The 57,671-nt window shown below is 52.4% G+C and carries 31 protein-coding genes and 1 pseudogene (1 of these 32 running past the window's edge); 16 read left to right on the top strand and 16 right to left on the bottom strand.

Going from position 1 to position 57,671, the window contains the following annotated elements; all coding sequences use genetic code 11:
- The 3 genes in view from RID21_RS19765 to RID21_RS19755 are tightly spaced (at most 6 nt apart) and all read left to right on the top strand, a layout consistent with a single transcriptional unit that may run on beyond the window.
- A protein-coding gene (locus RID21_RS19765; protein ID WP_350191844.1) for a hypothetical protein crosses the window boundary here: on the top strand, positions 1 to 517 show its 3' portion. 347 nt of this gene lie to the left of the window's left edge; 517 of the gene's 864 nt are visible here — the last part of the coding sequence; its start codon lies beyond the left edge, outside the window; the stop codon is at positions 515 to 517.
- 6 nt (positions 518 to 523) lie between these two features.
- Entirely contained in the window at positions 524 to 1,612 is a 1,089-nt protein-coding gene (locus RID21_RS19760) for a 3-oxoacyl-[acyl-carrier-protein] synthase III C-terminal domain-containing protein (protein ID WP_350191842.1), read from the top strand.
- Positions 1,609 to 3,273, top strand: coding sequence for an NAD(P)-binding domain-containing protein (locus tag RID21_RS19755; protein ID WP_350191840.1), 1,665 nt, complete (start codon positions 1,609 to 1,611; stop codon positions 3,271 to 3,273). The genes RID21_RS19760 and RID21_RS19755 overlap by 4 nt, the downstream gene beginning before the upstream one ends.
- 155 nt (positions 3,274 to 3,428) lie before the next feature.
- Here RID21_RS19755 and RID21_RS19750 read toward each other — a convergent pair whose 3' ends face one another.
- Positions 3,429 to 4,889 (bottom strand): glycosyltransferase family 2 protein, encoded by a 1,461-nt coding sequence (locus RID21_RS19750; RefSeq protein ID WP_350191838.1) that lies wholly within the window; start codon positions 4,887 to 4,889, stop codon positions 3,429 to 3,431.
- 74 nt (positions 4,890 to 4,963) lie between these two features.
- Positions 4,964 to 6,991 carry a protein kinase domain-containing protein gene (locus RID21_RS19745; protein ID WP_350191836.1) on the bottom strand — a complete coding sequence of 676 codons (2,028 nt, stop codon included), beginning with the start codon at positions 6,989 to 6,991 and terminating at the stop codon, positions 4,964 to 4,966.
- Between the two features lie 655 nt (positions 6,992 to 7,646).
- Here RID21_RS19745 and RID21_RS19740 point away from each other — a divergent pair.
- The 3 genes from RID21_RS19740 (at position 7,647) to RID21_RS19730 (ending at position 12,226) form a co-directional block, all read left to right on the top strand.
- Complete coding sequence (locus RID21_RS19740) at positions 7,647 to 8,093, top strand: hypothetical protein (RefSeq protein ID WP_350191834.1); 447 nt, start codon at positions 7,647 to 7,649, stop codon at positions 8,091 to 8,093.
- A gap of 327 nt (positions 8,094 to 8,420) precedes the next feature.
- Positions 8,421 to 9,704 (top strand): DUF1552 domain-containing protein, encoded by a 1,284-nt coding sequence (locus tag RID21_RS19735; RefSeq protein ID WP_350191910.1) that lies wholly within the window; start codon positions 8,421 to 8,423, stop codon positions 9,702 to 9,704.
- 32 nt (positions 9,705 to 9,736) lie between these two features.
- Positions 9,737 to 12,226, top strand: a complete 2,490-nt coding sequence (locus tag RID21_RS19730) for a DUF1592 domain-containing protein (RefSeq protein WP_350191832.1) — start codon at positions 9,737 to 9,739, stop codon at positions 12,224 to 12,226.
- A gap of 95 nt (positions 12,227 to 12,321) precedes the next feature.
- Here RID21_RS19730 and RID21_RS19725 read toward each other — a convergent pair whose 3' ends face one another.
- Positions 12,322 to 13,449 (bottom strand): SGNH/GDSL hydrolase family protein, encoded by a 1,128-nt coding sequence (locus RID21_RS19725; protein WP_350191830.1) that lies wholly within the window; start codon positions 13,447 to 13,449, stop codon positions 12,322 to 12,324.
- A gap of 293 nt (positions 13,450 to 13,742) precedes the next feature.
- Here RID21_RS19725 and RID21_RS19720 point away from each other — a divergent pair, with 293 nt between their 5' ends.
- The 3 genes from RID21_RS19720 to RID21_RS19710 all read left to right on the top strand — a co-directional run bounded on the left by RID21_RS19720 (position 13,743) and on the right by RID21_RS19710 (position 17,896).
- Positions 13,743 to 14,717, top strand: a complete 975-nt coding sequence (locus RID21_RS19720; RefSeq protein ID WP_350191828.1) for a Gfo/Idh/MocA family protein — start codon at positions 13,743 to 13,745, stop codon at positions 14,715 to 14,717.
- A 454-nt stretch (positions 14,718 to 15,171) separates the two neighbouring features.
- Positions 15,172 to 15,762 carry an ECF-type sigma factor gene (locus RID21_RS19715; protein WP_350191826.1) on the top strand — a complete coding sequence of 197 codons (591 nt, stop codon included), beginning with the start codon at positions 15,172 to 15,174 and terminating at the stop codon, positions 15,760 to 15,762.
- Positions 15,755 to 17,896: a serine/threonine protein kinase gene (locus RID21_RS19710; protein WP_350191824.1), complete on the top strand. Its 2,142-nt coding sequence runs from the start codon at positions 15,755 to 15,757 to the stop codon at positions 17,894 to 17,896. The genes RID21_RS19715 and RID21_RS19710 overlap by 8 nt, the downstream gene beginning before the upstream one ends.
- A gap of 66 nt (positions 17,897 to 17,962) precedes the next feature.
- Here the strand turns inward: RID21_RS19710 and RID21_RS19705 are convergent, their stop codons facing one another.
- The 3 genes from RID21_RS19705 to RID21_RS19695 all read right to left on the bottom strand — a co-directional run bounded on the left by RID21_RS19705 (position 17,963) and on the right by RID21_RS19695 (position 21,075).
- Positions 17,963 to 18,715, bottom strand: a complete 753-nt coding sequence (locus RID21_RS19705; RefSeq protein WP_350191822.1) for a hypothetical protein — start codon at positions 18,713 to 18,715, stop codon at positions 17,963 to 17,965.
- A gap of 122 nt (positions 18,716 to 18,837) precedes the next feature.
- Positions 18,838 to 19,863, bottom strand: a complete 1,026-nt coding sequence (locus tag RID21_RS19700; RefSeq protein WP_350191820.1) for a DUF1559 family PulG-like putative transporter — start codon at positions 19,861 to 19,863, stop codon at positions 18,838 to 18,840.
- A gap of 957 nt (positions 19,864 to 20,820) precedes the next feature.
- Entirely contained in the window at positions 20,821 to 21,075 is a 255-nt protein-coding gene (locus RID21_RS19695) for a hypothetical protein (protein WP_350191818.1), read from the bottom strand.
- Positions 21,076 to 21,246: 171 nt separating this feature from the next.
- Between RID21_RS19695 and RID21_RS19690 the strand changes: the two genes are divergently transcribed.
- A complete protein-coding gene (locus RID21_RS19690) occupies positions 21,247 to 21,540 on the top strand; it encodes a hypothetical protein (RefSeq protein ID WP_350191816.1) in 294 nt (97 codons plus the stop codon).
- Between the two features lie 229 nt (positions 21,541 to 21,769).
- Here the strand turns inward: RID21_RS19690 and RID21_RS19685 are convergent, their stop codons facing one another.
- The 5 genes and pseudogenes from RID21_RS19685 to RID21_RS19665 form a co-directional block, all read right to left on the bottom strand.
- Entirely contained in the window at positions 21,770 to 22,285 is a 516-nt protein-coding gene (locus RID21_RS19685) for a hypothetical protein (RefSeq protein ID WP_350191814.1), read from the bottom strand.
- Positions 22,286 to 22,482: 197 nt separating this feature from the next.
- Positions 22,483 to 22,857: pseudogene (locus tag RID21_RS19680) on the bottom strand (transposase); the annotation flags it as partial.
- Positions 22,858 to 22,877: 20 nt separating this feature from the next.
- The gene (locus RID21_RS19675; RefSeq protein WP_350191812.1) at positions 22,878 to 23,558 is read right to left on the bottom strand and encodes a transposase; all 681 of its coding nucleotides are present in this window, start codon (positions 23,556 to 23,558) and stop codon (positions 22,878 to 22,880) included.
- Positions 23,559 to 23,662: 104 nt separating this feature from the next.
- Positions 23,663 to 24,523, bottom strand: coding sequence for a c-type cytochrome (locus tag RID21_RS19670; protein WP_350191810.1), 861 nt, complete (start codon positions 24,521 to 24,523; stop codon positions 23,663 to 23,665).
- A gap of 51 nt (positions 24,524 to 24,574) precedes the next feature.
- Positions 24,575 to 25,429, bottom strand: a complete 855-nt coding sequence (locus tag RID21_RS19665; protein ID WP_350191808.1) for an immunity 49 family protein — start codon at positions 25,427 to 25,429, stop codon at positions 24,575 to 24,577.
- Between the two features lie 774 nt (positions 25,430 to 26,203).
- Here RID21_RS19665 and RID21_RS19660 point away from each other — a divergent pair.
- A complete protein-coding gene (locus RID21_RS19660) occupies positions 26,204 to 30,814 on the top strand; it encodes a hypothetical protein (RefSeq protein WP_350191806.1) in 4,611 nt (1,536 codons plus the stop codon).
- On the opposite strand, the gene RID21_RS19655 is transcribed toward RID21_RS19660, so the two are convergent.
- Entirely contained in the window at positions 30,811 to 32,637 is a 1,827-nt protein-coding gene (locus tag RID21_RS19655) for a diguanylate cyclase (protein ID WP_350191804.1), read from the bottom strand. The genes RID21_RS19660 and RID21_RS19655 overlap by 4 nt on opposite strands.
- Entirely contained in the window at positions 32,637 to 39,806 is a 7,170-nt protein-coding gene (locus RID21_RS19650) for an Ig-like domain-containing protein (RefSeq protein ID WP_350191802.1), read from the bottom strand. Before RID21_RS19650 ends, RID21_RS19655 begins: the two co-directional genes overlap by 1 nt.
- A gap of 335 nt (positions 39,807 to 40,141) precedes the next feature.
- Here RID21_RS19650 and RID21_RS19645 point away from each other — a divergent pair, with 335 nt between their 5' ends.
- The 5 genes from RID21_RS19645 to RID21_RS19625 are packed head-to-tail and all read left to right on the top strand — an operon-like array spanning position 40,142 to position 49,033.
- The gene (locus tag RID21_RS19645; RefSeq protein WP_350191800.1) at positions 40,142 to 42,259 is read left to right on the top strand and encodes a TolC family protein; all 2,118 of its coding nucleotides are present in this window, start codon (positions 40,142 to 40,144) and stop codon (positions 42,257 to 42,259) included.
- Positions 42,256 to 44,139 (top strand): preprotein translocase subunit SecA, encoded by a 1,884-nt coding sequence (locus tag RID21_RS19640; protein ID WP_350191798.1) that lies wholly within the window; start codon positions 42,256 to 42,258, stop codon positions 44,137 to 44,139. The genes RID21_RS19645 and RID21_RS19640 overlap by 4 nt, the downstream gene beginning before the upstream one ends.
- A gap of 55 nt (positions 44,140 to 44,194) precedes the next feature.
- Positions 44,195 to 45,013, top strand: a complete 819-nt coding sequence (locus RID21_RS19635) for an efflux RND transporter periplasmic adaptor subunit (protein WP_350191796.1) — start codon at positions 44,195 to 44,197, stop codon at positions 45,011 to 45,013.
- A 6-nt stretch (positions 45,014 to 45,019) separates the two neighbouring features.
- On the top strand, positions 45,020 to 46,876 hold the full coding sequence (locus RID21_RS19630; RefSeq protein ID WP_350191794.1) for an efflux RND transporter periplasmic adaptor subunit: 1,857 nt from the start codon (positions 45,020 to 45,022) through the stop codon (positions 46,874 to 46,876).
- A gap of 18 nt (positions 46,877 to 46,894) precedes the next feature.
- Entirely contained in the window at positions 46,895 to 49,033 is a 2,139-nt protein-coding gene (locus RID21_RS19625; protein ID WP_350191792.1) for an efflux RND transporter periplasmic adaptor subunit, read from the top strand.
- Positions 49,034 to 49,152: 119 nt separating this feature from the next.
- Here the strand turns inward: RID21_RS19625 and RID21_RS19620 are convergent, their stop codons facing one another.
- The 3 genes from RID21_RS19620 to RID21_RS19610 all read right to left on the bottom strand — a co-directional run bounded on the left by RID21_RS19620 (position 49,153) and on the right by RID21_RS19610 (position 56,359).
- Positions 49,153 to 50,955: a TolC family protein gene (locus RID21_RS19620; protein ID WP_350191790.1), complete on the bottom strand. Its 1,803-nt coding sequence runs from the start codon at positions 50,953 to 50,955 to the stop codon at positions 49,153 to 49,155.
- A gap of 691 nt (positions 50,956 to 51,646) precedes the next feature.
- Positions 51,647 to 55,117, bottom strand: coding sequence for an efflux RND transporter permease subunit (locus RID21_RS19615; protein ID WP_350191788.1), 3,471 nt, complete (start codon positions 55,115 to 55,117; stop codon positions 51,647 to 51,649).
- Positions 55,118 to 55,135: 18 nt separating this feature from the next.
- On the bottom strand, positions 55,136 to 56,359 hold the full coding sequence (locus RID21_RS19610; RefSeq protein ID WP_350191786.1) for an efflux RND transporter periplasmic adaptor subunit: 1,224 nt from the start codon (positions 56,357 to 56,359) through the stop codon (positions 55,136 to 55,138).
- Between the last annotated feature and the right edge of the window lie 1,312 nt (positions 56,360 to 57,671).

The following is a 57,671-nucleotide window of genomic DNA, read 5'->3' as shown; positions in this document are numbered from 1 at the left end:
ATTCGGTGTCGAGAATACGAAAACCATCGTCGATAATAACCTGACAATCGGGCACGACCTGCTCTCCTACGAACTGGTTGATCGATTTGACAAGTCCGTCTTCCTGGAGAATCTGGAATACATTAGATCGATCAAGCCTGAAAACCACGAACTCTTCAGCAAGGCGGTACTGGAAGAAAACCGAAAACACTCGTTTCAGCTTCTAGGGGCCACTAATCTCGTGATCTTGATTGTCACTGTCATCACAATCTTTGGTGACCTGAAAACCACGATTACGGCTTTGAACTCATTTGGTTCAGACTCGGTATTACTCTGGTGTATGAAACAAATCTATGCCGAAAACAGGCAGGTTCAGATCGACCTGGATTTCTTCATGCAGGAAGTGAGTAATCGAGGACACTACAACAGCAGCGCATTTTTTTCCAATCCCAGTCAGTATCTCTACTATCACATTGTCTTTGATGAGGTCGTCTATGACATACTGATGAATCAGCCAGCGGTTTCAAAGAATTCTTGAGTATCTATGACCTGTTATATTACACGGACAGCCTCTTACCTCCCGGGTCCTGCAGTAGAAAACGACGAAATAGAGCGGTTTATCGGATCGCTTGATGGTGAAGCAGAGACGAAAGCCAAAATCTTATCGATGAACGGGATCGTCCGCCGTCATTATGCACAGGACCACTCACAACAAAAAACACATGATGTTTATGGACTGGGCTCCAAGGTCGCGCAGCAATGCCTGAGTGAGTACAAAGCAGCTGATTCCATTACGTATCTTGCTGCCGGAACTACCTACACACCACTCGCGGCTCCTGGATTTGCATCGATCCTGCACCATCGGCTGGGAACAGATGGCTTTCTGGATTATCCCGTCGAGATCAGTTCGCATGCGGGTATATGCTCATCAGCATCTAATGCCATGGTTGCTGCAATCCGGTCAATCGCTGCAGGCCATCATCGTACCGCTCTTTGTGTGGGTGCAGAACACGCATCAGAAATTTTAAAATCCAGTGTGATTCAACCGATCGACGATCGATCTCAACACGATAATTTACGAAACAGCCGCTGGTTTATGTCCATTTTTTTGCGGTTCATGCTCTCCGATGGCGCCGGGGCTTTTCTGCTGCAAGATCGTCCTGACTCAGAACGAATATCTCTGCGAGTCAACTGGACTCACTCCATGTCGTTTGCCCATGAAGCTCCGCTATGCATGAAACTGGAAGGTCGCACAGCACTGCTGAGCCAGGATCTTTCTGTGTTATCGAGCTACCTGGTTCCGCTGGCAACCAAATTCCTGGAGATCGCCCTCGAAACACATCGCGATTCTCTCGACACTTATTCTACCATTTTGCCCCATATGTCGTCGTATTTCTTTCGTCGTAAAATGGAACGTGTCATCGCCTCTCATTCCAGTAATCCCAAGAATCCGGTTCCCTATTGGACTAATCTTGCAACCGCTGGAAATACCGGTTCCGCGAGCATCTACATTATGCTGGACCAGTTCCTTAGAGAGAATGAGCTGCGAGATGGCGACCGGATTTTGTTGTTCATTCCTGAGTCGGGCCAATTCAATTTTGTGCTTGTCAGTTTGACTGTGGTGCAGCCATGACTGGCACCGAACCACAACCAGAGGCGAAAACGAACCTGAAAAGACTGGCCATCATTGGTGGTGGAAGTAGCGGTCTGATCAGTCTCAAGAATGCTCTCGAATCTCTCAACGAATGGGAGATCATCTGTTATGAGAAGTCGGATCGCATCATCGGGTGCTGGGGAAATCCCTACCCGGGTTTCGTGTCGACTTCCACCAAATACACCACGCAATTTTCATGCTTTGCTCCCTTTGATGCCAATGTGAATCCGGATGGTGGAACCAGTCGATCTGAATTTTTTCGGAATGATGAATATGGTCAATACCTGGAGCAATTTGCAGAAAAGTTCTCTCTGCATGGAAATATCCTCACACAACATCGCGTGGACAGGATTTCTCGCAATGTTGATCGAGATGGCTGGGAATTATTGATTACTGACCTGAAGGAAGAACCGTCAGAATCAAGCACAGAATATTTTGATTGTGTAATCCTCTGTACTGGACTGACTGCTCAGCCAGTGCAAATAGACTGTCAAATCAAGATGTTGCCTGTTTCCGAACTGAATCATCCCAACGGCCTTGGGCATATAACAGCTCAACGTATTGTGGTCATCGGTGGTGGAGAATCTGCCGTTGATTATGCCAATCGACTTGCGCAGCCTGAGCTGAATAATAAAGTCTTTTTGTCATTAAGGTCGGGGATTCGAGTCAGCCCCAGATATCATCCCATTCGCGGAGTGCCATCGGACTTTTTGAGAAATCGATTGATGCTATCGATTCACGAAAATATTCGAAACTGGATCGGCCAACGTTTCGTCGAATTGCGAATCCGCTACCAGGAGACATTCCGCCGTCTATTTCCTGCCAAAAAAATGGATGATTCATCGTCCTCTGAAATAGATCAGAATGCACGTGAGATCCGAAAAGAGTGGGCCTTTAAACTTACGAAAGCAGCAAAAGATGACTTGTTCAATATGTTTCACAACAAGAGCGATGATTTTTTAGATGCGGTCGGAGCAGGCAGAATCACCATTGTCGGACCTCCTGATGATAATCAGTTCAATGTGTTTCGCAGTTTTGATTCCGATCAGGAGGAGCGTATCGAGCCGACACTCGTTGTTCCGGCAGTGGGGTTCCAGGAGAGGCTGAGTGAATTGTCGGAAGGACAGATTCAACTTTCAGACTTTTACCTGGGCTGCGTACATGCAACCTATCCGGATTTGTACCTTGTCGGTTTTGCACGTCCGATTATTGGGAACATCCCATCCATCAGTGAGGTGCAGGCACGTTATATTTGCGGATTAATTGCCGAAACATTTCCTCGTCCTGCTGATATCGAGACACTGCATCGAGCAGATGCGATCAGCAGAAAAGTTCGCTTTAAGCACTTAAGACTGGAGTCCATTTACCCGGTGGAGATGTTTCCTTATTGCGATCAGTTAGCCAGATTGATGAATACGTTCCCCACGTTGTCTTCCATCGGCTCATTGCCTGCCTGGTATCGAATGCAGCTGACTCCAGCTACTACACTGCATTACGACTATCGTGATAAGCCAGCATTAGAAGAGTTTGGCTCCACTCCTGTCTATATGCCCAAGTCGTTAATCCTGATCCTGCTGTTGATCAAGCCATTCGACCTCGTGTACCGAGCTTTTAGAAAATTGTTCCAGCGAAAACCCTAAACCGCAGTCGCCATTCTCTTAGGTTCGCCACATCATTAAGGGATTAAAGGGACAGGGGCTCTTTACGCTTCCAATCTGATCTGATTCTTTCAAACGGAGCGAAGCATTTTGTAATCTGACTACGGGAATAGCTGGTCTATCCCTGGCCACCTCTGTCAGACAAAACTGGAATCGTCAATGGCGTGCTGGCAACAGACTTGAGGCAACATCAACAGCTGCCCCCCTGATCCGGTTAACTCCATTGACCAGTTCCAGTCATGTGCGGGAATGCCTGCGTGATGGCTGCTCCAATAACGCGGGGTTCTGGAATCCCAGTACATTAAACAGCCAGTACCTGCGTAGTCGACTTGAAACGGATCTGCAGGCAGATCCCTAATTTCGTGGGGCGCATCTTCGTTCCACCAGCCGCCAACATACAACTTGGGAATATGGCGATTGTGATAACAGCCAGACACCGCGTTGGGAGGTGTCCAGCCTGAAACAAGAGCCTGCATTAAATCGGCGCCCGCCTGAATAGGGACCATGATATCGTCTTCAATGATCCAATGAATTTCGCCGTCCATGTGCGTGCGAAGTTGATTACAGGCATGGGCCATGAAGCGAGACACAGCGTCTCGCCGTTCCTCTTCGCTCTGATGGTTGTGAGAGACGCGTTCTTCCAATGGAATAATTTTGATCGTCTGAAAAGTGGACCAGTAGCGGCTCACCTCTTTTTCGATCGTGATACGGAAATCGGGATCATTGCTGTTATCAAGCAGAACCAGTTCGGGTTTTGAGGAGTTGTCGAGCAGCCGTGTCGCCTGGGCAACAGCAGATATCCAGGCGGGAAACAACTTGGGAATTCTACCGCTGATGATCGATCCCACAGCGACGCGCGCATTCAGCTTTCGTACTTCCGGCATGAACGCTTCCTGCTGATCATGGGTTTTCTCTCGATTGTTTGCCGACCAGGAAGCCGCATGCTGACGGTATTTGAGCGTCGCATTGCTGCGTCGGGGAACTCCCAGGCGTGATCCTCGCAACGCCAGATCCCAGTCCCACATGGTTTTGATACCTTCGCGCCAGCGTCCCGCCACTTCAAAGACTTTCCGACGCCACATTGCCGAAGTATTGACAAAATTGTTGCGCCAGATGTCAGATCCTTCCCACTCTGGTGCATCCCAGAAGATGGAAAAATCACCAAACGCCTGAGCCGGTCCATAGACAAAGGGGGTGTCATCCCGCATCGCTTTTAAATGTTCTTCGATATAATTGGCGGGCATGATGTCATCGCCATCCAGAAATACCAGGTAGTCCCCCGAAGATGCAGCGGCACCACGGTTGCGCGTTTCACAGACTCCCTGATGCCGAGGACTCTCCAGAACAGTCAACCCCTGCGACTGATATTGCCGGGCCAGTTCGAGGGAATCGTCGATGCTGTTGTCGTCCGAATAAATCACTTCACACGGGATGGATTGCTGAAGTGCAGACTCGATGGTTTCTGCCAGATATCTTTCGTTATTGCGGGCCGCAATAATAATGCTGACTCGACTGCAGGAATGATTTTTCTTTACAGACTTTTCTAAGCTCGGATTCCTGCCCGTTTTTTCTCCTGGTAATTTCAGCCCGCCCACCATCAAATCAATTCCTCTCAATGCCGGTAAATCATGTTTCAGAGATCGAATTTAATGCGTCAGTTTATTTCCAGCTGTCACTGCATTATGCTGCATTCGGGGAGCGCTTCCATCAGCAGATTTTTTCCATCATCGGTAACCTGGGTTTCGGTAAGATACAGTTCGCGCAGACTCTTCAGATCCTGCAAATACAGCAAACCAGAATCCGTCACATTGGTAAAAGATAATTGTAACCATTGAAGACCTGCCAGGCTTTTCAGATGGGTCAGGCCGGAATCATTTATCCCAGTATTCCCCAGATTTAAAGAGTCGAGACTGGAGAGCCCTGACAGGTATTTTAAACCTTCACTCGATACTGCTGTGTGTTGCATCGTAATTGACCGCAACGTACCAAACTGGCTCAATTGTTCCAGGCTCGTATCACCTGTCTTTGTATTGTACAGATCAATCTTGCTTAGCGCTGGCAGTGCTTTCAGATGTGAGATTCCCATATCGGTAATGTTCGTATCATAGAGATCCAATGTCTCAAGATTCTTCAAATAGCAGAACCACTTAAGGTCTTCATCGAGAATCTGCTTATTTTCATGCAGCAGGATTTTTCTAGTTTGAAAATTCCCGGTGGGAAGATCAGATATTTGCTCGATGACCTGCGGCTCTTCATCGACTGAAATCTCAACCACTCCCCCTAATTCCAATGCCCTCGACGCAGCTGCCCTGTCATTATCTGCGGGATTGACGGGACTGGTACTTTTTTTGTCCGCAGGATTTGAAACGGCTTTTTCAGGTGCACCGGTAGCAGTTTTAGCCGGATTCTTGAGCGGACTGAAAAACAGATGCTGATTGGAGAATGCCCACCACAACAGCGCCAGAAAGCCGAGGGGCAACAACCATCTCATAAATGGGTAGCGTGCTTTCGGTTGCATGACTGTAGAATCAAGACAGATACGACCATACTCAGAAAAGCACTCATCATCTTTGTAGAGAGAAAAAAGTGTCGAGAGATCTTCATCCAGCACAATTTTTCGTGGGCCCGGCTGAATCTGAATCGGCTCCTGCTGTGGCTGTTCTGTTTGCGAGGATTGATCAAAGGGTATGCTTTCCAGTGCTTCAATCAGTTCCGCGGTTGAATTATATCGTTCAACGGGTTCCTTACTAACCATTTTATGAAAGATGGCTTCCAGTTCGTCAGGTACTTCAGGACGCTGCTTTTGAATCGAGGGGATCGGCTGTTCCAGGTGAGCGAGTATTTTTTTGACAAACGAATCAGCCGGATACATCACCCTGCTGGTCAGTAAATAGTAAAGGGAACAACCAAGGCTATAAATATCAGAGCGTGCATCCGCAGCGTGTGTATTCTGAGCCTGCTCCGGTGACATATAGTCGAGTGTCCCCTTCACACTTCCCGATTCTGTCAGCTGCGTGGCCGGCACCTCACTAGGCTCTAGATTGTCGATTCGTGCCAGCCCCATATCCAGGATTTTGACAGTGCCCTTCAGATCCAGCAACAGGTTGGCAGGCTTGATGTCTCGATGAATAATTCCTTCGGAGTGAGCAAACCCCAGGCCCTTAGCCGCCTGGATGATATAGTTAACGGCGACATCAACCTGCAGGACGCCATGTTCTTTGATGAGGTCTGACAGATTGATTCCATCAACATACTCCATCACAAAATAAGAGATCCCCTTGGCTTCCCCGGCGTCATACGCGGTCACGATATTGGGGTGAGACAATTTCGCCGCCGCCTGGACTTCCCGCTGGAACCGACCAATCGATTCTTCATCCAGGGCAATTTTAGTGGGAAGCGTTTTCAGTGCCACCTTTCGCTTCATCCGGCGATGCTCTGCCAGATAGACCTTCCCCATCCCCCCCGCACCAATCTCGCGCAATATCAGATAGTCGCCCAACACGAGCCGGTCACCTTTGTGTTGCAGGATCATCTTGATTTGAAACTCATTGAGCTTCTTATTCTTGACCAGTGTCTTTGCCAGATCCAGGGCGGTTTCGGAAGAGTCGTCCTGTGTCTCTTGAAGTGCAATGACATCCTTAGCGGAAAAAATACCGCTTTCATCCAGTAGTGACAGAAATTGGTTGCGGGATAATGTCATAAAAGGCAGAATGAAAAAAATGTTCAGAGTGAATATGAATTCAATTATGTTACCCGAATCTATGCTCAATTCAAGAATTGTTGTAGTTTGATACTGGATTTTCAGTATCAAACCCCATGCAGCCAATCCCACTACTTAGTGTGAACCCACCCGTATAGAGGGCAGTCAGGATCACAGTTCCGGTCTGATTCGCACTGACAGCTGCGATCCCTGTGTTGAAATCAACAAGAACAATCCAAGCGATAGAGCGTAGTGATGAGAAGTGGACGGAACTTCAAACTGACTGTTTGTCACGACGTATCGGAGATCTCGTGCCCCCAATCAAAAAGGCATTTTTATTACGTAGCTCTCGACATAACTGCGTTTCTTGCGGGGTAAGTCGACACTTCGGCTGATCAATTTCTTCAGAGACTCAGATCAGGTGATATCCACATGAGCAGGTCACGGAATAAGGGATTTAAGCTGCAGGATTCACTGAAAAGCGCTGCTTTAAAATCCATCTTTTCCCCGATCACGGAATCGAGTATTCTCCTGCCCCTACCCGATCATTCATTCTCGTCAGATTTTTCCCCTCGATTCTACAAATTAACCAACGATATGCGCTGTCTGCACACACCGGGCCAAGCGGCAGTACAGCATTCGGAGACCATTCGCTTTGCTTAGCCCATCTCGACGCCGTTTTCTATTGTCTGGAATCAATCTTGTTCTCACAGGCTCTCTGACAGGTTGTGGGACCATTCTGTATCCCGAACGCAGAGGGCAGCCTGCGGGGCCGCTCGACTGGAAAATCGTGGGCCTGAATTCCATCGGCCTCCTGTTTTTCTTTGTCCCCGGGGTGATCGCGTTCGCTGTTGATTTCATCAACGGCACCATTTATCTGCCTCCGCATGAGTATGGTATCGATGACCAGAATAGCCAGGATGTAGAACTGAAGTCGGTTTCAATTCCCCCCGATCAGATTTCCCCGGATGAAGTCAGCCTGCTTGTCTCACAGCATTCCGGTCGCAAGGTAATCCTGTTACCCGGGAAATACGAGACTCAACCGATCCAATCGATCGATGAATTCTGGGCCGTCGAACGGAAGATGAACGTGGAATCCTGACAGGATTTCTTACCAGGGCAAGAAACGAAATCCCCTGTCGCCACACTGTTTAACCATTCTCCCTGACTGGCAAAGACCCTAAACTGAGCCATGCTCCACCCCCGGGATCAGGCAAATTAATGGGGATCTAGTCGTAAAGATACATGGCATTACGTCCCTTTGTCGGGTAAAATAGTATGAACAGGTTCAGGCCCCTGGCCCTGCTCCATGCGTCATGAAAAACGCTCTTAGCTGCTCATCGAAACCATTTTCGAACCTTATGGCTTTCGAGAGAGTTGAATGCCTTCCTTCGTATTGCCTCCCTTAGTTATTGGATTGACTCCCAGCATGAAGAATAAAATCAATCGCCGTCGATTCATGATTCGCTCCATTGCCGGATCGATCGCTTTACCAGGGTTGCCCTCTCTGATGAGTAGCACCCTCGCAGGGAACTCAGCGATTTCTGAGGACCGGGGAGCCGGTGCGGGTGCCCAACGGTTTGTCGCGGTGGGTAATTTACTTGGTTTTCAACTGAAACATTTTTTCCCAGAGAAAACCGGCAAAGACTTTGAAGAAACAAAGCTGCTCAAACCTCTGGCTGCAAATCGCGATCAGCTGACCATCTATCGCGGACTCGATCATGGACTTCGCGGCGGTCACTTTGCCGTGCACACCTTCCTGTCTGGTCTGCTCCATCACGAGTCCAAGAACCGTACCGACGGTAACGTCACCATTGACCAGTTTATCGCAGATGAAATCGGAAACCAGACACGGTTTCCGTCACTCACGGTTGGTTCTGAGGGTGGCATCCATGGTGGTTGCCAGCTTTCATGGACGAAGTCAGGCGTTCGCGTTCCGCCGATCACGGGGCCTGCCGAGCTGTTTGACCGTCTGTTTGTCGCAGATTCAAAACAGGTCCAGGCTCGTAAAGTGAAAGAGAACTCACTACAGGCCTCGATCCTTGATTCGATTCACGACGAAGCCCGTTCACTTTCAAAACGAGTTAACAGCGAAGACAAGGCGAAGCTCGACGAGTATTTCAGCTCCATTCGCGATGTCGAAAAACGCTTGAAGCTCCGCCAGGTCTGGTCCGATCAGCCTAAACCGAAAGCCCCCTTTGACAAACCGGCTGATAAGAACACCGTGGAAGATCTGCCGATGCTCTATGAGTTAATCGCGCTGGCGTTACAGACCGATTCCACTCGGATCGCTACGCTGGAAATCGGCGGCAGCTTTTTGCCACAACACCTGGGCATCAATAAGTCTTACCATGGTCTTTCACATCATGGTAATAATGAAGAGTCCATCGCAGATCTGGTCACACTTGAACTCTATCAGATCGAACAGTTTGGTAAATTCCTGTCGCGACTGGCTGGGATCTCTGACGGCGAGCAGACCCTGCTTGATTCAACCGCGGTCCTGTTTGGCAGCGGTATGGGGAATGCTAATTCACACACCAACTCAGACCTCCCCATTATTCTGGCGGGGGGCGGGTATGGAACTGGTGAATTCAAGCAGGCCCCCGCGAAAGGCCCGGGCAAAGTTCCGTTGTGCAATCTCTTCGTGGATATCGCTCAGCGAATGGGTGTGGAGAAGGAAGTATTTGGAACGAGTACCGGAAGGTTCTCCTGAAGATGAATACGCGGTTCAATGAGATTTTCAGCATGAGCGTATTTCGCGCCGTTTGCGGTTTCGTATGCTGTCTTTCATGGCTGGCTCCCTGCTCTGCAGCAGAGCCGCAACACAAGCATGCCCCGACCGTCACCCGACTGTTGAAAAAATACTGTCTTGATTGCCATGACGTCGCAACCGCTGATGGTGAGCGCGAGTTCGAAACATTTTCCCTGCCGCTCAAATCGGAACAGCAGCTGATTACCGCGGATAGCATCATCGATCAGGTCACGCTGCGAAAAATGCCTCCTGAAGAATCGGTCCAGCCAACCGACGAAGAACGACTCGCTTTAATCGGTGCCTTACGCGACAGCATTCAGGAAGCACGGAGCCAGTTCGAAAGTACCGGATCACGCACCATCATGCGTCGCCTTTCCAATCGGGAATATGAAAACACCCTGGCAACTCTGTTTGACCGGCGGGTCGACACGCTGGGATTAACAGCGGACTTTCCGAAAGAAGAGACCAGCCAGCACATGGACAACATCGGCGAGTCGCTGGTGACGTCCGGATTTCTGCTGGATCAGTATTTCCAGGCAGCCTCCCGGCTGGTAGAGGCCCGTCTGGGAAAACCCGAGATGAAACCGAAGTCCTGGCACTTTAAGGACAATTTCAAACAGTACGAAGAACTGTCGGGGGCACACCGCAGTGTGTTCAAATACCGATATCTCTGTCTCTACGAGCAACCCAATACCGACACACGTCAGGGTGGCTATGGACACATTGAAGATTTTCTGGATGGAGTACCGGTCTCCGGTCTATATGACATCCAGGTTAAGGCCCAGGCGCTGCACCGTGACACCCATTACGATCCCAAGATTTTCCGCATCGACTTTTCGGAACCGTTTCAACTGGCTGTTGTGACGGGTGATGTGAAGAAAGGGCATATCCATTACCCCCAGGCCATCGAACCGATCCTGGCCAGCACCGTGGTTCCGGATGACAAACCTGAGTGGCTAAAGTTTCGCGTCTGGCTGGAAGCCGGGCAGACACCCCGATTCATTTTTCCAAACGGACCTTACGAGTCGCGGGCATCCGTCATTACGCTCAATAAACGCTACAAAGACGAATTTAAGAATCCTGAGACAGGTGTCAGACGAAGTGCTCTGCTTCGCGAAGGAGAGCTGCCTCACATCAGGATCAGCGAAATCAAAATCAATGGTCCGCTCCCGGAACCGGGAGGCAGTAAAGAAGAACTCGCCGTATTCGGGAAACAGGGATTCCAGGAAGCCCATGCCCTGGATCAACTGTATCGCTTTGCGAAAAAGGCCTATCGGCGTCCGCTGAACGAATCCGATCAACAACGAATCAAAACTCTTTACGAAAAACGACTGTCCGAGCAGGCGCCCCCACGTCAGGCAGCCCTCGATACCGTCAAGCTGATACTCTGCTCGCCCTCGTTTTTATACCTCAGTGAGATTACTCCCGAGGAAGAACTCGAATTACACCCGTATGATCTGGCGTCGCGTCTTTCCTATGCACTCTGGACGGCACCGCCTGATGCAGAATTGTTCGCCGCGGCCGCATCGGGTCAACTGAAGAACAAAGAAGAACTACAGAAACAGATTCGACGTCTGTTGAAAGATCCCCGTTCGGATGAATTCGTGAATGGATTTCTGGACAGCTGGCTCAATCTGCGTGCCATGGGCGACCAGCCTCCACCACGCAGAGCCGCCTGGGAATATTATGCTCAGAACCTGCCGGAATCGATGAAACAGGAAGCGCGTCTGTTTTTCCGCTCCCTGCTGGATGAAAACGGATCGGTCAAGAATTTCCTGGATGCAGATTATACCTTTGTTGACAAGAAACTGGCCCACCTCTATCAGTTACCTGAGAAAGACAAAATGCGACTGAAAAATGGTTTTCAGCGTGTCAGCCTTTCCGGTACCAGACACCGTGGGGGGGTGCTGGGCATGGCTGGCGTGCTGACCGTCAGCGCCAACGGTGTTGATACATCACCGGTTACTCGTGGTGTGTATGTCCTTGAAAATCTGCTCGGATCTCCACCACCACCTCCGCCAGATGAAGTGCCTGCTATTGAGGCTGATGTCAGCGGAGCCACGACCATTCGTGAGCGACTGCTCAAACACAGCCAGGATCAGACGTGTTACGTCTGTCATCGTAATATCGATCCCCACGGGCACGCACTGGAATCATTCGACCCGATCGGCCGCTGGCGGGAAAAGTATCCTCATCCGAGAGGAAAAGGGAGCGGCCCCAAGGTCGATCCAACGGGTAAACTGCCTTCCGGTGAATCATTCAAAGACTTCGAGAGCTTTAAACAGGTCCTGCTCGAAAACCGTCTTGATAAATTTACCCACTGTCTGATCGAAAAGCTGCTCACCTACTCAACCGGACGGCAGATGGAACGGTCAGACCAGTACGAGATTGAAGACATCTTGAAGCGTGTCAAAACCGAAGACTACGGCTTAGAGACCATCGTGATCGAAGTCATGACTTCCCGCATCTTTCGCTCACGTTAAATCGCTTCAAGACTCAGCGTTCACTTGTTACCCAAGTTTTGAATCTGGAGATACAGAATTGGGTTATCTGTGGTTTTGACGAATCGGTAATGTCCTCACTCCTCCATTCGATACTTCAACCACGCATAAATGCTCGCCCCGAGTTGCTGGTAACCAACCTTGTTGGGGTGCACACCGTTATTGACCGGGTAGCCATCCACGATATCGAGGTTTAGCTCCGTCGGAACGATGAACAGGTTCTCATTTTCGCGACCTTTAAATTTTTCAATTTGACGCTGCACCAGCCTGTGTTGAATCTTCTTCCACCCCCAGCGGCTGTAGCGATCTTTATAGTTGGCATAAAATGCTTCCTGCCGTGAATTCCCCGGCGTAGTCAAGCAGATTCCCACTTCCGCCTGCGGCGCCGCTGCCTGCAGGGCTTTGATCAGGATATCAGCCTGCGTGAACATGCCATCGATCTTTTCATCAATGGCATCCTGTTTCGCTGAAAAACAATCGTTGATGCCCAGCATAATGATCACATAATCTGGTTTTTGATCATTACACTCTTCTTTGAAGTAACGTGGTAAATCGAGGCCAGGTTTACCATCTTTTCCGAGGTAGACGAACGGACTACTGCGTTTGCGATTGGTTCCATCGGGTTTCGGCTCATATTGTGAAACAAACCGCTGCCAGGTCCAACCGCCGTAACCTTCGTGGGCGACTCCCGCAGCGGCGGACCTCGGTTTGTGTGTTCCCAGCATTTGCCATTTAGGATTGCCGGGAGTCGAGAGCAATCGGGCGATCTCGTTGGAGTAGGTAGTCGCATTTGTCAGGCTGTCGCCGATAATCAACAACCGACAGGTGTCACGATTGGCTCCCGCATCCGGCTTTGAAACTTGCAGAACTGTATTCGCAGTCCCCAGGTTCGCTCCGTCGGCGTCTGTCACTCTGACCGAAAGAGAATATTGTCCGACGTTCGACTCTGTCGGTGTAACGGACCAGCGATTCTGCTCGGCAGTACCGATTTCACAATCGACTTCAAAGCGATATTTTTCGGGAGTTTCGGTCAGCACGATATTGTCGAAATAGATACTCATCTCCACGCCGGGTACCGCATAAAACATGGGCGGCAGCGTCAGCTGAAGAGATTGTGTTTTTTCAGCAGCCGATGCGGGAGACACTGCAAGCAGCAGAAGAAGAATCAGCTGGATCAGAAGTCGGGGGGATTTAATTTTCTGCACGAGTCACTCAATCTGATAAAAGTCGGGAATTCCCGTTCATGTTGAGCCTGAAACCGATTCAGGCAAAATACAATTCTTATCGTACCATCGCTCCCCCCCTTCAAGTCCAGCGTCCGGTGTTTTTTCTCGTATTTTCTGCTCACGGATTCCTGTCGACAACCGAAAGTATCCGTTCTGATGATCATCTCTGGCTGATGCCTTGATGGGGAAATTCTACTTCAGATATGATGAATGTGTCTGCAAATTACGCGTCTCAGTGCGGACAACAGATCTGGAATAGTTAAGGAACCCCGATGGCTGCGAAGAGTTTTAAACCCGTAAAAACAGGTGTCATTGGTCTGGGACGTTTCGGACGATTACATGCATTGACATTAGCAGGATTGGCAGAGGCTGAGCTGGCAGCGGTGGTAGCACGACGCCAGGAAAGTCTCGATACCCTGCGTAAAGAACTTCCCGATGTGCCAGGGTGGACCAATCTGACACAGGCGATTGAAGAGTCTGACGCAGAGGCCTGGGTGGTCGCCTGCACGACAGAATCTCACGTGGCGGTCACCAGAGAACTGCTCGAACATGGGAAAGTCGTACTGCTGGAAAAGCCGATTTCAGAGACGCTGGAAGAAGCGGAAAGTCTCGCCCCACTGGTCCGCCCCGATTCCAGTAATCTGATGCTGGGACACATCCTGCTGTTCAACAGCGAATTTCAGGAGTTGCGAGAAGTAGCCCGCAAACGTGGTCCGATTTCCTACATCGACTGTGTACGCCATCGACCGGCGAGTATCGTGCAGGATTTCCCAGGCGAAAACCCGTTACAGGCTGCGATGGTGCATGACCTGTATTCAACACAGGTACTTCTCGATTGTGCAGAACCAGATCACTTCAGTGCCCTGTTCCATCGGACAGAAAATGGCGATATCGATCTGGCCGTCGCACAACTCCAGTGGAACGGAGGTCCGGTGGCCTCGTTTGCGGCTTCCTATTTAACGCCTGCGGGAATGCCGCCACGCGGTTTTGATCGAACTGAAGTATTCGGTGAGGGCTGGTCTGCACGCATCGAACCAAATCCACGTCCGATCTCAGTCTGGGACAATGCAGCTGCCTGGCCCCTGGCATTGGAAGTGCGTGCCAATCCCCCCAGCGGCATGATGGCTGAAGAGCTACGTTGCTTCTGTCGGGTCGTGCGAAACACAGAAGCGGTCCCGGCTGGAGCGACTTATTCGGATGCCATGCAGGTACAACGCTGGATGGAGAAACTGAACGCGTTTGCCTGATCAGCTTAATTACGTTACATCTTTCATAATCAGAAACTGCCCCCTCAACGATTTCACCCGATAAACTACGCTGGAATCGAAAGCGTCCAGCGAAAATGGCATCCCTGCCTGACTACGAATGATCAACCAATTTGGCCCGATTCGGCTGATCAAAGTCACTGACTGATCTCCATACCGATTCCAGCGAATCGGAGTCAGATAATCGCTATTCCTGAAACCGCGTAATCGTAGTTTTGCGAATCACTTAATTCGTACTTTGCAGAAATTTCCCAAGTTTCTCCTGCCATGTATTACCGTCTCTGAAATAGATTTCCGACAGGTTTCAGCAAACGACGAATCTTTCAGTTCTGGGGAGATTACACATAAACAAAATGGTATACTGAATCGGTCATGGACGACTAACATCTAAAGTGGGCCCTGTTATTCTAAACCATCTGCAATTTAGAAAACTGACATGGAATACGACGAAGACACCCCGGTCTCCAGCTGGCTGAGTACCCTGGGAAACGATCAGAAGGATGCCGTCCAGGAAATCTGGGACGAGTTTTATGAGAAACTGATTCGCTATGCACAGACCCGGGTCAACACCTTTCCGACAGCCACCCTGGACGCCGAAGATATCGTGCTTTCCGTCTTCGAAAGTGTCTGGGCGGCTTCACAACGCGGTCGATTTGATTCAGTCCAGAACCGGGATGAATTATGGTGGCTGCTGATTGCCATGACCCAACGAAAAGCAGTCAGCCACATCCGCCGGGAAACCGCCCAGAAACGCACCTCACCAGAGGGAAAACTGCCGGTCTCGATCAATTCCATTGAAAACTTCCAGGCTTACGTGTCCACCAACCAGTCCCCCGAATACTTTGCCATCATGGAAGAAGAATATCAGCGCGTCTTAAATAAACTTTCTGATGATGTTTTGAAGAAAATTGCGGTTTATAAGATACAGGGTTACACACATGAGGAAATCAGTGATCTGTTGGAAATCTCCCCCGCCACTGTAACGAGAAAGGTACGGCTGATCCGAAAAGCATGGAGTCATGAATAATCCCCCCTATGATCCTGCAGATGATGATCTAATGGCGGCAGCCTATACCATTGATCGCATCTGTGACAGCTTCGAATCATCCTGGAAACAGGGACAATCCCCCGAAATCGAAAGTTTCCTCAAAGAGACTTCCGGTAAGACCCAGTCTATTGTCTTCGCCGAATTACTCCGACTGGATATCCACTATCGCAGGATGAACGGGAACCTGCTCTCCCTGGATGACTATCAATCCCGCTTTCCCCAATACAGCGAAATCCTGCAGGACTTCACCTCCCAACTCGCCGATTCATTTCGGCAGGTACGTCGACTCGGCCGCTATCGTCTTGAAAAAATCGTCGGTCGAGGCGCCTTCGGGCTGGTCTGGAAAGCGTGGGATGAAGAACTCCAGCGGACCGTCGCCCTCAAGCTGCCTCGAAAAAAGTCACTCTCGGCTGTCGAACGGAAACGTTTCTCCCGGGAAGCCCGCTCCGCCGCCCGACTTTCCCACCCCGGAATCGTATCCATCCATGACTTCGAGGAAATTGATGGAACTCTCGTACTGGTCACAGAATTTGTCGATGGCTCCACCCTTCGCGAATGGACCAGACACCACGAAGTCGACTTCATCAAAGCCGCGAGCATCTGTCGTGACCTGGCCAACGCCCTTGATGCCGCGCACCAGCAGTCCGTGATCCACCGGGATCTCAAACCGAATAACGTCCTGGTCACTGATGACGACCAGCTGCGCATCACCGATTTTGGGCTCGCCAAACGCTCTGATGTCGAATCTACAATCGCCGTAACCGGTGCGATTATGGGAACCTTTGCCTACATGAGCCCCGAACAGGCAGACGGCAAAGCATCCACCGTCGATGGACGTGCCGATATCTACTCCTTGGGAGTGATTCTGTATGAACTGCTGACGAACCGGGTCCCTTTTAAGGGAAATTCCTGTCAGGAAATGATTTCACAGATCCTGCACACCGAACCGGTTCCCCCACACAAATGGAATGCCAGCATCCCCCGTGACCTGGAGACGATCTGTCTGAAATCCTTAAGTAAACTCGCGGGAGATCGCTACGACACCGCTGATGAGCTGGCTGAGGACCTGCAGCGGTTTATCGAAGGAAAACCCATCACTGCGCGTCGGCTCTCGCTGCATGAGAAACTGTGGCGCTGGGCAAAGCGAAACCGGTTATTGAGCGCGTCCCTGCTCACAACCTGCGTACTTTTGCTGAGCAGCTCAACCGCCATGATCGTCATGCATGATGATGGCAAATGGCAGGTAAATGTCCAGACCGAACCACCGGGAACACGCATCATCGTCTATCCTCGTGACTCCATCTCCGGAGAACCCGATCCCAGCATCGAATTCGTAGCCGACGGGACAACTCCCACCGATCTCCGTCTCGCACCAGGAGAATACTATGTAGTTGCGATGCTCGAAGGAACGCCCCGGTTTCAGCAAGTCTTCCGTAAAGTCCCTCCTCGAGGAGCGGAGATTCCCATCGGAAGTACCAAAAACAGATTCTGGAATAAAACTCAAGCCAACACACTCGAATGGCCTGAAATCATCATTCCTACGCAAAGTGTGTTGGATGAGATGGTTTTGATCAAAGGCAATCAGATTGATATCCCTGATCTTTACGTCTCCACCAGATGCTTCACAAATCACGACTATTTAACTCTTCGTCCAGACGCAAGTGACGCTGATCCCGCCAGACACGCCCCGCTCGACGCTCCTTATTACCCGGAAGGACAGGATTTCGCCATACACTTTGCCGAGGAGGCGGGGGGACGGCTTATGACAGCCGACGAATTCAAGCACATCGTTGATTCTCTCCCTCTGCAGCCTGCGTTAGATAATTTTCTTAATTCAGGCAAAGAATGGACATCCTCACTGGCAACTCCAGAGCAAATAGAAACATCAAAAGCAGCATTGGATTTGAATCCGGAGTTCCGTACGCCCGATTTTATCGGTTTGACAATCTCCCGAAATCAGAATCATAATCAAGCTGAGGGCAACTACGAGTTAAAGAATCAGAAAAGCTACTCTATTCAAACCGCAATCCGCTATTTACAACCGGAAAAGATTGGATTTCGTCTTGTGCGTCCAGCATCACAGCAGTTGAAGAGAAAACAGCCCACAAAATAGGTTGCTATTTGCGGGCTGTTTTTGTTCGAACAACAGTTGCTCTATTTCATTATTCAGTTCTCATTCTCAATGATTGAAGCGAATCAGATACTGCGAACCTCCATAATTGATCAGGGAAAACTCGCGGCACACCCCTGCACTCCAGCCACCTGATCGATCCTCGATGTGATAGGGGGCTCTCCTTTCACAATAACCAAAAGGCAATTTGATAGACGTTTTATCCTGGGATTTATCAAATTTTTCTACTTCAAAACCATACCAGAAATAGATCGCATCAGACTGATCTGTTGGGTTTTCTGATTTGGATAGGCAGATTAAAAATAACTTGGCACACTTTAAATCTGGCGCTGCTGTTCCAAACTGCATAAAACGCGTACTGACAACTTCGTAATGAAAATCCGTTTCAGGAGGATACAAATCAAGCCGTGCAGACGGACGTGCAGGCAGAGGATGCATGTAATGCCGGAAAGCAGGCTCGGTCCCTTTCGATTTCTTTTGCTTATCCTTTCTCGCCTGTGAACACGTATCGCCGCAGGCCCCTGACCCGACGCATAACGTTTCCGGGTAGCTGTCTAAAGGAGCGTAATTAATAATCGAGACAGCAGTGGCAGCCGCACAGTCGTCTTCATACTGATAACGATAAGCCATCCACGCCCAGAGGTTCGTTCCCACAGGCCCCAATGGAACCTGGTTACATACACAGGTCGTCAGCAGTGGGGTCTCTTTCTTTGTTTTTTTTTCAGCAGCCTCGCTCGTATTCGTCTTTCCCGCCAGACAGCAGAGCAGAAAACAAGTCCCCATTAACAAAGTCAGTTTCATTCGGTTCTTCACAGTTGGCCCTTTCATTGTGATGCTACAGGATTCTGAGTAAAAAACAGTTTGCTTCAAAGTTAATCTGAATCGCTACTTCCGTTTTCGCTCTAAGATCACCTCCCTTACTGTTAATATTCTCCGAGAACCTTCCCGTCGTTGCGGGTACATAGATTTTTCAATGTTTCCAGATTCATGTTTTCGCTCAGAAATCTCACAGAACCGTCCGTCAACAGACACTGTGTGCCGCCACTATGTGCTGAAATCAATGGATTATTAGGCCCTCCGTCCGTATGAATCCCCGGCAGTCCGCCATCCTTTGTTCCAATCGGATAACGCACCGTTGTCAGGTTGAACACCGGAAACGCCGGCGTGAAACCGCCTGGTCCCAGCAATTGGGGAGGCGTCCCCACACTCACCGTTCCCGCGGCCCAGCCACTCGGATTCCCCGCGTCGACACGCAGACTCACCCCCGACTTCAGCACCGAGCTGGAGATCTCTCCCACCACAATCGTATTCGATGAACCGTCAGTGATATCACGAATCGCGATGGTTCGATTGGGAATCAGCACGCCCCCCGCAGCAACTCGCCCATCCAGGTGGGGCAGACAACAGAGTGAATTATCCGTGGAAGGAAACAGATCATCCGCAAAGTGAAGTTGATCGCCCGTCACCGTGCCGGTATTCGTCGCCCCGGTAATTCCCGCGTAGTGCGGCATTGTCATATTCACCCCGGGTAGCAGCGCACCATTGACGCGAGCCTCCAGCGGACTGGACGGACACAGCATGACCGGCATACTGACATCCGCCACCAGCGCCGGATTCAAAGGCGTGAACCCGCAGCTGGCGACATCGTGATTATACTTGTTGTAAAGAGTGCCATACTCCAGATAAGGCAGCAGCCCCACCCACCAGCTCGACCCGAAACCAAGGTACTGATTCCGGACCCCCAGCGGAAATACCAGGTAGTCGCTGTGATAATTCTGCAGCGCCAGACCGACCTGCCTGAGATTGTTTTTGCACTGGGAACGCCGGGCGGCCTCCCGCGCCTGCTGAACTGCTGGTAGCAGAAGTGCTATCAGTACAGCGATAATAGAGATAGATACCAGTAGTTCAATCAGTGTAAATCCACGTCTTTGATCAGGTGTGCGTAACATTTTTTTGGCCCTTTGTATGAACGTTTTTGCACCTCAAGATCATTATGTAATGTTTAAGTCGGAATAACAAGAACTTACTCACAAGATTTACTGGCTATCCATATAGAGCTTTCCAGACTCATGCAGCACTCAGCTTGAAAGACTTGCACCAGCGCGCGATCGTCTCTGCCCCATCTGAAGTACCGAAAAACAGTTCGCTGACCGATCAGCAGGAAAACAGGTTTTCATAAATTTCTGATACTCCCTGCCTCTTTCTCACTTTCTGGTTACGGTTTGACACCAACCCCCTCCCATTTATCCAGCGCACTTCTGTCTCCAAAACTGAATAGCTTGAACTTGATCGGCACTCCCCGAATCATAAAGTTGTGAAATTGTGCTTCGCGCGCGAGGCGGATGATCCGAGCACGGGAACATCACGAACCAGCGCCCCAGGATCACCTGAATCACCGTCGATTTTTCCGGTTTTTCACCGGAACAGACAGCACCGGTTCCCTATGTCTCGTAGAATTTCAAATCATTTCGGAGCACTTTCAGAGCATTTCAAATGCATCTCACCAGCAACTCAGTGAACCTCACACTGAACTCAACGCCGGCAGTCCCCTTGACGCCCCCGCGCCGTTTCACATAATTCTCACCATCACTCAAGAAGTAAACCTGACAGCCGACAGATCTCTTTAAAGCAGATGAGCCAGTCAGACCAATAAGCCGCAGGGCCTAAGCCCGGTTGAAACGACTATGGCAGGAACCGTTCAATTTAAGAACCGCCCCCCGATCAAAGATCCCAGATTGAGAAACAGCCAGATCAAACGAGCCATTTTAGGCAAAGGGACGCACCACCCAAGCTGAAAATCCAACAGCTGAATAGTACGAACAGCAGCGCAATACTTCACCGTTGACCAGGGAACAGAATTAGAAGTCTGGAACAGAATCAGGCACTCAAGAAATGAATAACAGGGGTTAGGGCTCTTTTCTCTTACTATAACCCCGCTGATTGCGTTCGACGTGCACGAACTCATTATCCTCATTCAGGATCAGGCATTCAATCTCTGGTGTCTTGGCTGTCATCTCTTGAGAAAATGCGAATGCTTCTTGCCAGGTTTCAAAATAATAGCGGGAATCATCATCGTTTCCCTGCTGATATTCTTGCTGTCTATCTAATATGATTCCCGTACTCAATTCAACCAATAGAACTTGATAATAAGACTTACTCATCGCGACGACCATTTGATAAAAGTGATGTTACCTGTTTGAGCTCCAGTATAATAAAGATTTCATTCACGCAAACGAATTGAAACGTATTCTAAATGAATCAATGCCTCTGCGTAGGGGCCATACCGGAAATTGAAGAACCGGTAACTCACAGCAACGGGAATCAGACTTCGGATGAGCTTTATGCAATCACTGGAACTGGATCAGATACTCAATCTGGCTGAAGCAATTCTCTGGATTTCGATTGCGTGTCTGTTTCTCGTCCGGCTGCCTCGGCTGCAGCAAAACAGAGATCTAGCCATCACCTGCAGCATCGCATTCGCGCTGTTCGGAGTCTCCGATCTGATCGAAGTCTCGACCCGCGCCTGGTATCAACCCCTTCCACTGTTCATCCTAAAAGCAGTCTGCGTTGTCACGTTCATCACGGTATACATCATCTACCGCAGACGCCGTAGCGGAAAGCTTTAAAGCTGTCGGGGATTACCACGGGGACGTGTGGTGCTTTTCAGGGAAAGACGAACGGTTGTATTGCTGGTCCATTTTTCATTGTCGAAGGGGGTAGACCTATCCCTTACAGGAATAAACTAGCCGGCTTTGTGTCCATCATTGTCATAGATTGTAGTCGCCCGTTCTCTAACAGCATTCAAAATATCTCATCAGATATAGAAATACATGTCGCAGTGATCACTATGTTTTCTCAATCACTTTTTCCCTTGAAAGGGTCATCTATTGGCCCGACTTTGCCATACCTTAATCTTGATTTTGGATCTCCCAAAGCTTTTGCCCATATCTCATATAACTTTTCTCTCTCAGTTGTTTTATACTCAATTTTATATTTTGTCTTCTTGGAAGACTCTAATTGAACTGACATTCCATACCATAAAGGGTAATTATCTGTAACCTCGAAGGGAGGGCCCCAATGAAATACCAGTATGACATGACAGATCGCAAAACGATCTTTATTCATCAGATTTTTCAAAAGCCATTTTTCATCATCCCTTGTAATATCTTTCAAATACCGGTCAGCTCGCTCTGAAATTTGTGGTTCCAGACCGAAAAAAGTTCCATGCCAAATCACATCCGAGTTGTCTAATACTGGATCCCCCCTTTTGGAGAATGGTTTATTGCTACTATTGATACACGCTGTTGCTATCGCAGTACTAATAATACAAATTAGACAATAGATTGAGAAAACTAATCTTTTTGTTAGCATGGTTTACCTCTCATTTGTGGATAAATAAAGGGGTCAGGTCCAATCCTGTTCGGCCCGGCGGTTGCTCACGGCGGCTGATTTCAGGATCAGGGTCTTGAGTGATTGTAAAATCTGCGGAGTGGTATTACGAGTACTTGTTCTCAGATAAATCGGCGCAGCGTGAAGTAAAGCAGACGAGACGTACTGGCGACCCGCGTTCAATCGTTCTGTTTTTGCAATCGGGAAATGTGCGACAACAGTTCTTCTTCGTCGCACATGCCGGTGAAATACCAGCAGATCATTTCATAGGTTCTCAAGGTCGGCTTGCGTCCGGTCCACAGACTGATCAGCATGCTGGCGATGATCGCACAGTAAGTCTGAATTTCGATGCCGTTTTGCGACCTGTTCAACAGATGGCGACAGCCCAGTATGTGCTTGAAGAAACGGAAGAAGATTTCAATGGTCCAGCGATAACGATACATCAATGCAATGATCTCCGCGGGAACGTCCAGCAGATTGGTCGCGATCCGCAACACGCCATCACAGTTCGGCCCCGTGCTTTTGCCGCCATAGCGGGTGCGCTTCTGATGCGGTTCCAGGAGCCATAAAGGGGTCAGGACTCTTTTCTGGTGCGTGGTCTACCCCGGGGGCGGGTGGTGCTTTCCAGTGATAGCCTTTGGACAGTGTTGCTGGTCCATTTTTCGTTGCCGAAAGGTGTGCCGCGGACGATGCATTTTCGCAGGGCCGCCAGCTCGGCGTCGGTCTGGGGGTTGTTGACCAGTGACCGCCAGTTCCGTGGCAACTGCGGATTCTTGAGTGTCGCCAACCATTCCGGCTTGTCTTGTTTTTGTTGCCGGGTCCAGGCGGAGCCGTACTCCCACTCCTCTGCCTGCTGGACCAGATTCGCCCGCAATGGGTTGCGTTCGACATAACGCATGACGGTTAGTAAATGGTCGTCCGATTGAATCGGAAACGATTTGAAGCGTCCCTGATAGAGATGCCCGGTGCCGCCCGTCGCGTAATGAGCGTGCCAGCGCATCGTGTGAGTGACGGTGAGCCGCCGGAAGAAGTCCGTTAACTGGGTATCCGTGGTAGGTCGCACGACAAAGTGCCAGTGGTTGGGCATCACGGACATCGCAAAGATCGGCAGCGGATTCTTCTGCCACGTTTCCTCGACGACTCGCATGAACGCAGCATAATCGTCCGGCTTCTCAAACAGAGTCAGCCGCGCAACAGACCGGTTCAGTACATGAAACACCTCACCGGCAGGACAAATTCGTTTGGCTCTGGGCATACTCAAAGTCTAGCAGAAACCAGTGAGAATAAAAACAGAATAGAGTCCTGACCCCTTTTTATGCGCCTCGCGTTCTGCATCCAGCTCTGAGTGACTGATCCCGCTCAGTTCTTTCGGAATTTCTGTGCAGACAGCTGTGCGTAATAGAAGCTCACTGCCTGAATCTGCTCCGGCTGCAATCCATCGACGACGGCGTGCATCAGATTCGCCGTTTTTGTTCCCCCACGTTTCCGCTGCTGAAACAGTTCCAACTGCCGCATCAGGGAATCCGGAGTCTGACCGATCAATGTCGGATAGGAATTCTCAAACGACTGACGTGTTGTCGGGTGACAGTCGGCACACGCCCCCACTCCCTGATCAGGAATCCCTTCCGCTGCGATTTTTGCTCCCCGTTCCACGGCCGCATTCCATTCCTCGGGAGAAATATCAGCTGAATTCCGTCCTGGTTCAGTACGCTCGACAGGATCGGCAGGCTGCAGCCGTGCATAGAAATGGGAGACTTCCTGAATCTCATCGTCCAGTAACGGCCCCGCGACGATCTGCATCGTTCCACTATGCCGCTTCCCCCCGCGATAGGCCTTGAGCGATTCTTCCAGGTAAGCAGCGTTCTGTCCGGCCAGACGGGGGAATGCCCCCAGGCCCCGCCCCTGACCGTCCAGTCCGTGACAGCCCGCGCAGACTTCAATCACGGTGTGCGGCACCGGCAGGTTTTCTCCCTCTGCGGAAGCGATGGACTGACCACTCTGCTTGTTATGTTCTCCCCACACCAGTTGCTCGTACTCAGCCAGCGAGAGCTCCGGATACTTCTGCAGGAACGCCACCACGGACCAGATTTCATCTTCGCGTTTCAGATTGGGCCACGCCGGCATCGCTGTCATCTTGATGCCATGCTTGATGACGTAGTACAGTTCAGCAGGCCCCTTGTGAGGCACTATCTCAGCCAGATCAGGCGGTTTGGGAGTCATCCCGAACACCAGGAGACCATAAAGGAGACCATAAAGGGGTCAGGACTCTTTTCATGTGCGTTTATGACAGAACACAAGCTCGTTAGAAACACATTCGGAGTCGATGTGAAGTGCCATATGCCGATCATGTGCTAGTGCTGCAATTCCAGTTAATTCGATGGCGAGGAGTCTCTCCCAATTCTTAGATCGTTCTTCACTCGATAACCAATACTGTTGAAAAAGCGCTACTGCTTTGGGAAACTGCTCTGTAAAATCATCGTCGTTGCTGTTTACATGGAAAAGCAGTTGCAACAGTGGCACATCAATGTGCAAAGTCCAATCAGCAGAGTGAACATCACTCCGCTCTGGGTCCGCTGCTTCTAATGCAGAGAGAACGATTTTGCCACTTTGCAATTCTCCTGTCCAAAATGCTCTGAGAGCATCTACGAAAAGATACCGATACTCAGGATCTTTAGTAGAAGACTGTCTAAGTAATTCCGTCGGAGTTCGACACATGCTATCGATGAGATCGTACTCTCGGCAAATGGCATTCAGAAAAAAACCACGCACCCAGCGAAAGGCGTGTACGGTACTTTCGTCAGGACGTGCTTCTATCGCACAAGGTCGGTCTTCGCCAAGCGGTACTTTTACTGGTAATATGTCTGAAGATGCAGAGAAAAATATTGCAGCAGAGGCTTGGCCAGCGAGTCGCAGGGCCTGGAGTACCAGCATATTTTCTACCTTCAGCGCCGTACCGCAACAAGCAACATCCATTGCAGTTGAAATTAAAAGAGAAAGGTTCTTTGGGTCGGATCTCGCTCCGTCGAGAAAATAAGGCAAGTCTTCACAGGCATCGGCATACCTTTCTTCGATCCGACTCCAATCATAATCAGGGGGGGAATTATGCATTTTAGATTCATCAATCATAGTGAAAACTCATCAAATTTGAAGTTCTTCAGTGTTGGGACTCCACCTTTGGTCCCAATTGGCGTCCCAGCTTTGAACAAATAGAGGGAACATCACTATTTTTTGAGCCGGGGACAACCACGGTGAGGTGTGGTGCTTTCAAGGGAAAGACGAACGGCCGTGATGCTGGTCCATGTTTCATCGCCAAACGGCATGACGCGAATGATGCATTTTCTGACCATCGCAGAGTCTTACGATTTTCAAACAGTGTCAGTCGCGCAACTGACCGGTTCTGTAAATGAAATACTTCCTCGGCAGAACAGATTCGCTTGGTTCTCAGCATACAACATGTCTAAAAGAGCCCCATATAAAACAAAGAAGACCTGCCCCCTTGTACTCTCTTCATTCCTGAAGATAAGGATACAAAATTTCTATCAGTCGGAAAATCAATTTCTCTGCTTTTGAACCGGTATACTCATGCAGAAAATACTCAAAGATGATATGTGGTTCAGAAAGTGCTCCTTTGCTTAAATCACCCTCAGCGTATCAGTGTCATCTGCAGCATTCCCAACAGCCCCGGAATTCCTTTCAGGGATCACTTTCAGCGAAACAGACACGTCGCCATAACCCACTTACTGACAAACACTTAAAAACATCCACAATCTAAACAATTACAGGTTGTCGATATTCTACTTTTTTCCTGCGATACCGCGTCGGGTTCGCCCTCTCAAAGGTGATCTATTCACTGACAGAGGGTCTGTCAGCGAACGAATCTGGAACTGAGAGGGCTTACTGATGAAACTCAAATCCAACTTCACCTGTGCTGCACTGCGTTTCATTCCGGAACTGCTCCAACGACAGGCCAAACAGAAACGACGACGCGCAGCCCGGGCAGCCACCCAGCGCAGACAACCCGCAGCCTGTTTGGTCGAATCCCTCGAAGACCGTAGGCTGCTCACAGCCGCCTTTGCTGAATTCATCGACCCCAATCCGAGCGCAGACAATGGCTTTGGTGACTCGGTTGTCCCCCTCAGCACCGGCAATGTCGTGATCACAGCTCCCTGGGACGATACAGGGGGAGAAGATGCCGGCGCGGTATATCTGTTCGATGGATCAACGGGCAACCTGATCAGTACCCTCATCGGCTCGACTGAAGACGATCGCCTCGGTTTGAGTGGAGTGACGGCCCTCGCGACAGGCAATTTTGTCATCTGCAGTCCCTACTGGGACAACGGCTCCTGGGACGATGCAGGAGCGGTTACCTTTGGAAACGGAAATACCGGGATCAGCGGAACGGTTTCCTCTTCGAACAGTCTGGTGGGAAGCTACTACAATGATTATCTGGGGCGCATCAACTATAGGGAAGACATCCCTGCTGTAACCGCCCTCCCGAACGGGAACTATGTCGTCAGCAGCCCTAACTGGGACAATGCCGCTGAACAGGATGCCGGCGCTGTTACATTTGGGAATGGACACACAGGGGTAACAGGTTCCATCACGGCCAGTAACAGTCTGATCGGCACCACCAGTTTTGATGCCGTAGGCCGTACCGGAGTAACTCTCCTCGATAACGGAAACTATGTGGTCAGCGCCCCCAACTGGGACCAGCGCAGCATCCGAGAGGGAGGCTTCGTCCAGCGAACAACTGATGTCGGTGCAGTAACCTGGGGCAGTCAATCCACCGGAGTCACTGGGATCATCTCATCCTCAAACAGCCTGGTGGGCTCACAGACAAATGACTATGTGGGCGGTATGTTTCTCGGTAATTCGGGGGTGACCGTGCTCCCGAATGGCAATTATGTCGTGAGTAGTCCCTATTGGAATAATGGAACCGTAATACAGGCTGGCGCTGTCACATTTGGTAACGGCAATTCGGGTACCACAGGCATTGTGTCCGTCAATAACAGTCTGGTCGGATCATCGATCTCGGACCATGTAGGCAGTATTGAATCTGTCTACCGTGTCAGTACTGAAACAAGCATCACAGTCTTATCCAACGGAAACTATATTGTCTCCAGTCCCTACTGGGACAACGGTTCGGTCCTGAATGCAGGAGCAGTCACCTTCGCCAGTGGAACAGCAGGCATCAGCGGAGTGATTTCCTCAACCAACAGCCTGGTAGGTTCTTCAACAAATGACGAAATTGGCGGCTGGTCCCGGGGGGGCATGCGTAGTATTACCGAACTCAGCAACGGAAATTTTGTAATCAGCAGCCCTGACTGGGATCATGGCTCCGCAACCGATGCGGGTGCCGTCACGTTCGGTAATGGAACGACTGGCGTCACAGGAGTCCTCTCCGCAGCCAACAGTCTGGTGGGCTCCTCCAGCGACGACCAGGTCGGGTTATTTGATTACTATGGACTCTCGTTCGTTACCACGTTGACTAACGGCAATTACGTCGTCAGCAGCCCGTTCTGGGATAATGATGATTTGAGCGACGCAGGTGCTGTCACCTTTGGTAACGGCACCACAGGCACCAGTGGCGTAATCTCTTCTGCCAACAGTCTCGTCGGTTCCACCAGTGATGACAGCCTGGGATTTACCAATTCACGAGGGATCTCTGCCGTGACGCCGCTTTCGAACGGTAACTATGTTGTCAGCAGTCCAAACTGGGACAATGGCTCCTATCAGGATGCAGGCGCATTCACTTTTGGAAACGGCATCAGTGGAACCAGCGGTGTCATTAATGCATCCAACAGTCTTGTTGGTACCAGCGCAGATGATGAACTCGGAAGTATGGATTTTGAGCAGACTTCTGCCGTCACGGCCCTGCCCAATGGTAACTATGTTCTCACCAGCCCCTCCTGGGATAACGGTGATCTCTACAACGCGGGTGCAGTCACGTTCGGTGATGGAACCACGGGTGTAACCGGAGTGATTTCAGCTGCGAACAGCCTGATCGGAACAATAGATAATGACCGACTGGGATATTCCGGAGTTACGGTGCTTACCAACGGCAATTATGTCATCACCAGTCCCTTCTGGAACAACCCGAACGGAGAGTACGGCATCGCTTATGCTGCCGGTGCCGTCACGTTTGCTAATGGCAGCACCGGTATTACAGGAACGATCTCGGTAAACAACAGCCTGGTCGGCACCTCTGGCGACGACTCTGTAGGCGGGACGAATTATGAGGGCTTTACCGGAGTCATCCCTCTAACCAATGGAAATTACGTCGTCAGTTCACGGAACTGGTCGGTTGGTTTAGAGGCAAATGCAGGTGCAGTCACTTTCGGCAACGGCACTACCGGGGTCCAGGGACCAGTCTCCTCTGAAAACAGTCTGATTGGTGCTCAGATAGGTGACCTTGTCGGAGACATCAGCTTCTCGGGTTTTAACAGTGTGCACGCTCTCCCAAACGGAAACTACGTTGTAATGGCCAGCTACTGGGATAACGGCACCATTCAGGACGCAGGAGCGATTACATTAGGCAATGGGTCAACAGGCACCAGTGGCGTTATCTCAGCCAATAACAGTCTTGTGGGATCGTCTCATTATGATTACCTCGGCATCAACGATCCTGAAGGAACCTATGAACTGACAATTCTCGACAACAGTAATTTTCTGGTGACCAGCCCTGGATGGGATGCGGGGGCGAACTACAACCTCGCAGCAGTGACCTTTGGCAATGGAACCACCGGACTCAACGGTCCTCTCTCTGCAAATAACAGCGTCTCGGGTCAGAATTCGAGGACCGAGCTTCCCCAGATCGTACTGGATGCAGTCAATAATGCGTTCTACATTTCTTATTCGGATCAGGGAAAGGTCTATGCGGGATCGCAGGGAACGGGACTGGTTCAAACCAGCATCGATGAAATCTCTGATCTCAGTATCGATAAAAATGCAGCTCAACAGACAGTTAACCTTACAGGCATCACAGCAGGTGGTGCGGCAACGAACCCCAGGCGGGTTAGTGCGACCAGCAATCACCCGGCACTGATTCCCGATCCGACCGTAATTTATAACTCGCCTGCGGAAACAGGCAGCCTGACGTTCACACCTGTAGCAGACCAAACTGGTGTCGCCATCATCACCGTAACTGTCGAAGATGGTGGACTTGATGGTGATCTGGATACCCAGGAGGATAATGGATTCTTTCAGCGCACTTTCAGTGTCTTTGTTGACTACTCTGGAGAATCAGTATCTGCTGAAATCAACCTGCAGGTTGTCAACTCCCCGACAGACATCAACGCGAATGGCACCGCCTCTAATTTACCTGATCACCAGTCAGACGTCCTGGAATGGTCCTCGTTCTGGGTGGAACTCTGGGTGAATACGAATGACAATTTCAGCCAGGGCATCTTCTCCACGAGTCTCGACCTGAACTATCAGAGTGCCTATACGACGGCAACCGCTATCGAGTTCGGGCCTGCCTTTTCCCTGAATCAGAGCGGCACCATTGACGATGCCTCCGGGAGCATCACCGGTCTGTCTGCAGAGACAGCTCAGACCGATCTGGGAGTTTCCGAGCACCTGCTCTTTGCCCGGATCAGGTTTGAATCGCTGGCCAATGATGGTGTCGACCTGGATCTGGACCAGCAGCAGATCGGTCCTCATGACCTGGAGCTCGCTTTTACCTCTGCAGAAGTCGGCCTCGTCTCTGGTTTACCCGTCACCATCACCGACAGCCCGCTGCAGATAACCAGTATCTGGGCGAATCCTTATGACCTCAATGACGATGATGCCATAACGTTCAAAGACTTGCTCCTGTTCGCCAGTGTCTATGGTGAGACGCCCAGCCAGTCGCAATCCGACTATGCCTGGTTCGCAGATCTGAATCAGAACGATCGTGTTGAATTCAAAGACTTGCTCCTGTTCGCCAGCAATTACGGCAAACGCAAACTTGAATCGCCCGCGATCATTTATCCCCTCAATTATCCGGACGCGTGGAACAATCAGTTGACACTTGCCGCAGCTGTTCCTGCATCACAGAATCCCACTCCCTTAACTCAGACCACAGCGGAAGAGGTATTGCACACGGCCAAAACAGATCTCACATCTCAACTTTCACCAGAAGATCAGTTGCAACTGGACGCGATCAAGGTCCAGGTCGTTGATCTCCAGGGATCTGTGCTGGGACGTGCAGCCGAGAATACGATCTACCTCGACTCCACCGCCGCAGGTCAGGGCTGGTTCATCGATCCGACACCTCGTGATCATAGTGAATTTCAGCAAACAGACGACTTATCCTTAGTCGCTCTGCCGGACAGCGATGCAGACGGACAGGTCGATCTCTGGACAGTCATCCGCCACGAGCTCCTGCACCTGTTGGGATACGAACATCAGGAACAGGGTCTGCTGGAAAGCACGCTCCAACCGGGAGTCCGTAAACTGACCGAATGGGAACAGGATGCCGACCTGTATTTCGCCTCCCTGCAGGCAGAAACGGAACTCAGCCCGTTCTAATCCGCAACGGTTTCAATGTGCTGTGACTGATATTCCCGACACTGCTCCATGAGCTGGTTGGTCAGATAGATCGCCTCAACCACATTCACGGTCGTCGCTGCATCCCGTAACTGGCCGGCCGCTGCAGCCACTTCAGACAAGTTCTGCGCGGCTGCCAGCGTGTGAACCTCATCTGCCAGCTTCGCGAGACCGTCAAAGTCCTGCCTGTCAATCATCTGTCCCAGTCCGTCCATGATCAGGCCCAGCCGCAACGCTACTTCCGAAGAAATCGCGGGTTCTTGCGCAGCAGGCTCCTCTACAATAGGCGCTGGTTCCCGCGCAACTGGTTCGCTGAAGTCCATATCCCGGGGAACGAGGTCCCACCGCGAAACCTGGTTTCGCCCGCCCCGTTTGGCGGCGTACAGGCACTTGTCGGCTTCGTCCAGCAGGTCCTGGGCGTTCTCCGCCCCCAGGCTGACGGCAGTCGCACCAAAACTGGAGGTCACTTTCAGTTCTTCAAATTCAAGACACTCGACTGCCCGGCGGTACTCCTCGGCCACCTGGGCGGTCTGATCGATGTCATGTCCCGGCAGGAGAATACAGAACTCTTCTCCCCCATAACGGCAGAGTACCCCCGGCGCCGTGACCAGTTCCATCAGCGTCGCACCAATTCCTTTCAATACCAGGTCACCGGTTGAGTGCCCATGGTTGTCATTGATCGACTTGAAATGATCGATATCCAGTACTACGCATCCCAATGGTGTTCCCTGCTCTTGTGCTTCTGCCCAGAGGGTTTCCATCTGTTCGTAGAACGAACGTCGATTCAGGCAGGATGTCAGCGGATCGCGCGTCGCCAGGTATTCCAGCTCCTGATTTTTCTGCTGAATTTCTTCTCGCGATTCGTGCAGTGCCTGCAGCATCTCGCGTAACTCCGATTTCTTTTTCTCCAGTTCGGTCACATCTTCAAAACTGACCAGTACTCCCCGCGATCTGCCTTCATCATCCAGCACCGGTGCACAACTGACTACAAAACAGTCAGCAATAGTCGTATTGCTTTCCAGTGACAGTGTAATCCCCTTATGGGTCTCCCCATCTGTTAAGACGCGCGTCCAGGGTAGTATATTTTCCGATTCAGCCTCAGTCTCGCTCTGAATCATCCACGGCAGTTTGCCAACCGGCTGTCCCTGCAGCTGTTCGGGTGTGGTCCGCAGTGCACGCGCTATCGTTTTGTTTGCGAGAACAATCTGTTCTTTCGTGTCCAGAATCAACAGGCCGCCGGCCAGCGTATCCAACGCATCCTGTACCCGTCCCGGAATCACCCGGGACGGGTTCAACGACTGCAGTGTTTTCCGCAGAAAGAGAGCGAACAGTAGAAAACAGCAACCAATCACAAACACGATATATCGCGTCATCGGTCTGTGCCACAATGACAGCAGGCTCCCGTGTTGAATCGGATAATAAATCTCCAGTTGTCCCCAGGGCAGATTCTGCTCCCGCAGTTCGATGCGAACCTGATTGAATTTGCTGGCGAGATCAGCATCGGCCAGATTGACTATCGGACCTGCGTGCAGAAAGACTTCTCCATCCTGCTTGCTGAGGACGGCACTGCCGATTTCGGGATTCTGCTTGACGACTGCCTCGAGGTAGTCTTGAAGTGCTTCAGAATTGTCCTGGGTCAGAAACAGCGAACTGCTGACTGCCAGTGCCTCACAATAGCGGGCCCGCTCTTCCATCTGCACGCGCGACAGGTTCGGAGCCAGATTCAGGCTGCAGGCGATCAGCATCGTACTCAGCGTGAGTATGACCAGTCCTGTGACAATTCGAAAAGTGACTGAAACACGCATTAGAGCAACTCACTTTCGTTAACGGGAGCGGAGGCTTCGGCCTGCTCGATAATACTCTGCAGAGAATCTCCCTCCTCTTCGCAATCCTCACCAAACTGGTCAAGCACCGCAATCGGATCCATAAATCGCCAGGTCGGCAGACTGCTGGCCAGCCCCGCCATCAGATACCCCCCCTGTAAGAGCCAGATCAACAACCCGGATGAAACCGTCGTCGTGACCACCGCCGCGGCACTGATCAGTCGCTCCTCTGAGTCAGTCGTCAGGTTTACCTGTTCCTGAATATCCTCGTAGCGGGTACTCACCAGTTCAGAATAGACCACACTTGCCGTATTGACTTCCAGCCTGTGTGTCACTGGATCGAAGGATGCCTGTAGCAGTGCCATCCGCGTCGTATGCCAGCCCCCGGCTTCATAACCAAAGTCCGTGACCAGATTGCTGGTCGAAGTCACAACAGAAAAGTCGGGCAGAATGCCGCCCGGTGTACTGGTATCGAGAGGAGAGCCAATACAGAAAAATGCACTGTTATCAACTTGTGTCTCCCGGCCTCGTTCTGTGAACAGATCCCCCTCTCCTGCAGGGAGTTCAGAAAAGATGATATCTTCATTCCCGGTACCGCTGCCCAGGCCGTCTCCCGCTCCCCCTGTGTCCGTAGTATCATCGGATGGATCAGGCTGACTGGGATCATCGGAATTGCCCGGATCGTCCGGCTGATCCGGATCGGAAGGGAAGAGCTGATTCACCTGATCCACGATCACCGTCAGTAACTGTGTTGCGGTTCCTCCCAGGTCATCACTGACCTGCACTTCCACTTCAAAGACATTTCCCCCCAGAGGCGAATCGAGCTCTGCAGACGCTGCAAACGACAGTTCGCCTGTATTCGCATCAATGTTAAACAGGTCCGCATTCAGCCCCCCACTGACTGAGAAGGTCAGTATCTGAAGCCCCAGTTCGACATCGGTCGCTTCAATGGTAGCAACCGTCGACAGCACTCCGGAAAGCCGCAGGGTCGCACTCAGCCCCCCTCCGCTGGAAGTGATCACCGGTGCGTCGTTGACCGCCGTTACATCAACAGTCATCGTGCTCGAAGTTAATGCTTCCAGACTGCCATCACTCACCACATAATCGAAGCTGGCATAAGCCACACCATTTCCGTTCTCCACAGGTACGTAGGTCAATTCACCGGCATCAATGTCCGCGCGGCTGATGATCTGCCCCAGAGTCACATCCAGACCGGACAGCTGCAAGATGCCTACCGCTGGCAGGGTACTGATTCGAATCCCCACCAGGGGATCTCCATCGATGTCACTGAAATTGAAGTCTGCTGCAGTGAAAGTGTAAGGCGTATCTTCATCGGTAGTGACTGTGTTATCCAGAGCCGTCGGTGCATCATTCACTGCAGTCACATTCACCGTCATCGAACCTGGAACTGACACTTCCAGCGCACCATCACTGACCACAAACCCGAAGCTGGCATACCCCACGCCGTTGGCATCAGGCACCGGCACAAACGTGAGATTCCCTGCATCAATGTCGGCCCGGCTAATCATCTGGTTGAGTGTCACATCCAGGCCCGACAACTGCAGCGTTCCCAAAGTAGCCAGGGCACTGATTCTGACACTGGCCAGAGAATCGCCGTCGATGTCGCTGAAATTGAAATCAGCAGCAGTAAAGACGTAAGCAGTATCCTCGCTGGTTGTCACCGTGTTGTCAGAAGCCGTCGGTGCATCATTAACCGGCGTCACATCGACTGTCAGTACATTTCCCGGAGTCGATTCCAGTGCCCCATCACTCACAGTGAACGTAAAACTGGCATAACTCGTTCCATTTGCATTCGCCGCTGGAACCAACATAAGGTTTCCCGCATCGATATCCGCCCGGCTGATCGCCTGATTCAATGTTACATCGACGCCCGACAGCTGTAACGCTCCTGACGTCACCAGAGAGGTAATCCTGACACTGGTCAGCGAGTCCCCATCCACATCGCTGAAGTTGAAATCAGCAGCCGTGAAGATATAGGGCGTGTCTTCGCTGGTCGTCACCGTATTATCGGCCGCCGTGGGGGCGTCGTTAACCGCATTCACGTTGATCGTCATGGTACTCGCGGGCGACGAGTAAAGCGTACCATCGCCGACACTGAAACCGAAGCTGTCATAACCGGTCCCACTGGCATTCGCGACCGGCGTAAACGTCAGGTTACCTGCATCAATGTCGGCCCGACTGATCACCTGGTTCAGCGTCACATTCACGCCTGAAAGTTGTAACGTTCCCACGGTCTCCAGCGCCGTGATCCGCACGCTGGCCAGCGAATCCCCATCAATGTCACTGAAGTTGAAATCAGCGGCGGAAAACACATAAGGCACATCCTCACTGGTCGTCACGGTATTGTCTGACGAAGTCGGTGCATCATTGACCGGCGTCACGTCGACGGACAGCGTATAGGTTCCGGTCGACTCAAACGTCCCATCGTTGACGGAATACCCGAAGCTATCGTAACTGGTACCGCTGGCATTCAGACCCGGCATAAATGTCAGATTGCCGGCGTCGATGTCCGCTCGCGAAATCACCAGGTTCAAGCTCACATCTACGCCTGACAACTGCAGTGTGCCCACCGACTCCAGGGACGTGATCGTCACACTCGCCAGGCTATCGCCGTCCCCATCAATAAAGTTGAAGTCCGCAGCGGTGAACGTGTAAGCCGTCTCCTCGGCCGTCGTCACCGTATTGTCGGCAGCTGTCGGCGGCTCATTTACCGGCGTCACCGTAATCAGCATGGTCTGAGAATCGGAACCGCCATAACCGTCGTTCGCCGCGATAGTCACTTCATACACATTGTCAGTATTCGCGTCGACAGGGCTCTCGTAGTCAGGCGGACTGATAAAGGCCAGCTCACCTGTCAGATTATCGATCGTAAACAGCGCCGCGTCCGTTCCGCCACTGATGGAATAGTTGATGGAATCCAGATCCGGATCACTGGCAGCCACCGTGGTCACCGCGGTTGTATTTTCAGCGACATTCGCGACCGCCGCCGGTCCCCCATCGTCAGAGGTGATCACAGGCGGACTGTTAATCGTATAACTGATCTGCACATTATCGACATACAAATACTCGACAAACAGGATCCCCAGCAGGCCGCCGTCATATCCACTGTCGATCTGAATGCGGATCTGCGTGTCAGCGGCTGTCCAGGCAGAGATGTCCCGACTGTAGCTGCCCGTAAAGTCGGTCAGTACATCGAGCACCGTCCAGGAACTCCCGCCGTTATCCGAGATCTGTACCGAGAAAGAGTCATTGGATTCGGTTCCTGAAGAAAGAGCATCGAACGACAGGGTCGCATCGTGAGCCATCGACAGATCGGCTTCGCGCGTTGCACTGTTGTCTGCACCGCTCTCACCAACCATCCGCAGCGTGCCTCCCATCACCCGCACATCACCATTGCTCGGGCTCTGAGCACCGCCGGAACTGTCGTTTTCGACCCAGCTGCTACTCCAGTTCACGGTCCCATCATTGTTACTGTATGACTGAGTCCCGAACTGATCCAGAATCATATTGCCCGGATCGGGTGTGATATCAACAGTCATCGTATATGTGGCCACCGAATTGACCGTGCCATCATTAACAGTGAACCCAAAATTGTCGTAAGCGGCACCGCTTGTATCCGCCACCGGAGTAAACGTCAGATTCCCGGCGTCCAGATCTGCCTTACTGAGAATCTGGTTCAATGTCACATCAACGCCTGCAAGCTGTAAGGCCCCCACTGTTTCCAGTGATGTGATCTGCACGCTCGTCAGAGCATCTCCATCAATATCTCCGAAGCCAAAATCAGCCGCCGTGAAGGTGTAGACTGTATTTTCACCGGTGGTAACCGTATTGTCAGCCCCCGTCGGAGCGTCGTTCACAGGAGTCACATCCACCGTCAGCGTATATCCGCCAGCAGAATCAATGGTGCCATCATTCACTGTGAAAGTAAAACTGTCATACGCCGCGCCACTGGCATTCGCCACCGGCGTAAACGTCAGGTTCCCCGCATCAATATCCGCCCGGCTGATCACCTGATTCAATGTCACATCAACACCAGAAAGTTGTAACGCACCCACCGACTCCAGCGATGTGATTCTCACACTCGCCAGTGGATCCCCGTCGATGTCATTGAAATTAAAATCAGCCGCATTGAAGACGTAGGGCGTATCTTCATTGGTGGTGACCGTGTTATCTGCTGCCGTCGGAGCATCGTTAACCACGTTCACATCGACCGTCAGCGTAAAGGCAGCGACTGAATCCGCCGTCCCGTCATTGACTGTGAATCCAAAACTGTCGTAGCTCGCGCCACTCGCATTCGTCGCTGGCGTAAACGTCAGATTGCCCGCATCGATGTCAGCCCGACTGACCACTTGATTCAGCGTCACATCCACACCCGAAAGCTGTAAGTCTCCCAGGGTTTCCAGGGTTGTGATTCTGACACTTGCCAGTGTATCGCCATCAATGTCGCTGAAATTAAAATCAGCGAACGTAAAGACATACGCGGTATCTTCATTTGTCGTCACCGTGTTATCCGCCGCTGTGGGGGCATCATTCACAGGCGTGACGTCAACCGTCATGGCATACGAGGAAACCGAGTCCGCAGTCCCGTCATTCACGGAAAATCCGAAGCTGGCATAACCGGCCCCGTTGGCATTTGCGACCGGGGTATATGTGAGATTGCCCGCATCAATGTCCGCCCGGCTGATCACCTGATTCAGCGTCACATCCACGCCCGAGAGTTGCAAAGCCCCCACTGTTTCCAGCGAAGTAATCTGCACGCTCGCCAGCGAATCTCCCTCGATGTCACTGAAATTAAAATCGACCGCCGAGAATGTAAAGGTGGTATCCTCACTGGTGCTCACAGTATTGTCAGCAGCCGTTGGAGCATCATTTACCGGAGTGACATCGACGGTCATCGTATTGGAGGGAGCAGAATCCAGCGTCCAATCGTTCACAGTGAAGCTAAAGCTGTCGTAACCGGTGCCACTGGCATTCGCCACTGGTGAAAACGTGAGATTGCCCGCATCGATGTCAGCCCGGCTGATCACTTGGTTCAATGTCACATCCACACCCGACAATTGCAGAGATCCCACAATCTCCAGAGCGGTAATCCGGACACTCGCCAGGGGACTCCCTTCGATGTCGCTATAATTAAAGTCGGCTGCGGCGAACGTGTAAGGCGTATCCTCGCTGGTGGTCACCGTATTGTCAGCAGCCGTCGGTGCATCGTTAACCGCGGTCACATCCACAGTCATGGTGTTCGAGGGTGAGGATTCCAGTGCCCCATCGTTGACAGTGAACCCAAAGCTGTCGTACCCCGAGCCACTGGCATTTGTGACCGGGCTAAATCTGAGATTGCCTGCATCAATGTCGGTCCGGCTGACCACCTGGTTCAGCGTTACATCCACACCTGACAGTTGCAGTGCCCCAACCGTCTCCAGAGCCGTGATGCGCACGCTCGCCAGGGTATCGCCGTCGATATCACTGAAATTGAAGTCGGCTGCGGTAAACGTATAAGGCGTGTCCTCGCTGGTGGTCACCGTATTATTTGCTGCGGCGGGTGTCTCGTTCACGGGAGTCACGGTCACCAGAATCGTCTGCGTATCACTACCGCCAAACCCGTCGCTGGCCTCGAAAATCACTTCATAAATGTTGTCGGTGTTGTTGTCGGTGGGACTCTCATAATCGGGAGCAGAGATAAAGGCGAGTTCCCCCGTGACGTCATCGATCGTGAAACGAGCTGCATCTGCGCCACCCGATATCGCATAGCTCGGTGTATCCAGGTTCCCATCGGTCGCGGTCACGGTCGTCACAGCAGTCGAATTCTCGGCCACATTCACCACCGCCGCTGCTCCGCCACCATCAGAAGTGATTTCCGGTGCTTCGTTGACCGTGTAACTCACCTGCACATTGTCAATGTATAAATACTCGACAAACAGGATCCCCAGCAGACCGCCATCATAGCCAGATTCGATCTGGATACGGATCTGTGTATCTGCTGCCATATAGGACGAAATATCCCGGCTATAGGCTCCGTTAAAATCCGTCAGAGTATCCAGCACGGTCCAGGAACTACCCCCATTATCGGAAATCTGGACCGAGAAAGTGTCACCAGCTTCTGTTCCACTGGAAACCGCATCGAAAGAGAGAGTGGCATCGTGAGCCGTGGAAAGATCGACTTCTCGGGTCACACTGTTCTCGGCACCGCTGTCGCCCACCATCCGCAGTTCACCACCGGTAATTCTGACATCACCTGTACTGGCGCTCTGAGTGCCTCCCGAGTTATCATACTCCACCCAGTTACCATTCCAGTGCTGGGTACCGTCATTATTGCCATAAGACTGACTGCCGAACTGGTCACGCACCGTCTCCGTTGCCAGCAGACCCAGCCATTCATTCTGTACCAGGGATGAGAACACCACGTCGGTCTCCAGATCCCCCAGTTCATACTCCAGATCCCAGTCTCCACCCAGGCTGGCCGCACCCGTATCATCTGAACTCGCGGCGATGTCGGCTCCCGTCAGTTCCTGAATCTGTCTCAGCAGTTCCTGACCGGAAGCGGTGGCTGCCAGGTCACATCCATAAAACAGCAGATCGGTTCCTGCAGAGAACGACTCACTCCAGCCGGTTATGGCTTCCGAGAAGCGATCAAGATTCTCCAGGCTCAACCAGGTCGCCCCCAGTTTGACCGACTGCGGCGTTCCATGCGAAACAAAATGGATCGCATCGACTTCAGAATAATTTTGTAATGCTTCACTGATCTGCAGAATCCCGTCCTGCTCACTGTCCAGCAGAATGATTTCGAGTTGACACTGCTCGTCATTCTGGGCCAGCAGGTCATCAATCAGCTGCTGGTAATGGTCGGTCGAATCATCGATAAATACGAGTTCCAGATCGCGATTTGCCTCGTCAAACGCATCGGACAGCCCGAACTCCTGCAGCAGGTCATCGACAGAGTCACTCAGAGTGGACGATTCTTCTGCAGGCACATCTGCGACCTGCATCGTTTCAGCCCCATCAACGGATGGGGCGGGACTGACACCAGTTGTAGCACTGGCATCCGCATCCGCGGTCAGGCTCGGATCGATCACATCCACAGGCAAGGGAACCGCACTCAGCATCAGCAGCTCTTCGAGCTGGAATGCCTCCACAACGCCGCCTCGGGGGCGCGTTTCAATAGACCTTCTCATCCAGTATGTAAAGGGGTTCCAACACACTTTTGAGGACCTTTTCGGGGACAGGATCCGGTTCACCTTGTCTCGATTCCAAACGAGAGGACGGGCATTTGGAATCACGGGCTTACGCTCTGCAGAAAAACTCTAGGTCCCCGATTTCAGGCAGGTCGGATAGAGCTGCCCCCCAATTCGGGCAAATTTGTACATTGCATTGTTTTCCCCTCAGAGGCTGGTAGGGCAAAGACCTTAACTGTCCGCAAAGACAGGTAAAGTAATCAAGAACAGGAATTTAAAAGAGAGATAACGATTAAATGAACTTTTATGTTGGTGGCGTACGTAGAATGCACAAGGTTTTTCCCTCCATAGACAAGAACCACCACCGTCGATACTGGCCCGCTTTTTTGCTGGTTGTATGGGGATGCTCCGGGTGCGCGCTGCTCCCAGGCCAACTCAACTCGAAAGCTCTCATCGAAAACAAAGTCACCGCAAGTGAGGCTTTACCCTCAACGTCGATCATACAGGCGGAGCACGAGACTGCTGAGTCCGATGCCGCTCAAGAAGATTCGCAGATCAGCCTGGCCGCGCACGAAGTGCAGGATTCCAGATCCCTGCCCCGTCAGAGTGCCAATACGCCGGTGGCTCTGTTGCCGCCTGACTTCGAAACACCCCCTGAGCCTCCAGTACGAACAGCAGCCGTTCCCCCTGTGAAATCAGACTACCAGCTGACGCAGGCGATTACCCCCTACACTCCGCTGCCTCCTGCCCCCGACTCTGCTAAACCTTCCCCTTTACCAGAGTCGTTCGCGGGTGATGCATGGAGCACCCAGTTGATTCCGCAGAACTTCACTCCCTGGTGGGCCGACAGTGTCACCCTGCAGTTCCGACCTCAGTCTCACCAGAGCCCGGTGAATGTGAATACGCTGATTCAGGAAACGCTGTTGAATTCGTCCCAGGTACGCATCATCAACGACGATCCCATCATCGCTGAAACCGCCATCACACAGGCGATGGCCGAGTTTGATCCCAAACTGTTTATTGAATCCAAGTTCAACCGCATCAGTATCCCTTCCAGCAGCACCCTTGATACCGGGACGAATTTCAGTCGGCTGCGGGAAAACAACTGGAGTTCGAACTTCGGCGTAAGACGTAAAAACAGTCAGGGGGGCGAGCTTGAGTTTTCACAGCAGTTTGGTTTGAACACCAGCAACTCGATCTTTTTCGTCCCGCCCAACCAGGGAGATACCCGGCTGACATTGAGTTATAACCAGCCGCTCCTCAATGGCCGGGGAGAGGCTTACAATGAAAGCCTGATCGTGCTCGCGGAACTGAATACCGACATCACCACCGATCGCACCCAGGCCGCTCTGCAGGATCATCTGCTGAAAGTGACCGAAACCTACTGGGAACTCTATCTGAACCGTGTGCTGTTTATCCAGAAGCAGAAACACCTGCAGGACGGCATGCGGATACTGAAGTACCTCGAACAGCGTTACAACATCGATTCCCTGCAGAGCCAGATCGCCCGCGCCCGGGCAGCCGTGGCCAAACGACGCTCGGAACTGATTCGCATTGAAGCCGCCGTACAGAACTCCGAAACACGCCTGCGAGCCCTGGTCAATTCACCCCAGCTCAAATCCAGCCCGAACCTGGAACTGATTTCGATTCAGCAGCCCATTGACAACAGCCTGCCCGTCACCATTGAAGACGCCATGGCCACGGCCCTCGAATACCGCTCGGAAGTTGATATCGCTTCCCGCGAGATCGAGGCAGCCCGGGTCCGGCTGGGAGTCGCCTGCAACGACCTGCTTCCCAAACTCGACCTGGTTCTGGAAACCTATCTCTCCGGCTTGAAAGGGGAATTTGATCTTTCCCGCGCCTGGCTCGACCAGTTCAGTGTCGGGGAACCCAGTTATACGGCAGGCCTGGTGTTCGAGGTTCCCCTCTATCGTCAGGAAGCCCGCTCACGTCACCTGCAGCGATCAGTCGAGCTCCGCCGCTTGTTGAGCCGCTTCGAACTGACCGTGGAAAACCTGCGTGCAGAAGTGGAAACAGCCGTCCGTCAGGTCAGGACAGCGAACCGGAACTTACAGAGCCAGTACCAGGCCATGATCGCCGCAGAAGCGGATGTCGAATTCCTGCAGCGTCGCTGGGAAATGGCCCCCGGTCTGGATCGCGCATCCAGCTTTCTGCTCGAGGACCTGATCGACTCTCAGGACCGCCGGGCCGAGGCAGAGCAGGCCTTCGTCACAGCCCAGGTGGACCACGTGCTCAGCCAGACCCGCTTGAACCGGGCCACAGGCACTATCCTGCGACAGGAACGAATCGTTCCCGAAGCCATGTCCGAAGGTCCCGTCCCCAGTTCTGAACAAGACGCACCGTCGCTGGTAACCCCCGCCGCTGCTAATCAGCAACAGGGGCCTAAGCTATGAAACGTCTCTGGACCCGACAAACGCAGCCCGCACACGACCGCGAGCTACTGGCGCACGTGCCCACGCTTGCGTCTTCCTTACAGCAGCTTGGAGATACCGAACTCGCCAGCCGTTACCAGCAGTTGAAACAGCAGAATCACAATCCCTCTGAGCAGACTACGATCCAGACCTTTGCACTCGTTTCCGAAGCAGTTCGCCGTACGCTGGGATTGAATTACTATCGGGAACAACTCATAGCGGGCCTGGCGATGATCCGCGGTGAGATCGTAGAGATGCAAACCGGAGAAGGAAAAACGATCACCGCAGTCTTACCAGCCTGCTGGTACGCTCTGGCAGAGCGTGGCGTGCACGTCATGACGGTCAACGATTACCTCGCGGAACGTGATTTTGAAACGCTTTCTCCGGTATATCATCGCCTCGGCTTAACTGCAGGTCTGAATCAACCGCGCCTGTCCGCAGAAGAGAAACAAACTGCCTACGCAGCCGACATCACGTATGGGCCGGGGTATGAGTTCGGTTTTGACTATCTCCGCGATCAGATCATGACGCTCTCTCAGCAACGTCCTCGGCTGGGCAGTCAGTTTACCCGCACCCTGAATGGCCAGCTGCTGACTCCCCCACAGCCGGTACAGTCCACGCATGCGGCGGCAATCATTGATGAAGCAGACAGTGTGCTGATCGACGAAGCTACTGTCCCATTGGTGCTCTCTTCTCAGGGGGGACAGCCGGCAGACAACGCAGACGTCTACCAGGCGGCACGACAGGCGGCACTTACTCTCAAAGCGGGGCAGGATTTCCTCGTCAATCAGCAGGCCTCCGAATTACAGATCACCGACCTGGGCATCCTCCGTCTGTCAGCAGATCGCAGCCTGATTCCCATCGAACGCCTTGATCGTCCCTGGATGCAATATGTCGAACAGGCACTGCGGGCCGAATTGTTTTATCATCGCGACCTGCATTACGTCGTCATTGAAAACCGCGTGCAGATTGTCGATCCGCATACCAGCCGCATTTTCACCGATCGCACCTGGCGGAATGGTCTGCACCAGGCCGTGGAAGCCAAAGAGGGAAAACCGGTCACCACAGAGAGCCAGCCGATCGCCCGGATCATGCGACAGAAATACTTCCAGCTTTACGATCAACTGTGTGGCATGTCGGGAACCGTGCAAGGCTGCCAGCAGGAACTGAGAGAGGTATACGGAGCCCACTATTCTCACATTCCCCCACACCGGCCCAGTCGCAGGACAGATCTCCCCGTCCGCCTGTTTAGCGATCAACACAGCCGGGAACAGGCCCTCGTGCGTACGATTCAGGAAATGCAGCGTACTCAACGGCCGATACTGGCAGGCACAGCCGATATCGATGCCAGCCGTCGACTCTCAAATATGTTGCATGAACTGGGAATTGCACACCAGCTGTTGAATGGGATCCAGGATGCCGAAGAGGCGGCTGTGATCGCAGCCGCAGGACAACCGCAGGCAGTCACTATTGCTACGAACCTGGCAGGTCGTGGAACAGATATTCAACTGGGGCTGGGTGTCGCTGAGTCAGGCGGTTTGCATGTACTGGCAGCCGGCTTCCAGCTGACCGAACGTATCGACCGACAGTTAATCGGACGTGCTGCCCGTAAGGGGGAACCTGGCTCAAGCCAAATCCTGGCATCGCTCGATGACGCCCTGTTCCGCCAGGCAAAGTCCGCCTGGGTCGATTCATTGAAGCAACTGGTTGACAAGACCGGCGAAATCCCTGTCAGCAGACAGATCCTGGGAGAAATTACGAAGACCCAACGCAGAATAGAAGAGACTGGCAGGCAGCGGCGGAAACAACTGACCCAGCATGATGACTGGTTAAGCAGTGCCACCTGCAGTACGTGGAACTGATCCCATTGAACTGAACTGGAAACGAGTCTGATTTATTAACAAGCGTGGAGTGCAGATGTATTCAAGACGAATCAATTTCTGGATCTTGATGAGCCTGACAGGACTGCTGGCCTGCAGCCCGCTCCGCGCCTTCGCTGTCGAACTGGAAGGGTACACCGAACCTTACCGTACGATCCGGGTCGCCACAGACGAAACAGGTGTCATCGATCAGATTTTTGTGAGCGAGGGGGAAGCGGTCCCGCAGGGAACGCCACTCGTGCGGCTCAACAATGCTGTCTACCAGGCCCTGCTGGCGGTCGCAGAGCAGAACATGAATGCCCGGGGACGTCTGGAAAGTGCCCGCGCAGAACTGGAACTGAAAAGCGAACGCCTCAAGATCCTGCAATCACTGCGAGAGGAAGGCAACGCCCGCCAGGAAGAGGTCGATCGGGCCCGCTATGAAAATGCCGTGGCGAAAGCCAACATCCAGACGGTTCAGGAAGAACTCCTGTCACGCAAACTCGAGTATCAGAAAATCAAAACCCAAATCGACCGTCGCACGATCCGAGCGCCGATTTCCGGAGTCGTCAGCCTGATCCACAAAGAGCAGGGCGAGTTTGTCGCCCCCAACAGCCCCGAAACGATGACGCTCGTGCAACTCGATCAGCTACTGGCCTACTTCACGCTAACCAGCCAGCAGGCCGCACAATTACACATCAACGACAAGATCAGAATTTCATTTAAACACAACCAGTCCTCAACCGATGGAACGATTGAGTACATTTCACCAGTCACCGATGCCCAGAGCGGCACCGTGCTGGTCAAAATCCGGATCGACAACCAGAAGGGAGATTTTCGCAGTGGCGAACGTTGTACGATTCAATTGGAAAGTTAATCTGCCATGCATCCGGAAAGCACTCATCCGAAACAACGACCACCGGTTCGCGTCCTCAATCACAGGGGACGTCGACATCGTAGTCTGCACAAATCCCTGTTGCGCTGCGCACTGACAGCTCAGACATCTGACGAACTGCTACACGCATTAATTGGAGAACTGAAACAGCACTGTCAGCCGGCGCTGATCCTCTATTACCGCCCCGCGGTATCGGAAAACCAAGCCACCAGTCGAATCCTGTATCAACAGTCGACATCCACACCTGATGCCGCCCTGCTCTCACAGTTGAACCAGGTCTGTCAGAGCAGCATCCAGAGTAAAGAAGTCGAGATTCAACCCTGCGTCGACATTAACTTCATGCTTTATGCGGCCCCCATTACCGCCCGGGGACTGGCGGCTGACGCGTTGGGAGTGGTCTTTCCCGCGACAAATTCAACCGAACCGTTCTCGCTGCTCCTGCAGGCACTCGCAACTCATATCACTCTCTGGTACACGCTGCGCGAGGGGCTGCAGCAGGAACAGCAGGCCCGCGACTCCGCTGCGATTGTGGAACTGCTTTCAAATCTGTCTTGTTCCACGAACTTCACCCAGGCAGCCGGCCAGACCGCCTCTGATCTGGTCGATTACCTGGGTTGTCGTCAGATTGCGATCGGCAGTCAAGAAGCGACTCGCACACGCTGTCGCCTGGTGGGACTCTCGGGCTGCCCCCAATTTGACAAGGCAGCAAAATCGGTTGGACTCATCGAAGCCGCCCTGGATGAAACACTCAGGCAACAGACATCACTCGTCTGGACCGATCAACACAGTACTGAAAATCCCGAGCTTCAATCACTGCAAACGGTTGGAGAGCATCTGCAGACGAAATCTATTCTCTGTGTCCCACTCACTTGCTCTGACCAGCAGGCAGACACCGTAGTCTGTGTTGTCGACCTCCCGCTGGATCGAATGAAACAGACGCAATGCCTGCTGGAAGCCGCCAGTCAGCCCCTGGCAAATGCCTTACATGCTGCACAGAGGCGATCGAGTCTGAGAGGAAACTGGAAGGCGGCTGTCCGTCAGTCGCTGCAGGGAAAAACCCGCCGTGTGGTGCTGGCTGCTTGCCTGCTCTTCACGGCCCTGATGTTCGTTCCCTGGCCGTATCAGGTCAAATGTGCCTGTCAGCTGGAACCGGTGATGCAGCGGTTCGTCGTCGCCCCGTTTGCCGGTTCCCTGGAAACCATGCTGGTCGAACCGGGAGACCTGGTTCACCAGGGAGACGTACTGGCCCGAATGGATCCCCGGGAACTAAAATGGAAACGGGCCAGCCTGATTTCAGACCAGAACCAGGCGATCAAACGTCGCGACTCTGCCCAGGCGGCCCGCGACTTTACGACCCAGCAACTTTCACGACTGGAAGCGGAACGCCTCGGTCTGGAAATCGAGCTGCTCGATCATCGCATCAACAACCTGGAAATCAAAAGCCCCGTTGACGGGATCGTTGTCGCGGGAACTCTGAACTGGGCCGAAGGAGCTCCCCTGGAGATTGGCGAAGCACTATTTGAAATCGCCCCCCTGGATCAGATGGTCGTAGAGGTCGCCGTGCCCGATTCTGAGATCAGTCATGTACGGGAAGCCCAGAGCGTTCATATTCGCCTGGAAGCGTTACCCGATTCAGACCAGACCCTGCAGCTGGAACGTATTCATCCCCGGGCAGAACTGCGGGATGACGCTAATATTTTCATGGCGGAAGCCACCGTGGATAACAGCCAGGGCCTGCTGCGACCGGGGATGAAAGGGCGGGCCAGTATTCAGACCGCCCCACAGCCCGTCTACTGGATCCTGTTTCACAAACCGTGGAATCTGATCAGGAAGTACCTGTATTAAGTGTTGGAAGGTGAGAGCATGCAGCCCGATGTGAGTATCCGCGATTTTTTCAGCAGCCGGCTCAAACTGCGCGCGGATCTGACTTTCACGCTCCAGCATGCCAATGGTGAGGACTTCTACACCATCAACGATTCCCTGCACTCGCGTTACTATCGTGTGGGTCAGACCGAATACACGTTCCTGCGACTGCTCGACGGACGGTCGACTGTCCAGGAATGTTACAGCAAACTCTCAACCGCGTTCCCCTTTCATCAACTCTCGCAGGACGACATTATCAGTCTCTGCCAATGGGCGTTCGGCAGTGACTTACTGAAAAACCATGATGAGCGACTGCGTCCGGCAGGCTCCGATCAACGACCAGCGGTGGCCTGGCTGGCAAAATTGAATTTCCTCGTCTTTCGTCTACCGATTGGCAATCCGGACCGGCTCTTCTCACGATTGGCACACACCTGGGGCTGGCTGTTCTCCGCTCCGGCGCTGGTCGCCTGGTGCATTCTGCTGCTCTGGGCTCTGTTTCGCATCGGCCTGAACTGGGACGCATTTTATAGCTCATCCCAAACGATACTCTCCGCAGACAACTGGATCTGGCTGGTCGGCTGCTGGGTGATTCTCAAGCTGTGCCACGAGTCAGCACACGGCGTCGTCTGTAAGCTTTATCGGGGTTCCGTTCGTGAAGCAGGATCGCTGTTCGTCCTGTTCGCCCCGCTCCCTTATGTCGATGTCACTTCCAGCTGGAGCTTCCCCTCCCGCTGGTCACGGATGCATGTTGCCGCAGCTGGACTCTACGTCGAACTGTTGATCGCAGCCCTGGCGGCCCTCGTCTGGGGACAGACTTCGCATGCCTGGCTGAACCACGCCTGCTTCAACATCGTTTTCACGGCAAGTATCACCAGCCTGCTGTTTAACCTGAACCCGTTGATGAAATTTGATGGCTACTACATTCTGGTTGACCTGCTGGAAATTCCCAACCTGTATACGAACGGGCAACTCTGGATCAGGCAGTGGGCCAAACGAACGTTTCTCGGCGTGAATACCCTGCTCCCCAACTGGTCGCGGCGCGTCCGGTTGATCATAGCCGGCTATGGAATCTCCTCGCTCGGCTGGCGGATTCTGGTCTGCATCACCCTCACGGTCGCTGCGGCGACTCTGCTGGAAGGAGCTGGAGTCATCCTCGCCGCGATCGCGATTACACTCTGGATTATCCAGCCTGTCTGGCGGTGTATTAAGTATGTTGCAGTCGGGAAGCCGGGGGAAGCTCCGCAACGAGGCCGATTTGTACTGGTCACCGGTTCTCTGTTGTTAACCAGTTTTCTGGTGCTGGCCTACGTTCCCTGGTTGGGAAACCTCCAGGCACCGGCAATCGTGGATTACACTCCTCAAGGAACTGAACACGCTCCCCTCCCCGGCTTTATTAAACAGATCGAAGTCAAGAGCGGCCAACAGGTCCACCGGGGACAGACTCTGATCCAGTTAGGAAATCCTGAACTGGAACTCGAGCTGGCGAAACTGAGAATCGAAATTCAACAGTCAGAGTTACGTATCCACCAGTTCGACCAGCAACGCAAAATCGCAGAGCGACAGGTCGAACAGGAAGTACTGCAGGACTTACAGGCAAAACTTCAGGAAAAAGAACGACTGTTCGAAGAGCTGACAATCCGCTCTGAAATCGACGGTCGCGTGGTGACCCGAAATCTGCAGACAAAGCTCGGAACGTATGTCAAACAGGGAGATCCCATCATCACCATTGGAGACGACCGCCATAAAGAGCTGCACATCGCCGTTCCGCAGCATGAGCTCGAGCATTTCCTGAACACGCCAGATAGCACCGTCCTGGCACATCCCCCTCACCATCCAGCGATTCCCTGTCCGGTGCAGAGGGTGGTCCCGCGTGCCAGTGTGTCGTTAACTCATCCCGCACTCGCAGCAGCCTACGGCGGAGCGCTGCCTGTCAAACCAGTGTCTTCCGAAAAACAGGGAGACAAATACGAGCTGCTCGACCCCCGGTTCAACCTCGTTGTCTCGCTTGCCTCAGATCAGTCCTTAGAACTGTATGCAGGACAGCGGATTGATGTCACCTGTCGGCCTCAGCACTACTCCGTCGGCCGGCATCTGTACCATCAGATCTCCAGCTGGCTCAACAAACGACTGGATGAGTAAGATTTACCGTTGGATGCGAACGATGTTCCTATAAGGCCAGCTGTTCTAATCAAAAATAACGCCTGGTGAAACAGGAAGTGATCCGTCTCACCAGGCGTTGTCGTTTTCTTACTCTCGGACTACAGACTGTCCTCACGCAGCGAAGGAGGCAGTGCCGCATCCCCGACCGGCGGTGTCAGACTGACCTCGCCCAGTGAAGGCGGTTGCGACTCGTCCTCAGTCTGAACTGATTCCAGACTGACTTTACCCGGTGCAGGCGCGGGTGGCAGCACGATTTCCGTGACGGTAGCAGCCGGCGGTACCTGGTCTTCCGAACCTGTCATCAGGCTGGCTTTACCCGAGGCCGATGTCATATCGAAATTATCCGGTACGGGAGGCACACCCATACCACCGTCCATTTGAGGCGGCTCCGGGGTGAAGTGTTCGTCATACACTTCGCCGGCATTCGACATCAGGAAACCACCACCGAGAGCCTGATAGGTATTGACGATCGCAGACAACTGCTGCTGCTTAGTCTCAATCAGGTCGGTTCTTGCTTCGAGCAGGTCACGCTGCGAGAACAACACGTCGATGTATTCCGCCCGGGCGTTCTGGAACAACTGAGTCGCCACCGAGACAGATTCTTCGAGGGCTTTCACCTGACTATGCTTGAGCTCGACACTGGAACGGTATTTCTCGACTTTAGAGATGCCGTTCGCGACTTCTGTGAATGCATTCAGCACAGTCCGCTGATAATGGTAGATCGCCTGGATCTGGCGGGCATTCGCATTTTTGTAATCCGCCTGGATGGCTTTCTTGTTAAGCAGCGGTGCGACCAGACCACCGGCGGCATTCGCAATGAATGCACCCGGATCAAACAGGTAACGAGGATTGAAAGCCTCGTATCCCACGCTGGCAGTAATATCAAACCGGGGGAAGAAACGGGCCCGGGCGACCAGCACATCCAGACCGGAAGCAGCTACTTCGCGTTCCGCAGCCTGAATATCACGACGATTCAACAGCAGCTGTGAGGGAACACCGACGTGCAAAGGCTGCGAATCGAGCTTGATGAAATCCCAGCCAACCCGGTCCACTGCCTGTGGATAACGACCAACGAGGAAGTTGATTTTGTTCTCGACTTCAATAATCCGCTGACTCACGATCAGCTTTTCACTCTCGTTTTTACGAACTTCCGCCAGGAATCGCTGCACACCCAGTTCGGTTCCCCGAGCCGCATCCTTCTGGAATTTCGCTACTTCCAGGCTCTTCTTCTGCAGCTCGATGGTCTGATTCAGATAGACCAGTCGCTGATCCAGAGCAGCCAGTTCGTAGTAATTGTCCGCGACCTCAGCCACCAGCTGGGTCACGAAATAGTTCCGCAGTTCAATCGCTTCGCACAAACGCTGTTCTGCAGCATCGCGGGCGTTTCTCAATTCACGCCAGACGTCAATCCGCCATAATAGATTCGCAGACAGTCTTACGTTCCCCAGAGGATCCGGGAAATTTGCACCGCCTGAACCCGGGTAGGTCAACTGATCCTCAGCGGCTCCCAGGGGAGTGAAGCGACTGGTCCGATCAAAACCACCATCGGCTCCGACCGTAACGAAGGGAAGATAAGCACCTCGTCGCGACAGGACTTCATTACTGGCGACCTGGACTTCCCAGTTGCGGATCTGCAGTTCCTGGTTCGATGCCAGCCCCTGACCAATCAGAAAGGTCAGCGTTGGGTCTTCAAAGAATTCCTTGATGCCCACGTCAGCGGAGCTGTCGACACTTGCTCTCCCGCTGAAGTCATCCGGCAGAGGCGCTCCTTCAGACGCACCAAACAGATCCGGGATCTGACACCCTGAAAGCAGCAGCATGCTGCAGACCAGCGCCAAAGCAAGCACATGCGGTTGCTGGATTGCGTTATTTAAAAAAACAGTGGGGGAGTTCCATCTCATTATTCTGCACCCTGCGACTGTCGTCATTCCTGTGAAACAGTGAAACTAGAATCATCTCGCTTCTTTCGGGGGGAATACAGTAGCATCCGCCCCGGAGAATATCCGAAATCCTTCCGGATGGATCCGATCAAAACAATCGAACCGAGACAGCTGAAACGAGGCGGGTATCTTGAGAGCCGTCTCAATTGTTATCGGCAGTTAGTTCGCTGCAGACCACAGAATCATGCAATCCACTATATTGCCTGCAGTAATTTAAATTCACATAACAGCATCAACGAAAGCGTCGTACTGCAATACAGGCTCTTCCCGTGTAAGTGCGGGATATGACTGTCACTTGTGAATTCTTTTCGCGCTGAAATGACGAGGTTACGCCTGCAGAAGCTGTGTTGAGTTTGCGGCCTGCCCCCACGTCTCAGGACAACCTGTAGGACGTTCGCAGAAAGATACAATCAGGAAAGCCTGTCAAACTTTTCCGCCTCTTGACACGCATGAGGAAAGCGTGCAGGCGTTTCGTTTAACGCCCAAGCGACTCAGGAATAGCTTGCGTAATCGATACAGTTTCACATTTGAAAATCAGAGTTTTTGTACTGATTGATGTGCCTTACACAAAAAAACACGCACGGCGCTGAACCAGATATTTGTGGTCCAGCACCGTGCGTTCTCTCCTGTTTACACGAACCTCTCAGACCCGTTAATGCTCGGGTTCGTCGTAGTGATCGTGGTGACTCCTGTGCTCGACCAACTCGCTGAGCGGTTCATCATGCTCATCCTTAATGAGCTTCTTCCCGTCAGACATCTTGGCGAACAGATAGTACAGACCGGGGATCACAAACACCCCGATCAGGGTCCCCATGAGCATCCCGCCGACCGCCGTGGTACCAATCGTTCGGTTACCGATGGCACCCGGTCCCGTAGCTCGTACCAGGGGAACCAGACCAGCGATAAACGCAAACGACGTCATCACGATCGGCCGGAATCGCAGCTTACCACCTTCGACCCCCGCATCTTTGAGGCTCAGTCCTTCCTGGCGTCGTTGTACCGCGAATTCAATAATCAAAATCGCGTTCTTACCCAACAGACCCACCAGCATGACCAGACCAATCTGACAGTACACATCGTTGGCCAGGCCCATCGACTTTAACATCAGGAACGAACCAAACAGACCGACGGGCAGCGAAACGATTACCGCCAGCGGCAGAATGAAACTCTCGTACTGACCCACCAGCACCAGGTACACAAAGATCACCACGATCGCAAAAATGTAGATCGCCGTATTCCCCTTGCTGGCCTCGTCGTACGCCAGCCCCTGCCAGCCGATACCATATCCGTGAGGTAGCGTCTTTTCCGCCACTTCCTTAATCGCATCGATCGCCTGACCGGAACTGTAACCCGTAGAAGGAGCTCCCTGAATAATCGCCGTCGTATACAGGTTATAACGGTTGATTTCGTTCATCCCCTGCATCTTCTTGATCTTCATAAACGCTGAGTAAGGTACCATCTCTCCTTCATCGTTTTTGACGAACATGTTCCGCAGGTCTTCAGGATACCGACGAAACTCCGGCGCGGACTGCACATACACTTTGTAGAACTGTCCGAAGCGAATGAAACCCTGCTCCCAGGTACTACCCACGACAATCGAAAGGTTTTCCATCGCGTCTGCAATCGAGACCCCCTTCTGCATCGCCACGTCATTATCAATCACAACTTCGTACTGCGGATAGTTATTCGCGAAGAAGGTAAACAGCCCCTTCAACTCTTTCCGCTTACCCAGTTCCGCCAGGAAGTTCTCGGTGATTTTTCCGAATGCGTCGTAGTCGCCACTGTTGGTCTTATCGAGCAGACAGAGCGAGAAACCACCGGCTGCACCGAAACCGGGCACCGCAGGCGGCTCGAAGAATTCGAGCTTCACGTTGGCAATCGACCGCCCTTTCTGTTCGAGCTCTTCGATGATCTCTTTCGAAGTCAGCTTCCGCTCGGACCAGGGCTTCAGGTTAATCAGACAGGTACCCGCGTTGGAACCACGACCTTCCGTCAGAATTTCGTAACCCGCCAGTGAAGTCACCGAAGTAATTTCATCGAACTCTTCACAGATCTTCTGCAGTTCATGCGACTTCGAGTTCGTATACTCCAGCGTTGAACCGGGGGGCGTCTGGATAATCCCGTAGATCACCCCCTGGTCTTCCAGAGGAATGAACCCGGAGGGCAGCACTTCGTTGACCAGCAAAATCCCGTAACCGAAGACACCAATCACAATCATGGTGAAGATTCGCCGGGTGATGATCAGACCCACAATCCAGGTAAACGCATTCGTCACCTTGTCCACACCCCGGTCGAAGTAGTATAGAAAGATGCCGATCGGCCCCTTCTTTTTCTTCTCATTGGGTTCACTGCCGGAGAAGACCGCCCGGAACGTAAAGGCGAACAACACCGCCATCACGACCCCGATAATCACGGTCCGCATATGCGTCAGTTCAACCTGCTCCGAAAGCACTTCGTGCACGATCTCCACATGCAGCAGTTCGTAAACGCCATATCCGACCGCGGCACCGAGGAAGACACACAGCAGTCCCCGCAGCACAAAAGCATACCGGCCGCTGATCTTCTTGAGCAGGCGGTTAATCAGACCGACGATCCCCTTCTGTTCGACATAGCCGATATGCGGCTTGAGAATCATCGCACACAACACCGGCGTCAGTGTCAACGCAACCACACCGGACAGCACAATCGACATCGCCATCGTCAATGCGAACTGACGATAGAACACACCCACCGCCCCGGGCATGAAGGTCACCGGAATAAACACGGAGGTCATCACCAGGGTAATCGCGATGATCGCACCGCTGATTTCCCCGATCACTTCCTTGGTAGCTGCATAAGGCGAGAGATGCTTGGCGTGCATCTTTTCGTGCACCGCTTCCACCACCACGATCGCGTCGTCGACCACAACCCCGATCGCCAGCACCAGTGCGAACAGCGTGATCAGGTTGATCGACATGCCGAACAGACTCATAAAGAAGAAGGTCCCGATCAACGACACAGGCACCGCGAGCGTCGGAATCAGCGTACTGCGGAAGTCTCCCAGGAACAGGAAGACCACCAGCGACACCAGGATAAACGCTTCAAACAGGGTATGCAGCACCTTCTCGATAGAAGCATCCAGGAAGTTGGAAACGTCGTAACTAATCGCGTAGTCCATCCCCGGCGGGAATGACTCCGTCTTGATCTCTTTCAGCTTCTCCTTCACTTTCGCAATCACGTCCGCAGCGTTAGAGCCCGGAATCTGCTTGAGCACAATCGACGCGGAAGGATAGCCGTCGATGTCCGAATACAGGTCGTAGAACGATGATCCCAGGTTAACCTTGGCCACATCCTTTAAGCGCAGAATCTCCCCGTTGGGGTTCGCGCGCAGGATGATGTTCTCGTACTGCTCCGGTTTATTGTAACGGCCGACCCAGGTCAACACGTACTCGATCGTCTGCGACGTCGTACCCGTCGCCTGACCGAGTCGCCCGGGAGAACCGATCATACTCTGTTCTTTGATCGCCTCCATCACGTCTGCGGAAGAGATTTTATAGGCCCGCATCCGGTCCAGATCCAGTTCGACCCGCATTGCATACGCACGGTTACCGAGAATCTTCGCCCGGCCCACCCCGCGAATACGTTTAATTTCGGGGAGCAGGTTCACCGTGGTGTAGTTGTAGAGGAAGTTCTGGTCGACGTTCGGGTCTTTACTGTAGACGTTCACGTACATCAACATACTCGTCATGTTCTGCATGACGATAATCCCCTCACGCTCCACGATGGGGGGCAGACGGTTCTTCACCATCTGAATGCGGTTATTCACGTTCAAGACCGCCGTGTTCGGGTCAGTACCCGGTTCGAAGATGATCTTGATCGTGGCTTCACCCGCACTGGTGGCGGCAGAGCTCATGTACCGCATGTTGGGTACACCGTTGATGGCGCGTTCCAGGATCACCAGGGTGGAGTCAACCAGAATTTTGGCACTCGCACCTGGATAGGAGACGGCCACAACCACACTCGGTGGGGCGACAGACGGAAACTGGGAAATTGGCAGGGCCGTGATCGCCAGCCCACCCATAAACAGGATGAGCAGCGAGATGACCATCGCCAATGCCGGGCGATGTAGAAATTTAGCGAACATATTATTGATCTTACCTGCTTATTCCGCGTGATATTTCAGGTTACTGAGTACTTCCTGTGGGTCACGGAAATCGTATTTGATCTTGTCGCCATCCTTCACCTGACGAATACCCTCGAGAATGATCTTCTCGCCTTCCTTGAGACCACTCTTGAGCACGAAGATATCATCCTGTTCGCCCTTGATCTCAATGTCTCTCTGGTGCACAACGTTGTCCTTATCAACAACGAACGCATAACGTTTGGCGAGAATCTCGAAAGTCGCTCTCTGAGGAATTACGAGAATGTTTTGTAAGGTGCGGTGTATCAAAATCGTTCCGGTCTGACCGTTACGCAGCAACCCTTCCGGATTCGAAAAATCCGCGCGGAAAGGGATGTTCCCTGTCATGTTATTAAAATCAGCTTCAATTGCACCGATCTTCCCTTCTTGAGGAAAGATTTCGCCGTTGGCCAGTTTGAGTTCGATCTGCAGATGGTCCGATTTTCCGCCATCCTTATCCAGCTCGGCTTTGTACTCCAGGTACTGTGCCTCGGGCACGTTAAAGTAAACCCACATCAGACTGTTGTCGGACATGGTCGTCAGCACGTCTCCCTCTTCAATCAGACTTCCCAGCTGATTCCGCTGGCGGTCGACAATCCCGTCGAAGGGGGCTTTGACATTCGTAAATCCCAGTTCCGCCTGGGCCAGTTGCACTTTGGCTTGCGCTTTCGCCAGCTCCGCTTTCTTCAGCGCGATCTCCTGTGATGAAACGATCCCCTTATCCAGCAGTGACTGTGCGTTATCCAGTTCAATCTGCACGCGATTGGCTTCCGCCAGCTCTGATTCCATGCGGGCCTGGAACAACGTCGGCAGGATCTTGAACAGCAGATCTCCTTTCTTGACGTGCTGTCCTTCTTTAATATTAATCTTTTCCAGGTAACCGCCTTCCAGGGCGCGGACTTCGATGTGCTGACAGGAGTGAATCTGGCAGACATACTGCTGGGTGCTGATCACATCTTTTTTGACCGGAGTGGTCACAATAATCTTGTGTATCGGGTGATGCCCCCCTTCTTCGTGTCCCTCACCGTGAGACTCTGCATGCGCACCGCCATGTTCTTCAGCGTGACCTTCCCCATGTTCTTCGCCATGTGCCTTACCTGGCGCAGCGGTGTGAGATTCGGCGTGCGTTTGCGGGAGATATTCGCAACCGGTTAACGAGAGTGAAATCAGAGCCAGAAAACTGGCGACAGTCATTGTGTTTTTCATGGTCTTAAATGTTCCTCTGATGTTAAGCCCCGGGCAGGTTGGTCAGGAGTGTCGGTAAGTGAGGAAGTAGTGGTATGAGCTATGATTTCGTTCCTCAAATGACAGCACGGGAGAAACCCGTTCCTGCCGGACTGCTGACGAGAATATGCATATCCAATGCCAATGCACTCGAAAAACACCCAATGCTGAACAGTCGTCGTACCCGTTCGCAATAATCTGTCATTCTTCACTTGACGAATTTCACTTCCTGTCCCATGCAGAGAATTCCCCCTGATTTTCAGGAAATTCACGCCCTGATCGTAAACAAACAACCTGCTTCACCCCTCTGATTTCGGCCGTTCGACCACACTTTTATTTTTTTATGAAACAAATCTGTACTCCCTGAACCAACCCCCTGACGCACTCTGGGAACAAGGAATCGACTCAGCACCCTGAAAGATTCTGCAGACCCTGCACCCGCTGAGTGCAAACTCTTGCAGGGCGTCAAATCCCGTTCCCAGCACTCAATTTACCTCTTTTTGCTGTCGCAACGTTCCCCTGAACTTCCTGCACTTTCACCTGCAGAAATTGAACTTGATCGCCCCGTTCCGAATCGTATGCTGGTTCCCTTCTGGCTCGCGCGCGAGGCGGGTCGGCGCTCACGGAAACAGTCGGAACCAGTGATACATCTGCACCTGAACCAGCATCGTTTTTCACCATGTTTTCACCCAAACTGTTCGCACCGCTGTGCCATCTGCGTTCCCAAAGTTCAGGGCAAACCGGGACAGAGCCCGGACGAACCAGGACAAAATCCCGGACAGAGCAGGACAAAATCCGGCCACATCGGGACAAAATTCTGTCTTGACCCCCAGCCGCCAATCCCCAGGATGCAACAACAGCAAAGCGAAAGAACGACGTAGGGGCGGACTCATGTGTCCGCCCGCCAGACGACATCATCCTCCACTGCTGTCTTCGAAAATATCGCATGGGAACCATCCCCGTGAACGGCAAGGCACTAGCCGCCGGTAATCAGGGTCGACGCCGAATACAACACCGGTAGCCAGCGCCATTCCGCTCAGAACAACAACCCGGAGATCATACAGATCGGCACCAGCAGCAACAGCAGACGTACAACCAGCGCACATCAACCACCAGTGAAAACAAAGAGGGGGATCCCGAATGCAATCCACGCTTGCCACAGGCAACAGGAGACCACAGAACAAATGCGCTAGAGTGATTAACCGATACTCACCGACCAACCGATCGCGTCTAAAAATTAGCCGCAGGGCGTTAGCCCCGGTTGAAACGATGATCGCCAACACGCATTCAACTT

The sequence above is a fragment of the Gimesia sp. genome (assembly GCF_040219335.1).
In the GTDB taxonomy this organism is placed as follows: domain Bacteria; phylum Planctomycetota; class Planctomycetia; order Planctomycetales; family Planctomycetaceae; genus Gimesia.
The sequence above is the reverse complement of the archived record's forward strand: the minus strand, read 5'-3'. Positions and strand labels throughout refer to the sequence as shown.

Bases quoted from the DNA above. Each gene is read 5' to 3' on its own strand.
- RID21_RS19710 (WP_350191824.1), top strand. From the start codon at position 15,755: ATGAATAATCCCCCCTATGATCCTGCAGATGATGATCTAATGGCGGCA.
- RID21_RS19610 (WP_350191786.1), bottom strand. From the start codon at position 56,359: ATGAAAAACACAATGACTGTCGCCAGTTTTCTGGCTCTGATTTCACTC.
- RID21_RS19685 (WP_350191814.1), bottom strand. From the start codon at position 22,285: ATGCTAACAAAAAGATTAGTTTTCTCAATCTATTGTCTAATTTGTATT.
- RID21_RS19670 (WP_350191810.1), bottom strand. From the start codon at position 24,523: ATGACTCCCAAACCGCCTGATCTGGCTGAGATAGTGCCTCACAAGGGG.
- RID21_RS19665 (WP_350191808.1), bottom strand. From the start codon at position 25,429: ATGATTGATGAATCTAAAATGCATAATTCCCCCCCTGATTATGATTGG.
- RID21_RS19655 (WP_350191804.1), bottom strand. From the start codon at position 32,637: ATGCGTGTTTCAGTCACTTTTCGAATTGTCACAGGACTGGTCATACTC.
- RID21_RS19735 (WP_350191910.1), top strand. From the start codon at position 8,421: ATGAAGAATAAAATCAATCGCCGTCGATTCATGATTCGCTCCATTGCC.
- RID21_RS19630 (WP_350191794.1), top strand. From the start codon at position 45,020: ATGCATCCGGAAAGCACTCATCCGAAACAACGACCACCGGTTCGCGTC.
- RID21_RS19705 (WP_350191822.1), bottom strand. From the start codon at position 18,715: ATGAAACTGACTTTGTTAATGGGGACTTGTTTTCTGCTCTGCTGTCTG.
- RID21_RS19755 (WP_350191840.1), top strand. From the start codon at position 1,609: ATGACTGGCACCGAACCACAACCAGAGGCGAAAACGAACCTGAAAAGA.
- RID21_RS19695 (WP_350191818.1), bottom strand. From the start codon at position 21,075: ATGAGTAAGTCTTATTATCAAGTTCTATTGGTTGAATTGAGTACGGGA.
- RID21_RS19625 (WP_350191792.1), top strand. From the start codon at position 46,895: ATGCAGCCCGATGTGAGTATCCGCGATTTTTTCAGCAGCCGGCTCAAA.
- RID21_RS19720 (WP_350191828.1), top strand. From the start codon at position 13,743: ATGGCTGCGAAGAGTTTTAAACCCGTAAAAACAGGTGTCATTGGTCTG.
- RID21_RS19620 (WP_350191790.1), bottom strand. From the start codon at position 50,955: ATGAGATGGAACTCCCCCACTGTTTTTTTAAATAACGCAATCCAGCAA.
- RID21_RS19690 (WP_350191816.1), top strand. From the start codon at position 21,247: ATGAGCTTTATGCAATCACTGGAACTGGATCAGATACTCAATCTGGCT.
- RID21_RS19760 (WP_350191842.1), top strand. From the start codon at position 524: ATGACCTGTTATATTACACGGACAGCCTCTTACCTCCCGGGTCCTGCA.
- RID21_RS19660 (WP_350191806.1), top strand. From the start codon at position 26,204: ATGAAACTCAAATCCAACTTCACCTGTGCTGCACTGCGTTTCATTCCG.
- RID21_RS19700 (WP_350191820.1), bottom strand. From the start codon at position 19,863: ATGTTACGCACACCTGATCAAAGACGTGGATTTACACTGATTGAACTA.
- RID21_RS19640 (WP_350191798.1), top strand. From the start codon at position 42,256: ATGAAACGTCTCTGGACCCGACAAACGCAGCCCGCACACGACCGCGAG.
- RID21_RS19675 (WP_350191812.1), bottom strand. From the start codon at position 23,558: ATGCCCAGAGCCAAACGAATTTGTCCTGCCGGTGAGGTGTTTCATGTA.
- RID21_RS19715 (WP_350191826.1), top strand. From the start codon at position 15,172: ATGGAATACGACGAAGACACCCCGGTCTCCAGCTGGCTGAGTACCCTG.
- RID21_RS19635 (WP_350191796.1), top strand. From the start codon at position 44,195: ATGTATTCAAGACGAATCAATTTCTGGATCTTGATGAGCCTGACAGGA.
- RID21_RS19615 (WP_350191788.1), bottom strand. From the start codon at position 55,117: ATGTTCGCTAAATTTCTACATCGCCCGGCATTGGCGATGGTCATCTCG.
- RID21_RS19730 (WP_350191832.1), top strand. From the start codon at position 9,737: ATGAGCGTATTTCGCGCCGTTTGCGGTTTCGTATGCTGTCTTTCATGG.
- RID21_RS19750 (WP_350191838.1), bottom strand. From the start codon at position 4,889: ATGGTGGGCGGGCTGAAATTACCAGGAGAAAAAACGGGCAGGAATCCG.
- RID21_RS19645 (WP_350191800.1), top strand. From the start codon at position 40,142: ATGAACTTTTATGTTGGTGGCGTACGTAGAATGCACAAGGTTTTTCCC.
- RID21_RS19745 (WP_350191836.1), bottom strand. From the start codon at position 6,991: ATGACATTATCCCGCAACCAATTTCTGTCACTACTGGATGAAAGCGGT.